Annotated in this window: 42 protein-coding genes and 1 pseudogene; 20 read left to right on the top strand and 23 right to left on the bottom strand. The window is 70.4% G+C overall.

Translation table 11 applies throughout. The features are described from left to right. Together OEY_RS28425 and panB are read right to left on the bottom strand one after the other, a co-directional pair. The coding region (locus tag OEY_RS28425) for a lipoprotein (protein WP_010594309.1) at nt 1–431 on the bottom strand (431 nt) is incomplete at its 3' end. A 91-nt stretch (nt 432–522) separates the two neighbouring features. Further along, nucleotides 523–1,371, bottom strand: a complete 849-nt coding sequence (gene panB, locus OEY_RS0113090; protein WP_010594310.1) for a 3-methyl-2-oxobutanoate hydroxymethyltransferase — start codon at nt 1,369–1,371, stop codon at nt 523–525. Between the two features lie 222 nt (nt 1,372–1,593). Here panB and OEY_RS0113095 point away from each other — a divergent pair, with 222 nt between their 5' ends. From OEY_RS0113095 to thiM, 4 genes are all read left to right on the top strand, one after another. Further along, entirely contained in the window at nt 1,594–3,126 is a 1,533-nt protein-coding gene (locus OEY_RS0113095; RefSeq protein WP_029540028.1) for an alpha/beta hydrolase, read from the top strand. An 84-nt stretch (nt 3,127–3,210) separates the two neighbouring features. Next, complete coding sequence (locus OEY_RS0113100) at nt 3,211–4,548, top strand: glutamine synthetase family protein (protein ID WP_010594312.1); 1,338 nt, start codon at nt 3,211–3,213, stop codon at nt 4,546–4,548. Nucleotides 4,549–4,666: 118 nt separating this feature from the next. Beyond that, nucleotides 4,667–7,678, top strand: a complete 3,012-nt coding sequence (locus OEY_RS0113105; RefSeq protein WP_010594313.1) for a bifunctional [glutamine synthetase] adenylyltransferase/[glutamine synthetase]-adenylyl-L-tyrosine phosphorylase — start codon at nt 4,667–4,669, stop codon at nt 7,676–7,678. A 55-nt stretch (nt 7,679–7,733) separates the two neighbouring features. After that, nucleotides 7,734–8,576 carry a hydroxyethylthiazole kinase gene (gene thiM, locus OEY_RS0113110; RefSeq protein ID WP_010594314.1) on the top strand — a complete coding sequence of 281 codons (843 nt, stop codon included), beginning with the start codon at nt 7,734–7,736 and terminating at the stop codon, nt 8,574–8,576. Between the two features lie 19 nt (nt 8,577–8,595). Here the strand turns inward: thiM and OEY_RS0113115 are convergent, their stop codons facing one another. Then, nucleotides 8,596–8,916, bottom strand: coding sequence for a PASTA domain-containing protein (locus tag OEY_RS0113115; RefSeq protein ID WP_010594315.1), 321 nt, complete (start codon nt 8,914–8,916; stop codon nt 8,596–8,598). Between the two features lie 579 nt (nt 8,917–9,495). Between OEY_RS0113115 and OEY_RS0113120 the strand changes: the two genes are divergently transcribed. Together OEY_RS0113120 and OEY_RS0113125 are read left to right on the top strand one after the other, a co-directional pair. After that, a complete protein-coding gene (locus tag OEY_RS0113120) occupies nt 9,496–12,957 on the top strand; it encodes an indolepyruvate ferredoxin oxidoreductase family protein (RefSeq protein ID WP_010594316.1) in 3,462 nt (1,153 codons plus the stop codon). A 101-nt stretch (nt 12,958–13,058) separates the two neighbouring features. Further along, a complete protein-coding gene (locus OEY_RS0113125) occupies nt 13,059–14,132 on the top strand; it encodes a Leu/Phe/Val dehydrogenase (RefSeq protein ID WP_010594317.1) in 1,074 nt (357 codons plus the stop codon). Between the two features lie 146 nt (nt 14,133–14,278). Here the strand turns inward: OEY_RS0113125 and OEY_RS0113130 are convergent, their stop codons facing one another. Next, nucleotides 14,279–14,788, bottom strand: coding sequence for an Lrp/AsnC family transcriptional regulator (locus OEY_RS0113130; protein WP_010594318.1), 510 nt, complete (start codon nt 14,786–14,788; stop codon nt 14,279–14,281). 216 nt (nt 14,789–15,004) lie between these two features. Between OEY_RS0113130 and OEY_RS0113135 the strand changes: the two genes are divergently transcribed. Beyond that, nucleotides 15,005–16,546, top strand: a complete 1,542-nt coding sequence (locus OEY_RS0113135) for an amino acid permease (protein ID WP_010594319.1) — start codon at nt 15,005–15,007, stop codon at nt 16,544–16,546. Between the two features lie 124 nt (nt 16,547–16,670). Here the strand turns inward: OEY_RS0113135 and OEY_RS0113140 are convergent, their stop codons facing one another. Next, a complete protein-coding gene (locus tag OEY_RS0113140; RefSeq protein ID WP_010594320.1) occupies nt 16,671–17,285 on the bottom strand; it encodes a TetR/AcrR family transcriptional regulator in 615 nt (204 codons plus the stop codon). Nucleotides 17,286–17,527: 242 nt separating this feature from the next. On the opposite strand from OEY_RS0113140, the gene OEY_RS0113145 reads away from it, so the two are divergent. Beyond that, nucleotides 17,528–18,454 carry a metal-dependent hydrolase gene (locus OEY_RS0113145; protein ID WP_010594321.1) on the top strand — a complete coding sequence of 309 codons (927 nt, stop codon included), beginning with the start codon at nt 17,528–17,530 and terminating at the stop codon, nt 18,452–18,454. Between the two features lie 12 nt (nt 18,455–18,466). After that, nucleotides 18,467–19,612, top strand: a complete 1,146-nt coding sequence (locus OEY_RS0113150; protein WP_010594322.1) for a hypothetical protein — start codon at nt 18,467–18,469, stop codon at nt 19,610–19,612. Nucleotides 19,613–19,716: 104 nt separating this feature from the next. Here OEY_RS0113150 and glnA read toward each other — a convergent pair whose 3' ends face one another. After that, nucleotides 19,717–21,153 (bottom strand): type I glutamate--ammonia ligase, encoded by a 1,437-nt coding sequence (glnA, locus tag OEY_RS0113155; RefSeq protein ID WP_010594323.1) that lies wholly within the window; start codon nt 21,151–21,153, stop codon nt 19,717–19,719. Between the two features lie 212 nt (nt 21,154–21,365). On the opposite strand from glnA, the gene OEY_RS0113160 reads away from it, so the two are divergent. Beyond that, entirely contained in the window at nt 21,366–21,842 is a 477-nt protein-coding gene (locus OEY_RS0113160) for an RDD family protein (RefSeq protein WP_026137663.1), read from the top strand. Between the two features lie 72 nt (nt 21,843–21,914). On the opposite strand, the gene OEY_RS0113165 is transcribed toward OEY_RS0113160, so the two are convergent. The 6 genes from OEY_RS0113165 to OEY_RS0113190 all read right to left on the bottom strand — a co-directional run bounded on the left by OEY_RS0113165 (nt 21,915) and on the right by OEY_RS0113190 (nt 29,137). Continuing rightward, the gene (locus OEY_RS0113165) at nt 21,915–22,655 is read right to left on the bottom strand and encodes a DUF4191 domain-containing protein (RefSeq protein WP_010594325.1); all 741 of its coding nucleotides are present in this window, start codon (nt 22,653–22,655) and stop codon (nt 21,915–21,917) included. A gap of 56 nt (nt 22,656–22,711) precedes the next feature. Then, entirely contained in the window at nt 22,712–23,722 is a 1,011-nt protein-coding gene (gene lipA / locus OEY_RS0113170; protein ID WP_010594326.1) for a lipoyl synthase, read from the bottom strand. A gap of 66 nt (nt 23,723–23,788) precedes the next feature. Next, nucleotides 23,789–24,571, bottom strand: a complete 783-nt coding sequence (gene lipB / locus OEY_RS0113175) for a lipoyl(octanoyl) transferase LipB (RefSeq protein WP_010594327.1) — start codon at nt 24,569–24,571, stop codon at nt 23,789–23,791. A 46-nt stretch (nt 24,572–24,617) separates the two neighbouring features. Then, nucleotides 24,618–25,508, bottom strand: a complete 891-nt coding sequence (locus OEY_RS0113180; RefSeq protein WP_010594328.1) for a TIGR01777 family oxidoreductase — start codon at nt 25,506–25,508, stop codon at nt 24,618–24,620. Nucleotides 25,509–25,619: 111 nt separating this feature from the next. Continuing rightward, nucleotides 25,620–27,371: a 2-oxoglutarate dehydrogenase, E2 component, dihydrolipoamide succinyltransferase gene (gene sucB / locus OEY_RS0113185; RefSeq protein ID WP_010594329.1), complete on the bottom strand. Its 1,752-nt coding sequence runs from the start codon at nt 27,369–27,371 to the stop codon at nt 25,620–25,622. Nucleotides 27,372–27,628: 257 nt separating this feature from the next. After that, a complete protein-coding gene (locus tag OEY_RS0113190) occupies nt 27,629–29,137 on the bottom strand; it encodes a leucyl aminopeptidase (protein ID WP_010594330.1) in 1,509 nt (502 codons plus the stop codon). 74 nt (nt 29,138–29,211) lie between these two features. On the opposite strand from OEY_RS0113190, the gene gcvT reads away from it, so the two are divergent. Together gcvT and OEY_RS0113200 are read left to right on the top strand one after the other, a co-directional pair. Beyond that, nucleotides 29,212–30,312 carry a glycine cleavage system aminomethyltransferase GcvT gene (gcvT, locus tag OEY_RS0113195; protein WP_010594331.1) on the top strand — a complete coding sequence of 367 codons (1,101 nt, stop codon included), beginning with the start codon at nt 29,212–29,214 and terminating at the stop codon, nt 30,310–30,312. Nucleotides 30,313–30,345: 33 nt separating this feature from the next. After that, nucleotides 30,346–31,449, top strand: a complete 1,104-nt coding sequence (locus OEY_RS0113200) for a branched-chain amino acid aminotransferase (protein ID WP_010594332.1) — start codon at nt 30,346–30,348, stop codon at nt 31,447–31,449. A 15-nt stretch (nt 31,450–31,464) separates the two neighbouring features. Here the strand turns inward: OEY_RS0113200 and OEY_RS0113205 are convergent, their stop codons facing one another. Both OEY_RS0113205 and cobT read right to left on the bottom strand, forming a co-directional pair. Next, nucleotides 31,465–32,217 carry an adenosylcobinamide-GDP ribazoletransferase gene (locus OEY_RS0113205; protein ID WP_010594333.1) on the bottom strand — a complete coding sequence of 251 codons (753 nt, stop codon included), beginning with the start codon at nt 32,215–32,217 and terminating at the stop codon, nt 31,465–31,467. Continuing rightward, on the bottom strand, nt 32,217–33,320 hold the full coding sequence (gene cobT, locus OEY_RS0113210) for a nicotinate-nucleotide--dimethylbenzimidazole phosphoribosyltransferase (protein ID WP_010594334.1): 1,104 nt from the start codon (nt 33,318–33,320) through the stop codon (nt 32,217–32,219). Before cobT ends, OEY_RS0113205 begins: the two co-directional genes overlap by 1 nt. A 134-nt stretch (nt 33,321–33,454) precedes the next feature. Between cobT and OEY_RS0113215 the strand changes: the two genes are divergently transcribed. Further along, nucleotides 33,455–33,670 carry a hypothetical protein gene (locus OEY_RS0113215; protein ID WP_010594335.1) on the top strand — a complete coding sequence of 72 codons (216 nt, stop codon included), beginning with the start codon at nt 33,455–33,457 and terminating at the stop codon, nt 33,668–33,670. A gap of 103 nt (nt 33,671–33,773) precedes the next feature. On the opposite strand, the gene OEY_RS0113220 is transcribed toward OEY_RS0113215, so the two are convergent. After that, nucleotides 33,774–34,439 carry a DUF3043 domain-containing protein gene (locus tag OEY_RS0113220; RefSeq protein WP_010594336.1) on the bottom strand — a complete coding sequence of 222 codons (666 nt, stop codon included), beginning with the start codon at nt 34,437–34,439 and terminating at the stop codon, nt 33,774–33,776. 145 nt (nt 34,440–34,584) lie between these two features. Here OEY_RS0113220 and OEY_RS0113225 point away from each other — a divergent pair, with 145 nt between their 5' ends. Further along, nucleotides 34,585–34,935: a HesB/IscA family protein gene (locus tag OEY_RS0113225; RefSeq protein WP_010594337.1), complete on the top strand. Its 351-nt coding sequence runs from the start codon at nt 34,585–34,587 to the stop codon at nt 34,933–34,935. 113 nt (nt 34,936–35,048) lie between these two features. Next, a complete protein-coding gene (locus tag OEY_RS0113230) occupies nt 35,049–36,020 on the top strand; it encodes a carbohydrate kinase family protein (protein WP_010594338.1) in 972 nt (323 codons plus the stop codon). Between the two features lie 63 nt (nt 36,021–36,083). Here the strand turns inward: OEY_RS0113230 and asnB are convergent, their stop codons facing one another. Further along, entirely contained in the window at nt 36,084–38,009 is a 1,926-nt protein-coding gene (gene asnB / locus OEY_RS0113235) for an asparagine synthase (glutamine-hydrolyzing) (protein WP_010594339.1), read from the bottom strand. A gap of 272 nt (nt 38,010–38,281) precedes the next feature. Between asnB and ctaC the strand changes: the two genes are divergently transcribed. Next, nucleotides 38,282–39,346 carry an aa3-type cytochrome oxidase subunit II gene (gene ctaC / locus OEY_RS0113240; protein WP_108754921.1) on the top strand — a complete coding sequence of 355 codons (1,065 nt, stop codon included), beginning with the start codon at nt 38,282–38,284 and terminating at the stop codon, nt 39,344–39,346. 31 nt (nt 39,347–39,377) lie between these two features. Further along, nucleotides 39,378–39,794 carry a cytochrome c oxidase subunit 4 gene (locus tag OEY_RS0113245; RefSeq protein WP_010594341.1) on the top strand — a complete coding sequence of 139 codons (417 nt, stop codon included), beginning with the start codon at nt 39,378–39,380 and terminating at the stop codon, nt 39,792–39,794. Between the two features lie 102 nt (nt 39,795–39,896). Here OEY_RS0113245 and OEY_RS28430 read toward each other — a convergent pair whose 3' ends face one another. Beyond that, on the bottom strand, nt 39,897–40,208 hold the full coding sequence (locus OEY_RS28430; protein ID WP_010594342.1) for a hypothetical protein: 312 nt from the start codon (nt 40,206–40,208) through the stop codon (nt 39,897–39,899). Nucleotides 40,209–40,375: 167 nt separating this feature from the next. Between OEY_RS28430 and OEY_RS0113260 the strand changes: the two genes are divergently transcribed. Further along, the gene (locus OEY_RS0113260; protein ID WP_010594344.1) at nt 40,376–41,251 is read left to right on the top strand and encodes a cytochrome c oxidase assembly protein; all 876 of its coding nucleotides are present in this window, start codon (nt 40,376–40,378) and stop codon (nt 41,249–41,251) included. Nucleotides 41,252–41,389: 138 nt separating this feature from the next. Here OEY_RS0113260 and qcrB read toward each other — a convergent pair whose 3' ends face one another. The 4 genes from qcrB to ctaE form a co-directional block, all read right to left on the bottom strand. Then, the gene (qcrB, locus tag OEY_RS0113265) at nt 41,390–43,039 is read right to left on the bottom strand and encodes a cytochrome bc1 complex cytochrome b subunit (RefSeq protein WP_010594345.1); all 1,650 of its coding nucleotides are present in this window, start codon (nt 43,037–43,039) and stop codon (nt 41,390–41,392) included. After that, complete coding sequence (qcrA, locus tag OEY_RS0113270) at nt 43,036–44,163, bottom strand: cytochrome bc1 complex Rieske iron-sulfur subunit (protein ID WP_010594346.1); 1,128 nt, start codon at nt 44,161–44,163, stop codon at nt 43,036–43,038. Before qcrA ends, qcrB begins: the two co-directional genes overlap by 4 nt. Then, nucleotides 44,160–45,029: a cytochrome bc1 complex diheme cytochrome c subunit gene (gene qcrC, locus OEY_RS0113275; RefSeq protein WP_026137666.1), complete on the bottom strand. Its 870-nt coding sequence runs from the start codon at nt 45,027–45,029 to the stop codon at nt 44,160–44,162. Before qcrC ends, qcrA begins: the two co-directional genes overlap by 4 nt. A gap of 63 nt (nt 45,030–45,092) precedes the next feature. Continuing rightward, on the bottom strand, nt 45,093–45,704 hold the full coding sequence (gene ctaE / locus OEY_RS0113280; protein ID WP_010594348.1) for an aa3-type cytochrome oxidase subunit III: 612 nt from the start codon (nt 45,702–45,704) through the stop codon (nt 45,093–45,095). A gap of 137 nt (nt 45,705–45,841) precedes the next feature. Between ctaE and OEY_RS0113285 the strand changes: the two genes are divergently transcribed. Continuing rightward, nucleotides 45,842–46,288 carry a hypothetical protein gene (locus OEY_RS0113285; protein WP_048770970.1) on the top strand — a complete coding sequence of 149 codons (447 nt, stop codon included), beginning with the start codon at nt 45,842–45,844 and terminating at the stop codon, nt 46,286–46,288. Nucleotides 46,289–46,353: 65 nt separating this feature from the next. Next, nucleotides 46,354–47,427: an anthranilate phosphoribosyltransferase gene (gene trpD, locus OEY_RS0113290; protein ID WP_026137668.1), complete on the top strand. Its 1,074-nt coding sequence runs from the start codon at nt 46,354–46,356 to the stop codon at nt 47,425–47,427. A gap of 25 nt (nt 47,428–47,452) precedes the next feature. Here the strand turns inward: trpD and OEY_RS0113295 are convergent, their stop codons facing one another. After that, entirely contained in the window at nt 47,453–47,728 is a 276-nt protein-coding gene (locus OEY_RS0113295; protein ID WP_003934124.1) for an Lrp/AsnC family transcriptional regulator, read from the bottom strand. Nucleotides 47,729–47,770: 42 nt separating this feature from the next. Then, a pseudogene (locus OEY_RS0113300) lies at nt 47,771–48,005 on the bottom strand (DEDD exonuclease domain-containing protein); the annotation flags it as partial.

Consider the following 48,005-nt stretch of genomic DNA (forward strand, 5'->3'; position numbering starts at 1 on the left):
AAGCCGACCAGGGCGGACGCGAGGGTCGGGATCTGCAGCGCCTCGAGTGCCTCGCCGCGCACCTCGGGGCACTGGGCGGAGGCGATCGCGTCGACCCGGTCACGGTCCCGGGCGAGCGCCAGCATGTCGATGCCGTTGCGGGCGGCCCACTCGCCGACCAGCAGGTTCAGACCGGGCTTGCTCATGGACGGGGTGTAGGTGCGCCAGCTCTGCAGCTGGGCCTCCATCTGCGAGCACAGCTCGGCGGCCTGGGGCTCCGTGACTCCACCCGGAAGCGTGCTCGGCTCCGACGTCGCGTCCGTCGTCGGCTGCGCCGACACGGAACTCGAGCCGCTGGGGGCGGGCTGGCCGCCGGACGCGCACCCGGCCAGGCCGGCGATCGTCGCACCGGCGACGGCAACGGCGAGCAGTGTGCGACGGGGACGAATCATCTGCGGTGCACCTCGTGGGTCGGTACGGCCCGGGCCTACGGGCGAGGGAACCTGCGGCCGGACCGGCCGCAGGTTCCCTCGCCCTGCCGGATCAGAAGGAATGCTCGGGACCGGGGAACGTCCCGGCCGCCACCTCTGCAGCATATTCGGCGGCCGCGCGGCGCAGTTCGTCGCCCACGCTGCCGAACTTCTTGACGAACTTCGCGGTCCTGCCGCTGGTGTATCCGGCCATGTCCTGCCACACGAGGACCTGGGCGTCGCACTCGTTTCCGGCACCGATCCCGACCGTGGGGATGGTCAGCTTGCGGGTGACCTGACCGGCGATGTCGGCGGGCACCATCTCCATGACCACGGAGAAGGCCCCGGCCTCCTGCACGGCGATGGCGTCGGCGACGAGCTGTTCGGCGCCGTCGCCGCGGCCCTGCACCCGGAAACCGCCGAGGCTGTTGACCGACTGCGGGGTGAAACCGACGTGCGCCTGGACGGGGATGCCGGCGGCGGTGATCGCGGCGATCTGCGCGGCGACCCGCTCGCCGCCCTCGAGCTTGACGGCGTGGGCGCCGCCTTCCTTCATGAAGCGGATGGCGGTGGCGAGGGCCTGCTCCGGCGATGCCTCGTAGGTGCCGAACGGCAGGTCGGCGATCACCAGTGCGTGCGGGGCGCCGCGCACCACGCCGCGTACGAGGGGGAGCATCTCGTCGACCGTGACCGGCACGGTCGTGTCGTAGCCGTAGACGACGTTCGCGGCGGAGTCGCCCACGAGCAGCACCGGGATGCCGGCCTCCTCGAAGATGCGGGCGCTCGAGTAGTCGTACGCCGTCAGCTCGGCCCAGCGCCGGCCCTCGGCCTTCATGGCCTGCAGGTGATGGACCCGCGTCTTGCGGCGAGGAGCGTCGGACGGAGTCGAGCCGCCGTAGAGGGCAGTCGTGGATTCGGACATCAGAGGTCCCTTTCTGCCTCGAGGCCCGTGCGGGTCCCCGGGTTGGGTGATGACGGTCTCAGTCTGCCACCGGCGTCATCCGGGCAGTAGCGGCACCGGCGGTGCGATTGGTCACATCCGCCGGTCGCGGCCGCAGGACCGGTCCCGAACCACCGAGCCGGCCGCGGTACCAGTCCCGAACCACCGAGCCGGCTGCGGTACCTCCCGTGGCACCATCGCTGGGTGTCGTCCCTTCCACTCCGCGCCGTCGCGGTGACCGCCGTGGCGCTGCTCGCCGCCGGATGCAGCACCACGACCGAGACCGCGCCGCCGCGGACGGCGCCGCTCGGCGCCCCGGCCGGCCTCGAGCAGTTCTACGGACAGCAGGTGCAGTGGGAGTCCTGCCGGGACTACGGCGCCGACGCCGGCTCGCTGCCGCGCGGCGTGCAGTGTGCGCGGATCACGGTGCCGCTGGACTACGACGACCCGGGCGGGGAGACGATCACCGTGGCGATCTCGCGTTCGCCCGCGTCGGGGCAGCGGATCGGCTCGCTGCTCGTCAACCCCGGCGGACCGGGTGCGTCCGGGCTCGGGCTGGCCACCGTCGCCGACGGCACCGAGCTGACCGACCGTTTCGACGTGATCGGCTTCGATCCCCGCGGCATCGGCGCCTCCGAGCCCGCGGTGCGCTGCCGCACCGACGCCGAGGCGGACGCCGACCGCGCGTTCGACGACGGCGACATGAGTCCCGAGGGCATCGCGCGCACGGAGCAGCGGCACCGCGACTACGCCGAGGCCTGCGCGCAACGCACCGGCACCGACCTGCTCGCCCACGTGGGCACCCGCGAAGTGGTGCGCGACATGGACGTGCTCCGTTCCGTCCTCGGCGACGAGAGACTCAATTACCTCGGCTTCTCGTACGGCACCCGGATCGGCACGCTCTATGCGGAGACCTTCCCCGACCGGGTGCGGACGATGGTGCTCGACGGTGCGCTCGATCCCGAGCAGGATCCCCTCGACGAGGTCCTGCTGCAGGCGGCCGGCTTCCAGACCGCGTTCGACGCGTTCGCGGCGGACTGCGCCCGCTACGACGACTGTGCGCTCGGCACCGACCCGGCTGCGGCGGTGGAGAAGTTCCGCGCTCTCGTGGATCCGTTGATCGCGGCGCCCGCGGACACCACGGATCCGCGGGGTCTGAGCCACCGGGACGCGGTCACCGGGGTGCAGCAGGGCCTGTACTCGCCGCGGCTGTGGGGTTCGCTGCGGGCGGGCCTCGCGGCGCTGACCGACGGCCGGGGCGACACGCTGTTGCTGCTCGCGGACCTGTACGAGGGACGCGGCGACGACGGCACCTACACCAACGCCACCGACGCGTTCAATGCGATCCGGTGCGTGGACGATCCGCCGGTGACGGACCCGGCCGTCGCGGCCGAGGCCGACCGGCTGTACCGGCAGGCGGCGCCGTTCCTCGACGACGGCCGCGCGAGCGGCGCCGCGCCGCGGGATCTGTGCGCCTTCTGGCCGGTGCCGCCCACCGGTGCGCCGCACACCCCGGACGTGCCGGGCCTGCCGACCGTGCTCGTCGTCTCCACCACCGGGGACCCCGCGACGCCGTACCAGGCGGGGGTGGACCTGGCCCGGCAACTCGGTGGCACGCTCGTCACCTTCACGGGTACCCAGCACACCGTCGTCCTGGACGGCGAGGACTGCGTCGACGACCCGGTGACCGGCTATTTCGTGACCGGGCAGGCGCCCGCCGCGGACCTGCGGTGCTGACCACCCGACGATGTGAGCGACACGCCGGAACCACAACCCGCGGATGTAACACGGATTTAACGCACTGTGCCTAGTCTCGGCCGTATGGATCGCCAGAAGGAGTTCGTGCTCCGCACCCTCGAAGAGCGCGACATTCGGTTCGTGCGCTTGTGGTTCACCGACGTCGTCGGAACCCTCAAGTCGGTGGCGATCGCCCCGGCCGAACTCGAAGGAGCCTTCGAGGAGGGCATCGGGTTCGACGGCTCGGCCATCGAGGGTTTCTCCCGCATCTCCGAGGCCGACATGGTCGCCCGCCCGGACGCCTCGACCTTCCAGGTGCTGCCGTGGGCCGACGGCAAGGGTCAGCAGTACTCGGCCCGCATGTTCTGCGACATCACCATGCCCGACGGCACCCCCAGCTGGGCCGACCCGCGACACGTGCTGCGTCGCCAGCTCAACAAGGCGTCCGACCTGGGCTTCAGCTGCTACGTGCATCCCGAGATCGAGTTCTTCCTCATCGAGAACGGTGAACCGGGGGCGCTGCCGGTGCCCGCCGACGACGGCGGCTACTTCGACCAGTCGGTGCACCGCTCGGCCCCGAACTTCCGCCGCCACGCCATCGACGCGCTCGAGTCGATGGGCATCTCCGTCGAGTTCAGCCACCACGAGACCGCACCCGGTCAGCAGGAGATCGACCTGCGGTACGCCGACGCGCTGTCCATGGCCGACAACGTGATGACCTTCCGCTACGTGGTCAAGGAGATCGCGATGTCGGAGGGCGTGCGCGCGACGTTCATGCCCAAGCCGTTCCGCGAGCACGCGGGCTCGGCCATGCACACCCACATGAGCCTGTTCGAGGGCGAGAACAACGCGTTCCACGATCCGGACGATCCGTTGCAGCTCTCGGCGACCGGCAAGGCGTTCATCGCCGGGGTGCTCGAGCACGCCAACGAGATCAGTGCCGTGACCAACCAGTGGGTCAACTCGTACAAGCGCATCGTGCACGGCGGCGAGGCGCCCACCGCAGCGTGCTGGGGCCCGTCCAACCGTTCCGCCCTGGTGCGGGTGCCGATGTACACGCCGAGCAAGGCGTCGTCGCGCCGGGTCGAGATCCGCACACCCGACTCGGCCTGCAACCCGTACCTGACGTTCGCGGTGCTGCTCGCCGCCGGCCTGCGCGGCATCGAGAAGGGCTACGAGCTCGGGCCCGAGGCCGAGGACGACGTGTGGGCGCTGACCTCCGCGGAACGGCGTGCGATGGGGTACCGCGAGCTGCCCACCGACCTCGACATCGCCCTGCGGGAGATGGAGAAGTCGGAACTGGTGGCCGAGGCACTCGGGGAGCATGTGTTCAACTTCTTCCTCCGCAACAAGTGGACGGAGTGGGAGAACTACCGCAGCCAGGTCACCCCGTACGAACTGGATCAGTATCTGGGCTTGTAACCCCTTGCCGGCCGCGGCCGCCCGGGGGAGTCGCCGCGGACCGGCCGGTTGACGACGACGAAGAGGTGAGGTCCGTGCCCACTCGGGCGGCAGTGTCCCGCGCCGGAACGACGCCACCATGGTGAGACCGCCGGCGGCGCGCTCGGCGATACCGAGCGCCGGGCGGCTCGGCCTGCTCGCTCCGACCGCGCCGGACGAGCTCCGGCAGCTCGGCTGGACCGGCACCGAGAGCACCGAACTGCTGTGGGCGCTCTCGCGCGCACCCGACGCGGACCTCGCGCTGCGGACCCTGGCCCGCCTGCACGACGCGCTCGGGGATGGCTGGGCGGAACTCGTCGCCGCGCTGCGCACCGACAAGGGACTGCGCGGGCGGCTGTTCGGCCTGTTCGGAGGCTCGTCCGCCCTCGGCGACCACATCGTCGCCCACCCGGAGCGGTGGCGTGATCTCGCCGGGGCGCTGCACCTGCCCGACCGGCGAACCCTCACCGAGCGGATGCTCGGCTGTGTCGACGCCGAGCCCGAGGCCGGGACGGGCGAGAACCGTCTGATCTACCGGGCGAAGATCACCGGTCCGGCCGCGGTGGCGGCTCTGCGCACCGGCTACCGCGATCAGTTGGCGCTGCTCGCGGCCGCCGATCTCGCCGCCGTCGTGGAGAACGAACCGGTCCTGCCGTACCTCGAGGTGGGCCAGCGGCTCGCGGATCTCGCCGATGCGGCCCTGACGGCGGCCCTGGCGGTGGCCGTCGCCAACGTCGTCACGGACGGTCCCTGCCCCGTCGACCTGGCCGTGATCGCGATGGGCAAGTGCGGGGCCCGCGAGCTCAACTATGTCAGCGACGTCGACGTCGTGTTCGTCGCCGAGCCGTCCGATGCCCGCGCCAGCCGCATCGCCGGGGAGATGATGCGGATCGGCACCTCGGCGTTCTTCGAGGTCGACGCCGCGCTGCGTCCCGAGGGCAAACGCGGCGAACTGGTCCGCACCCTGGACTCGCACGTCGCGTACTACCAGCGCTGGGCCAAGACCTGGGAGTTCCAGGCGCTGCTCAAGGCCCGGCCGATGACCGGCGACCTCGATCTCGGTCGCCGCTACGTCGAGGCACTCAGTCCGATGGTGTGGACGGCGTCCGAGCGGGATGCGTTCGTGCCCGAGGTGCAGGCGATGCGCCGGCGCGTCGAGGAGCTCGTGCCCGCCGAACTGCGCGAGCGCGAACTCAAGCTCGGCCGCGGCAGCCTGCGCGACGTCGAGTTCGCGGTCCAGCTGCTGCAGCTCGTGCACGGCCGCGCCGACGAGTCGCTCCGCGTGCCGAACACGGTGCAGGCGCTGTCCGCCCTCGCCGACGGGGGATACGTCGGGCGCGACGACGCCGCGAACCTGCGGGCCTCCTACGAGTTCCTGCGGTTGCTCGAGCACCGGCTGCAGCTGCAACGGCTCAAACGCACGCACACGCTGCCGCCCCCCGAGGACCGGGAGGCGATGCGCTGGCTCGCTCGCGCCGCGCACATGCGCCCCGACGGCCGGCACGACGCGCTCGGCGTGCTCGAGGCGGAGATCAAGCGCAACGCGGCCCGGGTACGCAAACTGCACGCGAAGCTGTTCTACCGCCCGCTGCTCGAGTCGGTCGCCCGGGTGGACAAGGAGGCGCTGCGGCTGTCGCCCGACGCCGCGGTCCGCCAGCTCGCCGCACTCGGCTACAGCGCACCGGAGAACGCCCTCGGCCACCTGACGGCGCTGTCCGGTGGCGCCTCGCGCAAGGCCCGCATCCAGGCGCTGCTGCTGCCCCAGCTGCTCGAGGCACTGGGGGAGACGAGCGACCCCGACGCCGGCCTGCTCGCCTACCGCCGCCTGTCGGAGGCGCTCGTCGACCGGGTGTGGTTCCTGCGGACGCTGCGCGACGAGCCGTCCGTCGCGGACCGGCTCATGACCGTGCTCGGTTCCTCCGCCTACGTGTCGAATCTGCTGGTTCGGGCCCCGGACGTCGTCCGGCTCTATGCGGACGGCGCCGGTGGTCCCCGGCTCCTCGAACCGCAGCCCGAGGAGGTTGCCAAGGCCATCGTCACCTCCTCGGCCCGCTACGGCACCCCCGACAGGGCCATCAACGCGGCCCGGTCGTTGCGCCGGGCCGAACTCGCCCGTATCGCCAGCGCCGACATTCTCGGAATGCTGGACGTACCGCAGGTGTGCCGCGCGCTGTCCGCCGTGTGGGCGGCCGTGCTCGAGGCTGCCCTGAGCGCCGTGATCAAGGCGTCCGAGCTGGAGGACGGGCCGGCTCCGGCACGGCTCGCGGTCATCGGCATGGGCCGCCTCGGCGGTGGCGAGCTGGGCTACGGATCCGACGCCGACGTGCTGTTCGTGTGCGAACCGACCGCCGGCGCCGACGAGACCGCCGCGGTGAAGTGGGCGAACCAGGTCGCCGAGCGGGTGCGCGCCCTGCTCGGTGCGCCGAGCACGGATCCGCCGCTCGAGGTCGACACCGGGCTGCGACCCGAGGGGCGCAGCGGCCCGATGGTGCGCACCCTCGCGTCCTACCAGGCGTACTACGCGCAGTGGGCGCAGACGTGGGAGGTGCAGGCACTGTTGCGGGCCGACGCGGTGGCCGGGGACGCCGACCTCGGGCTGCGCTTCCTGCACATGATCGACGCCACCCGGTACCCGGCCGGCGGGGTGTCGGACGACGCGGTGCGCGAGATCCGCCGGATGAAGGCTCGCGTCGACTCGGAACGGTTGCCGCGCGGCGCCGATCCCGCCACGCACACCAAGCTGGGCCGCGGCGGTCTGGCCGACATCGAATGGACCGTGCAGCTGCTGCAGCTGCAGCACGCTCACAACATCGAGTCGCTGCACAACACGTCGACGCTCGAGACGCTCGACGCGATCGGTGCCGCCGAACTGCTCAGCAGCGCGGACGTCGCACTGCTGCGCGACGCGTGGCTCACCGCCACCCGCGCCCGCAACGCGCTCGTGCTGGTGCGCGGCAAACGGACCGATCAGCTGCCCGGTCCGGGGAAGCTGCTCTCGGCGGTGGCGCAGGTCGCCGGCTGGCCGGGGGGTGACGCCTCCGAGTTTCTCGACCACTATCTGCGGGTCACCCGGCGTGCGCGGGCAGTCGTGGAACGTGTGTTCGGGACGTGAGATCCCGGATCCAGCTGCCGCACCCACGCGATTCGTATGTGAGAAAGGGAGATTCGTGACGACTTCGCGCCGTGTCCCGACGGTCGACGCCGTGGCCGGGGCGCTGGGGGAACTGCGGTCGCGGACGCCGGTGGTGCAGTCCCTGACGAACGTGGTCTCGGCGAACTTCGTGACCAACGTGCTTCTGGCGGCGGGCGCGAGCAATGCGCACATCGACAACGTGCACGAGGCCGGCGGATTCGCGCGGGCGGCCGACGGCGTCCTGATCAACGTCGGCACCCCCGACGATGCCACCGCGGAGGCGTTCCGTCTCGCGGCCCGCAGCGCTCACGAGGCCGGCACCCCGTGGGTCCTCGACCCGGTGGGCGTGGGGGGTCTGCCGTGGCGCAGCGACCTCGCCGCCGAACTGCTGGCGCACCGGCCGACGGCGATCCGCGGCAACGCCTCCGAGATCATCGCCCTGGCGGGCCTGCGGGGCGGGACCCGCGGCGTCGACAGTTCCGCCGACGCGGCGGCGGCGGTCCCGGCGGCGCTGGCCCTGCTCGATCGTGCCGAGGCCGTATCGGCTTCGGGCGCAATCGATCACCTCGTCGGCCGGGACGCCGGCGGGGCAGTGATCGGTGTGCGGGTCGGCGGCGGCAGTGCGATGCTGCAGCAGGTGACGGCCACGGGTTGTGCCCTCGGCGGTCTCGTCGCCGCATACCTCGCCGTCGCACCGACGCCGTTGATCGGGCTCGCCGCGGCCCACGTGCACGTCGCCGTCGCCGCGGAGATCGCCGAGGCGGCCGCCGCGGGCCCCGGCACGTTCGCCGTGGCCTATCTCGACGCCCTCTACACCGTGGACGCCGACACGCTCCGTGCCCGCGCGCAGGTCGAGATCTTCGAACCGCGCAGGTAGCTCGGCGACTCCGGATCTCTCAGCGGCAGACGACGACGAGACCCACGCCCAGCCACACCTGTCGTTCGACGCGATCGAACTCGTCGTCGTCGTGGTCGTACACGTAGTCGACCTCGGTGCGGTAGCCGCGATCTCGTTGTTCGGTGACGCGGCAGTCGCCGGACAGATTCCCGGCGCGGTTGGTGATCCTGTAGGGGATGCCTTCCGCGTCCAGGAGGGCGATCGCCTGCTGTTCGCTGAGGCCGACGACATCGGGCGCGGGTTGCGCTGCGGCGAGGCCGGAACCGAGAAGGAGGGTGGCGGCGGCCGCGCACAGCGCGGCCGGGAGGGTGGTGCGCATGACAACGTCCTTTCGGGAACGATGTCGCGATGGAGTGAATCCGGTGGGGGACATCCGTGCCGCCGGTGGTGGCGGGGGCGGCGTCCGTCAGATGTGGTCTATCGGCGCGATCCGGCGGTGGATCCGGGCGGCGAGCGCCCCCGCGGCGCGGACCGTGGTCCGGCCGTGGACGACGGTGCCCCGGCACGGCGGGGTGCGCAGACGTTCATCAGCAGTTCCCCAAGGCGCCCCGACCCGGAACCGGCCGGCGCCACTTCAGGGTACTCCCGGCTTCTGACAAATCCGGCAGAACTGGCGGACCTGCCGGAACGGGCCGCTGCGTGCGGCCCGCAGTCCGTCGGTCGGAACCGGACGGCGGAGCCCGTACCGGATCGGTCGGCGGGAGCGCGCGCCGGGCGAGGCGCCGACGGCTGATCACCGTGACCATCTGCCCGATGTGTCGCACGTCACAACTGAACAGAATGATCCGCTGAAAAGTTGTCTGTTGACTGATTCAATCAGCTGTGTCGATCATTGCTGAACCAGTTGATGTGACTCGAGCGACGTGCGCAGCACCTGTCGCAGCAAAGGAACAGTGCGATGACCGAAACCGTGGTCCGCGAAATCGAGCGTTCTCCCTACGATCTGGACGACCGGTACCGCTCCGGCTCGGGCACGGTGCTCCTCACCGGTGTCCAGGCGATCGCCCGCCAACTCGTCGAACAGCACGTGCGCGACATCCGCGACGGCCGCCGCGTGGCCACATTCGTCTCCGGGTATCCCGGCAGCCCGCTCGGCGGGCTCGACAAGCTGCTGCACGGCATGCCGAAGGTCCTCGCCGAGCACGACATCACCTTCGTGCCCGGATTCAACGAGGAACTCGCCGCAACCTCCGTATGGGGCAGTCAGGGCCAGCTGGGGGCGGGCACGCCCACCCACGACGGCGTGGTCGGCGTCTGGTACGGCAAGGGGCCCGGCCTGGACCGGGCCACCGACGCGCTGCGGCACGCGAACATGTACGGCGTGGACCCGAACGGCGGTGTCCTGCTGATGGTCGGCGACGACCCGGCGTCGAAGTCGTCGACCGTGCCCGCGGTGAGCGAACGGTCCCTCGCCGCCCTCGGGATCCCGGTCCTGTTTCCGCGCAACGCCGCCGAGATCGTCACGATGGGCCTGCACGGAGTCGCGCTGTCGCGCGCGTCCGGCTGCCTCGTCGCTCTCAAGGTCGTCGCAGACGTCGCCGACGGCGCGTGGTCCGTCGACGGTTCGGTTGCGGACCTGCGCATCACCGTTCCCGAGATCGAATGGGAGGGAAGGCCGTTCGTGTACCAGCAGCGCCCGATGGCGGCCCCGGGCGACAGCGTGATCGCCGAGGCGGACCTGTACGGGCCGCGCTGGGCGATGGTGCACGCGTACGGGAAGGCCAACGGCCTGGACGTCGTCGAGGTCGCCCCCCCGCACGCCCGGATCGGACTCGCCGCCACCGGTACCACGTTCGACGCGCTGCGACAGGCCCTGCTCGATCTCGGGGTGACCGACGCCGACCTGCACCGCGCCGGCATCCGGCTGCTGCGCATCGGAATGCCGTACCCGATCGGTCCCGACCTGGTACGCGAATTCGCTTCCGGTCTCGACCAGCTCGTCGTCGTCGAGGACAAGACCGCGTTCGTCGAAACCCAGATCCGGGAGATCCTCTACGGCACCGACCATCCGCCGCGCATCGTCGGCAAGAAGGACGCCGACGGCCGGCCGCTGATGCCCGTCGACGGCGAGCTCACCGCCGGACGGATCCGCGGTCCGCTGCGCCGGGTGCTGCGCGGACACGTCGACCTCGGACCTGCGCCGTTGCCCCAGTTGCCGCTGGAGGTGCTGTCTGCCAAGCGCGCCCCGTACTTCTGCAGCGGCTGCCCGCACAACCGCTCCACGGCCCTGCCGGACGGCTCGATCGGCGGCGGCGGCATCGGCTGTCACGCACTCGTCACCATGTCCGGCCGCGCCGACAGCGCCGTCACCGGCCTGACCCAGATGGGTGGCGAGGGCGCGCAGTGGATCGGGCAGGCACCGTTCACCGACATCGGCCACATGTTCCAGAATCTCGGCGACGGAACGTACTTCCACTCCGGTCAGCTCGCCGTGCAGGCGTGCGTCGCGGCCGGGGTGAACATCACCTTCAAGCTGCTCTACAACGACGTCGTCGCCATGACCGGCGCGCAGGACGCCGAGGGCGCACTGACCGTTCCTGCGCTCACCCGCAAACTCGCCACCGAGGGCGTGCGCAGGATCATCGTCTGCTCCGACGACCCGAAGCGGCACCGCAAGCGCTCCCTCGCCCGCGGCGTGCAGGTCTGGCACCGCGACCGGCTCGACGAAGCACAGCGCGTGCTGCGCGAGGTCCCCGGCGTCACCGTGCTCATCTACGACCAGCACTGCGCGGCCGACGCGCGCCGGCAACGCAAGCGCGGGACCCTGCCCGCCCGCACCACCCGGGTGGTGATCAACGAGGCGGTGTGCGAGGGCTGCGGCGACTGCGGCGTCAAGAGCAACTGCCTGTCGGTGCAGCCGGTCGACACCGAGTTCGGGTCGAAGACCCGAATCGACCAGACCTCCTGCAACACCGACTACTCGTGCCTCGACGGGGACTGCCCGTCGTTCGTGACGGTCGAGGCGTCGCCCGGCCGGAAGGCTCGGCGCCGCAGCGTCCCGACGCCGCCGGCCGTGCCCGACGTCGACGTCGACACCCCGGAGGGCACCCGCAACGTCTTCCTCGCCGGCATCGGCGGCACCGGCATCGTCACCGTCAACCAGGTGCTCGCGACCGCCGCGCTGCGCGCGGGCTTCGACGTCGAGTCCCTGGACCAGATCGGCATGAGCCAGAAGGCGGGCCCGGTGGTCTCGCACCTGCGGTTCGCCGCCGACGGCCTCGCACCGGGGAACCGGGTGACCACCGGCGGCGCGTCGTGCCTGCTGGCGCTGGACCTGCTGACCGCGGCGGATGCGAAGAACCTTGCCTACGCCGACCCGCACTCGACCGTCGCGGTCGCCTCGACGAGCCGCACCCCCACCGGGGACATGGTGTACGACAGGTCGATCCGGCACCCGGACGAGCAGCAGCTGCTCGCGCGGCTGGACGCGGTGACCCGTCGGCTGGCCTCGTTCGACGCCCTCGCCGCCGCGCAGGCACTCTTCGGTGACACCTCCGCCGCGAACTTCCTCGTCGTCGGCGCCGCCCACCAGCTCGGCGGACTGCAGATCCCCGCCGCGGCCGTCGAGGAAGCGATCGAGATCAACGGCGTGGCGGTCGCGGCGAACATCGCGGCGTTCCGGTGGGGGCGGGTGGCGGTCGCCGACCCGGACGCGTTCGCGGCCGCGACCGAACCGGCGCGGCCCGAGCGGAGAGCCACCGTCGTACCGGAACACCTGCTGGCCGGCACCACCTTCGACGGCGAGGTGCTGCGACTCGTGCGGGTGCGCGCCGCGTCACTGATCGACTTCCAGGGTGACCGTCTCGCCGCCCGGTACATCGAGCGGGTGCAGGCGGTGTGGGAGGCCGAACGCCGCGTCACCGCGCGCACGGACTTCAGCGCGGCCGTCGCGCGCGGACTGTTCAAGTTCACCGCCTACAAGGACGAGTACGAGGTCGCGCGGATGCTCGTCGACCCCGCCTTCCTCGACGAGGTGCAGTCCCAGGTGCCCGGCGGAGCGCAACTGACCTATCGGCTGCACCCGCCCGTGCTGCGCGCACTCGGTCGCACGAAGAAGGTCGGGTTCGGTCCGAAGTCGCACGTGGCGCTGCGGGTGCTGGCCAAGGGCCGCCGGCTGCGCGGCACCCGGCTCGATCCGTTCGGGTACGCCCACGTCCGCAGGGTCGAACGCGCCCTGCTCGAGCACTACACCGCGACGATCGACCGTCTCGCTGCCGAATTGGACATCGAGAACTACGACCGTGCGGTGCAGGTCGCGGAGCTGGCGGACGCGGTCCGCGGCTACGAGGACGTCAAGCTGCGCTCCGTCGAGCAGTACCGCACACGCCTCGCCGGCCTGGGCATCGACACCGACTTCTGATGCCACCGCCTTCCGATGTCACCGCCTTCCGATGTCACCGTCTTCCGATGTCACCGCCTTTTGACGTCACCGAATCGTCTCTGTCCGAAAGGAATCCACTCGTGACCGCCACCCTTCTCGACCACGCGCCGGCCGGAGTCTTCGACCGTTCCCGTCGCCTGTCCGACCGCCCGCACGAGCAGGTCGTCTTCTGTCAGGACGCCGCCACCGGCCTGCGCGCGATCGTCGCGATCCACTCCACCGCGCTCGGCCCCGCCCTCGGCGGCACCCGTTTCTACCCCTACGCCGACGAGGCCACCGCGCTCGAGGACGTGCTGCGCCTGTCGTGGGGCATGACCTACAAGGCCGCGGTCGCCGGGGTGAACCTCGGCGGCGGCAAGGCCGTCATCCTCGGTGACCCGGTCACGGACAAGAGCGACGCGCTGCTCGCCGCGTACGGGCGGTTCGTCGAGTCCCTCGGCGGTCGCTACGTCACGGCCGCCGACGTCGGCACCGCCGCCGGTGATCTGGACGTCGTCGGCCGGCACACCCGGCACGCGGTCGGACGCACCACCGCAGCCGGCGGATCCGGGGACAGCTCGCCGCTCACCGCGCTCGGAGTGTTCCGTGCGATGCGGGCCGGCGCCGAACATGTCTGGGGCACAGCATCTCTGGACGGACGCACCGTCGGTGTCGAGGGGCTCGGGAAGGTGGGCTACGAGCTGGTGCGGCTGCTCGTCGCCGACGGGGCCGACGTGATGGTCGCCGACGTGAACCCCGGGGCCGTGGCCCGGGTGGCCGCCGACTTCCCCGTCCGCATCGCGAGCAGCGTGGTCGACGCCCCGGTGGACGTGTACGCACCGTGTGCGCTCGGTGGGACGCTCACCACGTCGACCGGCAGCGCGCTCGGGGCGCGGCTGGTGTGCGGTGCCGCGAACAATCAGCTCGCCCGCCCCGAGGTCGAGGATCTGCTCCGCGACCGGGGCATCACCTGGGTGCCGGACTATGTCGCCAACGCCGGCGGCCTGATCCAGGTCGCCGGTGAGGTCGACGGCTCCGACCCGAGCGTCGTCCGGTCCAGGGTGGACGCAATCTTCGACCGCACCGCCGAGATCTTCGCGATGTCGCGAACCCTGGGCATCGGGCCCGGCGCGGCGGCGAACCGGCTCGCCGAGCAGCGCATCGACGCGGCCTGACGGACGCGGGCGGCGTACCGTCCCGGCCGGTCGCACGGCGAACAGGGGAGGCACCACGGTGCCTCCCCTCTCGCTCGTGCACCGGGTGCGGGCGCGACCCGGAAGCGGTTGTCCCCGAGCGCCGGTGGGCCGAACGGCCACGTCCCTCAGCGACGGTCGCTCGTCGGCACGGAGCGCCCGTGCCCGGAGTCGCGGGTGAGATGTTCGAGCAGGGGCTGCGTCCGGTACGCCACGGGCGTCGTCAGGGCCAGCGTGGTGGTGGTGTGGGCGACGCCCTCGATCGCGTGGATGCGTTCGAGTTGCAGGAGCAGGTCCTCCTGCGACTGTGCCGCCATCCGGATCAGCAAGTCCTCCCGGCCCGTCGTCGCGTGCACCTCGAGTACTTCGGGGAATCGTTCGAGCTCCGCGATGACGTGCCCCATCCGCGCCTGCACGAGTTCCGCGCCGATGAACGCCTGCAGCGGCAGGCCGAGCTTCGGCAGATCGACCACCGGGCGATATCCCGTCACGGCGCCCGACTCCTCGAGCTTCCGGATCCGCGACTGGACGGTGTTGCGGGCGACGCCGAGCTTCGCTGCCAGATCGACTATGCCGGCTCGCGGGTTGTGGGTGAGCTCGGCGAGGAGAGCCGCGTCGAGCCGATCGAAACTGAGCACGGTGACATCCTTTCAGTTGTGATGGGCGTCACATTTGAGCATCGTGCGTAGCTGTTGCCGAAGATGTTGACACGAAAAGTGACAGTGCCATGATTGCTGCACTGAATTGCTCACGCAATCCCTCTCTGCGGCACCACAATGCGTCGCCCATGAGGGCCGTGCCCCCGGTCGCCCACGAGGTCCGGCGGGCCCCCATCCCATCCCGAGGAGCACACCATGCCCGGAGTCGGCATCTGGCGCACCAAGTCCGTCGAACAGTCCATCGCGGACACCGACGAACCCGGTTCGCGGTTGCGGCGGCAGCTGACCGCCAAGGACCTGACCGTATTCGGCGTCGCCGTGGTGATCGGCGCCGGCATCTTCACCCTCACCGCGCGCACCGCGGGCAACGTCGCGGGCCCGTCGATCTCGCTGGCCTTCGTGCTCGCCGCGATCACGTGCGGCCTCGCGGCCCTGTGCTACGCGGAGTTCGCGTCGACCGTCCCCGTCGCCGGAAGCGCCTACACCTTCTCGTACGCGACCTTCGGTGAGTTCGCCGCCTGGATCATCGGCTGGGACCTCATCCTCGAGTTCGCGCTCGCCTCCGCCGTCGTCGCCAAGGGCTGGTCGCTGTATCTCGGCGGCATGCTCGGCGGCACCGCACACACCACGATGCACCTCGGGCCGCTCGCGGTCGACTGGGGCGCGTTGCTCATCGTCGGCGCGATCACGGTCGTGCTCGCCGTCGGCACCAAGATGTCCTCGCGTGTGTCGGCCGTCGTCACCGCCGTCAAGGTCGCCGTCGTCGTGCTGGTCATCGCGGTCGGCGTCTTCTACATCGACAAGAGCAACTACTCGCCCTACATTCCGCCGGCGGAGGGCGCGCAGGGCACCGCGAGCGGCGTGCACCAGTCGCTGTTCTCGGCGCTCACCGGGGCCGACGGCAGCAGTTACGGGTGGTACGGCCTGCTCGCCGCCGCGAGCCTGGTGTTCTTCGCCTTCATCGGCTTCGACGTGGTCGCCACCACCGCGGAGGAGACGAAGAACCCGCAGAAGTCGCTGCCGCGCGGCATCTTCGCCTCGCTCGCCATCGTCACGGTCCTCTACGTCGGCGTGACGCTGGTGCTGACCGGCATGGTGAAGTACACCGACCTGCGGACGGGCAGCGCACTCGTCGGCGACGGCAGTGCCACCCTGGCCACCGCGTTCGAGGCTCACGGCATCACGTGGGCGCAGACGGCGATCAACATCGGCGGCCTCGCCGGCCTCACCACCGTCGTGATGGTGATGATGCTCGGCCAGACCCGCGTGCTGTTCGCGATGTCCCGGGACGGGCTGATGCCGCGGCGGCTGGCCACGACGGGCCGCAAGGGCACCCCGGTACGCATCACCCTGCTGGTCGGCAGCATCGTTGCCGTCCTCGCCGCGGTGTTCCCGATGGGTGTGCTCGAGGAGATGGTCAACATCGGCACCCTGTTCGCCTTCGTGCTGGTGTGCATCGGTGTGATGGTGCTCCGCCGCACCCGCCCCGACCTGCCGCGTGGGTTCCGGGTTCCGCTCGTGCCCCTGGTGCCGATTCTCGCGGTCCTCGCGTGCGGCTGGCTGATGCTCAACCTGTCCGTCGAGACGTGGCTGCGGTTCGGGGCCTGGATGGCCCTGGGCGTGGTGGTCTACGCCGTCTACGGCCGCCGCACGTCGGTGCTCGGGCAGCGACTCCGGGCCGAGGCGGCCCGGCGGGCCGAGGCCTCGCACGCCGCCCGCGAGCCCCAGCCGGTGTAGCGCGGCCCACGGACCCGGCCCCGCGGCGACCGCTGCGGGGCCGCGACCGTGCGACGGGTCGACGCCCCGGCGGCCACCCCGGGGCCCGCCCGGCCGGGCGGATCCCGTCACCTGGTCGCGGTCGTCAGCGGGGGAGGTCGCGCTGTGCGAGGATCGCGGGTCCCATCCAGCGTCGGAGGTATCGCCGCAGGTCGTCGTCGCTCCGCGGGGGATCGTCGGGGGAGACGAAGAAGGACTGCATCGTGCGCAGCACGTACTCGACGAGCTCGCGCAGGGCCACCTCGTCGTATCCGTAGCGCGCCCAATCGACGTCGAAGCGCTCGATCATCGTCATCCCGAATTCCTGCGCCTCGTCGGACGTGAGGCCGTCGGGACGGACGTTCGAATACGTGCCGGTGAGCAGGAGGCCCAGATGTGGCGTGCGCCGAACCTCGGAGAGGGTGTAGACGACGCCTTCCGTCATCGCGTCCACGGGGTCCGCGAGGCCGTCGATGTGCCGGGCGAGGCGATCGAGGAATCCGTCGACCGACGCGATCGCCGCGGCCCGCATCAGCGCATCCGCGCTGGGGAAGTAGCGGTAGACCGTCTGGCGGATGACACCCAGCGATTCCGCGACCTCGGCCAGGCTGATGACGGAACCCGTCCGGCCGATCAGATCGACTGCGGCGGAAACGATTCGGCGAGACGCTTCGTCGTCGTTCTCCGGGGGGCTGCCGCCCCAACCGCGTCGTCGTGCCACTGCTCGCTTCCTCGGATCGGGCCGCATCGGGACCGGCGGATCCCCCTCGGCGGGGTCCTGTCGACCGTCCGCTCGAACGACCGACGGTAGCACGGGGGCGGATCCTCGCCCGCGCCACCGACCGTGTAACGCGTTCTCATCATACGTAGGCTGCGTTATATGTATGATCGCTGCGCCGGGGCTTCGGAGCCGTCGCGGGGCCGCCGGACCAGCCCATTCCCGCAAGACGAGGTGCAACGCCCGTGACCGACCTGCAGATCCGAAAAATGAACTTCGCGTTCGAGGAAGACGACGTGCCGTTCCTGTGGAACGAGGAGAACCCGGCCTTCTCGAGCATGGCGAACGCGGTCTCGTTCCTGGCGATCGGCTTCGAGAAGATGATCGTGAAGATGATCCTCCAAGCCAAGCCGCTGATCACCGACCCCGACGTCGCCGCGGAGGCGGACGCGTTCATGCGTCAGGAAGGCCAGCACTCGACCGCACACCGGCAGCATGTCAAGGCCCTGATCGTGCGGTACCCCGGGCTCCGGGAAACCCTCGACGCCGTCATCGGGGAATTCGACCGGCTCACCGCACAGACGTCGCTGAACTACCGGCTCGCCTACACCGCAGATCTCGAAGCAACCTTCACGCCGGTGTTCAAGTTGATGCTCGACAACGAGGCCACCCTGTTCCGGCCCGGCGACGACCGGGTGGCGTCGCTGTTCATCTGGCACTTCGTCGAGGAGGTCGAACACCGGAGTTCGGCGCTCGTCGTCTTCGACTCCGTCGTCGGCTCCGACATCTACCGGATGCGCGTGGCCCCCTCGGTCTTCCGTCATGTGCTGCACGTCATCCGGCTCGCCTGCCAGGGCTTCAACGACCATGTTCCGTTGGAGGATCGCAGGATCGACGCGCTGTCGATGTTCGCGTCGTACCGGCGCGCCCAGCGCCTGCGCAGGTGGTTGCCCCTCCTGCGCGCGCAGGACCACGGCCCGATGCCACGCGCCTTCGACGATCTGCCGCTCGCCGAGCAACTCGTCGCGCTGGCGGGAGTGGTGCGCAGCCAGTTGCCGAAGCACGATCCGACCCACGAGAAGTTGCCGGCACTCGCGGACGTGTGGTTCCGGCGCTACGAGGACGGCTACGACGTCACGCGCTGGTACACCGCCGACGCGGTCGCATCGTAGGGAGCCGCCTCGATGACCGACCTGTGCTCACCCACCTTCGCCGAACTCGCCGCGTCCCTGGGCTTCTCGTGCCAGGAGGCCGGTGGCCTCGTCGAGGTCCGCAACCCCTCGGCCCTGGAGAACTGGACCCTGCCCGTTCTCGAGGTCACCATCGTGCTCGGCGCGGTGCTCGCGCTCGTGCTCGCCGTCGTGCGCCTGCGCCGCCACGGCGACCCCACCACTCTGGTGCTCTGGTTCGGTGCCACCGCCTACCTGTTCGTCATCGAACCTCCGCTGTACTTCCCGGCTGCCTTCGGCATCGAGGAGCACGTGGACACGATGTTCGCCCACAACGTGTTCACCGTGGAATTCCTGTGGGGCCGGCTCCCGCTGTACATCGTCGCGATCTACCCGCTGATGGCCACGCTGGCGTTCGAGATCGTCAGAATGCTGGGGGTGTTCCGCCGCCACGGAGTTCTCGTCGGGGCCGTGTGCGTGGGATTCGTGCACCACGCGTTCTACGAGATCTTCGACCATCTCGGACCCCAGGTGCGCTGGTGGCACTGGGCGGTGACGAATCCGATCAACCAACCCCTGTTCGATGCGGTCCCGCTCCCGAGCGTGGTGGTGTTCGCCGCGCTCTGGCCGATGTCGCTGGCGCTGTGCGTGCAGTTCTTCGTCGGTCGCCACGTCGACCGCGGCCGACACTTCTCCGGTCTCGAGCTGGTGTGGCGCACCGTCGTGATCGGCCTGCTGGCGTCACTGGGCACGTTCGTTCTCCCGCTCCCGGCGACCGTCCTGGGCATGGGCAGTACCACGGTCCGGGCGGTGGTCTACGCGGTGGAACTGGCCGTCGTCACCGTCGTCGGGGTCGTGGTGCTCGTTCGCCGCTGGGTGTGCCTGCGACGGGGCGAGCCGGCGGTTCCCGCGTACACGAACCGATTCGTCCAGGTCTACAGCGTGGTGTATCTCGTCGTCATGGCGTTCCTGTGGGTCACCGCGCTGCCGGAGTTCTTCCGTGCCGTCGACGGCGTGACGAGCACCGGCGACCCGGTGGGCAACCTGTGGTACGCGCTGGCGTGCTTCGTCGTCGCGGCACTGTGCGTGGCCGCCACGCTCACCGTGCCGCAGGGCACGAGCGACACCACGCCCGCCCACGCGCGGGCGCCTGCCGCATAGCGGATCCGCGTACCCCGCAGGTACGAGGGGCCGCAGACACGAGTCCACCCGCCTCGCGGAACGCAAGGCGGGTGGACTCGTGACGAACGACGTGCGGAATCGACTCAGCAGTCGTAGTACAGCTGGAACTCGTACGGGTGCGGCCGCAGGTTGACCGGGGCGATCTCCTGCTCGCGCTTGAGCGAGATCCAGGTCTCGATCAGGTCGGAGGTGAACACGCCGCCCTCGGTGAGGTACTCGTGGTCGCGCTCGAGGTTGTCGATCACGGTCGCGAGGCTGGTCGGGGCCTGCGGGATGTTCCGGGCCTCCTCCGGCGGGAGCTCGTAGAGGTCCTTGTCGACCGGCGCCATCGGCTCGATCTTGTTCTTGATGCCGTCCAGACCGGCGAGCATCTGCGCCGCGAACGACAGGTACGGGTTGCCCGAGGCGTCCGGCGCGCGGAACTCGAGGCGCTTGGCCTTCGGGTTGTTGCCGGTGATCGGGATGCGGACCGCGGCGGAGCGGTTGCGCTGGCTGTAGACCAGGTTGATCGGGGCCTCGTAGCCGGGCACGAGGCGGTGGTACGAGTTGATCGTGGGGTTGGTGAACGCCAGCAGCGACGGCGCGTGGTGCAGGATGCCGCCGATGTACCAGCGCGCGAGGTCCGACAGGCCCGCGTAACCGGCCTCGTCGTGGAACAGCGGCTTGCCTTCCTTCCACAGCGACTGGTGCACGTGCATGCCCGAGCCGTTGTCGCCGAACAGCGGCTTCGGCATGAAGGTCACCGACTTGCCGTGCTTCCACGCGGTGTTCTTGACGATGTACTTGAACAGCTGCAGGTCGTCGGCCGCGCCGAGCAGGGTGTTGAACTTGTAGTTGATCTCGGCCTGACCGGCGGTACCGACCTCGTGGTGGCCGCGCTCGAGTTCGAAGCCGGCGTTCTGCAGGTTGGTGGAGATCTCGTCGCGCAGGTCCACATAGTGGTCGTACGGCGCGACGGGGAAGTAGCCGCCCTTGGGGCGGACCTTGTAGCCGAGGTTCGGCGAGCCGTCGGCGTTGGCCTCGACGCCGGTGTTCCACGCGCCGGAGACCGAGTCGATCTCGTAGAACGCGCCGTTCATCTGCGAGTCGTAGCGGATCGAGTCGAAGATGTAGAACTCGGCCTCGGCACCGAAGAACGCGGTGTCGGCGATGCCGGTGCTGGCCAGGTACTCCTCGGCCTTACGGGCGACGTTGCGCGGGTCGCGGCTGTAGGACTCGCGAGTGAACGGGTCGTGGACGAAGAAGTTGACGTTGAGCGTCTTGGCGGCGCGGAAGGGGTCGATGCGCGCGGTGGTCACGTCCGGCAGCAGCATCATGTCCGACTCGTGGATGGACTGGAAGCCGCGGACGGAGGAACCGTCGAACGCCAGGCCGTCCTCGAACACGTCCTTGGTGAACGCAGCCGCGGGGATCGAGAAGTGCTGCTGGATGCCGGGGAGGTCGCTGAACCGGACATCGACGTACTCGACGTTTTCGTCCTCGATGTACTTGATGACCTCTTCGGCCGAGGTGAACGCCACGCTTGTGCTCCTTCAGTCAATGCGCGCCATGGGGATGGGGCGTCTGCGTCGGATACAGACCGTATTGAGCTGGTGTTGCCCGACCATCAATCCCATGTTTCACCGATGTTACAGCTCGTCTTCCGGTGTCGTGAGGACTGCATTTGTGGTAGAAGTCACCGGCGGGCACGTGGGTCGGGCCGGTCCGTCCGTTGCACCCTATCCTGGACACCATGGCACGCATGACCGGCAGCTGGCTCTCCGGACCCGCTGCGGCGATCCCCAAGGGGCAGGATAAGGCCCAGGACTACCGCGGGCAGCTGCTCGGACTACCCGCGAGCGGGCGCGGTGCGCTCGCCGGTACCGGCCGGCGCGCGAGCGCGCTGGCGATCGACTGGCTCACCTCCGTCGGCATCGCAACCGCGATCGTGGGGGAGCGGCCCTTCGAGAATCCCCAGCTGTCCACCTACACCCTGCTCGTGTGGTTCGTGGTCGGGGTGCTCACGGTGACGCTGTTCTCGTTCACGCCGGGCCAGTATCTGGTCGGCCTGCAGGTCGCCCGGGTCGACGCGCCGGTGCGGGTGGGACTGATTCGCGCCCTGGCGCGGCAGCTGCTGCTCGTGTTCATCGCGCCGGCCGTCGTCACCGACGTCGACGGCCGCGGCCTGCAGGACCGGGCGACCGGCACGGCGCTCGTGCGGTCCCGCTGACGCGTCCGTCCCCGAAACGTCGAACGGGAGCCTGCACCGGGTAGGTGCAGGCTCCCGTCGTCGGGACGGACCTCAGCGCCGGCGCATGGTGCGCTGCACGCTGCGCATCTTCGCACCGGCGGGCATCGGACCCTTCGGGAGCGCGGCGCCGGACTTCTTCGTGCTCAGGGCGGCCAGCCGGCCCTCGATCGCGTCCATCCGCTTGGTGTCGATGTTGCGCGGCAGTTTCGACAGGTGCTTCTGCAGCTGTGACAGCGGGACCTGACCCTCGTCGTTGCCGACCACGATGTCGTAGATCGGCGTGTCGCCCACGAGGCGCGCGACTCGCTTCTTCTCCTGTGCGAGAAGGGCTTTCACGCGCTGCGGGGCTCCCTCGGCCACCAGGATCACGCCCGGGCGGCCGATGACGCGGTGCACGGCGTCGAGTTGCGTGGTGCCGGCCACCGCATGCGTGACGCGCCAGGAGCCCTGCAGGTTGTCCAGCGCCCACGCCGCCGCACCGGCCTGGCCCTCGGCCTTGCCGTACACCGTCTTCTGCACCCGGCGACCGAAGATGACGAACGCGAGCAGCACGCCCACGAGCAGGCCGACCGGCAGAAGGAACCACTCGATACCGAAGATCAGCCCGATCAGGAAGAACACCAGGGTGGAGACGACGATCGCACCGATCATCCACGGCAGCAGCAGCTTGTCTTCCTTGCGCTGCAGCTGGAACGCCTGCCAGAGCTGGGTTCGCCGCTCCTTCGACGCCTGCTTGCGCGCGGCCTTCGCTGCGGCCTTCGCTTCCTTGTCGGGTTTGCTGCCTCTCGCCATAGCACCCAGGATACTTTCCCCGCGGTGTCCTTCTCGCCACCGCGGGTCCGGTGCGGCTACGAGGTCAGACGCGCCAGCACGGAGCTGGCTTCCTGGGCCGCCGTGCCCCCCTCGGCCAGGTGCGCCTGTGCGGCGGGCAGCTCGCGGCCGTGGTGTGCCATCGCCTGCGCGTACAGGCGCCCCGCGCGGTACGACGACCGGACCAGCGGCCCGGCCATCACGCCGGCGAATCCGATCTCCTCGGCGGTCTTCGAGTGCGCCACGAACTCCTCGGGCTTGACCCAGCGCTCGACGGGATGGTGCCGCGGCGACGGGCGCAGGTACTGGGTGATGGTGACGATGTCGCAGCCGGCGGCGTGCAGGTCGTGCAGCGCCTCGGTGACCTCCTCCGGCGTCTCGCCCATGCCGAGGATCAGATTGGACTTGGTCACCAGCCCGAACTCGCGGGCCCCGGTGATCACGTCCAGCGACCGCTGGTAGCGGAACGCCGGGCGGATGCGCTTGAAGATCCGGGGCACGGTCTCGACATTGTGCGCGAGCACCTCGGGACGTGATTCGAAGACCTCGGTGAGCAGCTCCGGCTTGCCGTTGAAGTCGGGGATGAGATTCTCGACGCCGGTGCCCGGGTTGAGCTCGTGGATCTGCCGCACGGTCTCGGCGTAGAGCCACGCACCGCCGTCGGGCAGGTCGTCGCGGGCGACACCGGTGATCGTGGAGTACCGCAGGCCCATGGCCTGCACGGACTCGGCGACCCGGCGCGGCTCGTCGCGGTCGAGCTCGGCGGGCTTACCGGTGTCGATCTGACAGAAATCGCATCGACGGGTGCACTGCTCGCCACCGATGAGGAACGTCGCCTCCCGATCCTCCCAGCATTCGTAGATGTTGGGACAACCGGCCTCCTCGCAGACCGTGTGCAGGCCTTCGCGCCGCACCAGTCCCTTCAGCTCGGAGTACTCCGGGCCCATCTTCGCCCGGGTCCTGATCCAGTTCGGCTTACGTTCGATCGGCGTCTGTGCGTTTCGGGTCTCGATCCGCAGCAGCTTGCGTCCTTCTGGGGCCACAGTCACGGACCCGATCCTACGCCCGACGGTACGGACCGGGCTCACCCCGGGGCGGGCCCCCGGAGGCGCCGCTCAGCCGTACCGCACCGTGGTGAACTCCGGGCGCGGGGTCTGCGGCGGCTCGGCACCGACAGCCTGTTCGAACGTCACCCGTTCGATGTCGTGGTCCGTCACCGGCAGGCGCCCGTCGAGCGCGTCGATCACCGCCCCCGTCACCGCCGGCATCACCTCGGCGACGGTGACGTCCCGGCCGAGCTCACCGGTGAGCGAGGTGACGCCCGCGTCGCGGATGCCGCACGGCACGATCGAGTCGAACGCGTCCAGGGTGGCGTCGCAGTTGAGGGAGAACCCGTGCATCGTCACCCCGCGCTGCACCCGCACCCCGATCGCGGCGACCTTGCGCTCGGGCAGCCAGTGCCCGTCGCGCAGCTCGGCCGGCAGCCACACCCCCGAGCGGCCCTCCACGCGGCCGCACGTGAGCCCGAGGTCGGTACAGACCTCGATCAGTGCCTGCTCGAGACGTCGCACGTAGCCGACGACGTCGATGGGTTCACCGAGCCGGATGATCGGGTAGCCCACCAGCTGTCCGGGTCCGTGCCAGGTGATCTTGCCGCCGCGGTCGACGTCGATCACCGGCGTGCCGTCCGTGGGGCGGTCCTCCGGGTCGGTGCGCTTGCCGGCGGTGTACACGGGCGGATGTTCGAGCAGCAGCAGGGTGTCGACACCGCGGCCCTCGGCCCGGTCGGCGGCGATCTCCCGTTGCCGCTCCCACGCTTCCAGATAACCGATCAGCCCCAGATGCGCCACCGCGACGGGTTCGGAATCGAAACGGGCGGAGGAAGATGCGCTGCTCATAGTCCCCGACCCTACGCCGTCGGGGAGCCGTCGCGAAGAGGTGGCTTCAGGTTCCGAGCGCGTGTGCCAGGGCGGCTCCGATCGTCGGATACCGGAACTCGAAGCCCGCCGACTCGAGCACCGCCGGCAACGCGCGCTGCCCGGTGAGCACCAGGGCGTGCGCCATCTCCCCGACGACCGCGCCGACCACGAATCCGGGCGTCGTCCACGGCGCCGGGCGGTGCACCGAATGCGCCAGCGCCTCCGTGAACCGGGCGTTGGTCACGGGAGCGGGGCCGGTGACGTCGACCGGACCGGCGATATCGCCGCGGCCGAGGACGAAGCCCAGCGCCGCCACCACGTCCTCGAGCGCCACCCACGACATGTACTGCCGGCCGTCACCGAGCCGGGAACCGAGGCCGAGCCGGAAGAGCGGATGGAGGCGGCGCAGGATGCCGCCGTGCGGGCTGAGAACGATCCCGACGCGGAGGACGATCGTGCGCACCCCGGCGACGCGTGCGGGCGCGGTGGCGGCCTCCCAGTCGCGGCACAGGTCCGCGACGAACCCCCGCCCGGCGGGGCTGCGTTCGTCCACCACGTCCTCGCCGGTGTTCCCGTAGACGCCGACGGCGCCCGCATTGACCAGCGTCGGAACCCCGGCGGAGGCGGCGGCGGTGGCGAGGACGTCGGTCGGGACGATCCGGCTGTCGCGCAGTTCCTGCTTGACCGCGCCGGACCAGCGACGCTCGTCCATTCTCGAGCCGCACAGATTCACCACGGCGTCGACGCGGTCGAGCGCCGCGGGATCGACCCGGCCCGTCGGCGGGTCCCAGAACCATTCGTCCGGCGCTGCCGGCGGACGGCGGACGAGGCGACGCACCTCGTGCTCGTGCGCTCGCAACCATGCCACCGAGGCCGTTCCGATCAGCCCCGACGAGCCCGCCACGAGGATGCGCATGCCGGTGATTGTCCCGCATTCGCAGAGGCCGGGACGCGGAAGCGGGGGCCTCGTCGGTGTGACGATGCCCCCGCTTCCCGGTCCGGTGAGTGCCGGGCTACACCCGGTGGATCACAAGCCCAGATCGGCGTCGAACGCCGCTTCCTCGAGACGGTGCTTGATCGTGGTGAGGAACCGGCCCGCGTCCGCACCGTCGATCAGCCGGTGGTCGTAGGTCAGCGGCAGGTAGCACATCGACCGGACACCGATCGACTCGTTGCCCACCTCGTCGGTGACGACCACCGGTCGCTTGACGATTGCGCCGGTGCCCAGCATCGCCGCCTGCGGCGGCACCAGGATCGGCGTGTCGAACAGGGCGCCCTGGCTGCCGATGTTCGTGATCGTGAAGGTGCCGCCGGCCAGCTCGTCCGGCTTCAGGCCACCGCTGCGCGCCCGCTTGGCGATGTCCGCGATCGCGCGGGCCAGGCCGGCCAGCGACAGGTCGCCGGCGTTGTGGATCACCGGGGAGAGCAGACCCTGCTCGGTGTCCACGGCGATGCCGAGGTGCTCGGCGGCGTGGTAGGTGATCTCCTTCTTGTCCTCGTCGTAGGAGGCGTTGATGTTCGGATGCGCCTTGAGGGCCTCGACGACGGCCTTTGCGAAGAAGGGCAGGAAGGTGAGGTTGACGCCCTCACGTTCGGCGAAGGTCGCCTTCGCCTGCGACCGCAGATGCGCGATCTTGGTGACATCGACCTCGAAGGTCTGGGTGAGCTGTGCGGTGGTCTGCAGGGACTCGCGCGTCTTGATCGCGGTGATCTGGCGGATCCGGTTGACCTTCTGCGTGGTGCCGCGCAGGTGGGCGAGCTCGGGCCGGACGCCGGCGGTCGTGGCCGGAGCGGCGGCCGGAGCCTTGGCGGCGGGAGCCTTCGGGGCCTCGGCAGCGGGGGCCTTCGCGGCCTCGGCGGCGGCGAGCACGTCCTGCTTGCGGATGCGTCCGCCGACTCCGGTGCCGGACACCTTCGACAGGTCGACGTCGTGCTCGGCGGCGAGCTTGCGGACGAGGGGCGTGACATACGGCGTGGCGCCACCCGGGGTCTCCGCGGCAGCGGGCGCCGGGGCGGGCGCCGGAGCGGCCTGCTTCGCGGGCTCCGGGGCGGGCTGCTTCGCGGGCTCGGGGGCCGCCTGCTTCGCCGGCTCGGGCTCGGGCTCGGGCTTCGGTTCCGGCTTCGGTTCGGGCTTCGACGGCGCCGCGGCCGGGGTTCCCGACCCGATCACCGCGAGCTGTCCGCCGACCTCGACGGTCTCGTCCTCGTCGGCGTTGATTTCGAGGAGCACACCGGCCACGGGGGACGGGATCTCCGTGTCGACCTTGTCCGTGGACACCTCGAGCAGGGGCTCGTCTACCGCGACCTCGTCTCCGACAGACTTCAGCCACCGGGTGACGGTGCCTTCGGTCACGGACTCACCGAGCGCCGGCATGGTGACCGGGGTGCCTTCGGCGGAGCCGGTGTCGGAACCGGACGAAGCCGGCGCCGGCTCGGGTTCCGGCTCGGGCTCGGGTTCGGGCTCGGGGGTGGACTGCTCCTCGGGCGCCGCCTCCTCCGACGGGGCGGCAGTGGGAGCGGTCGACGATCCTCCGTCGTCGGCGGAGTCACCGATCACCGCCAGCTCACCGCCGATCTCGATCGTCTCGTCCTCCTGGGCGACGATCTTCACCAGCACACCGGCCGCGGGCGAGGGGATCTCGGTGTCGACCTTGTCCGTGGAAACTTCGAGCAGCGGCTCGTCGACTTCGACCGTGTCTCCTTCCTGCTTGAGCCATCGCGTGACAGTTCCCTCGGTGACGCTCTCACCAAGCGCTGGCATCTGGACGGAGAAGGCCATGTCTGTTGACTCCTCGACGGTTGTATTCGGGTGTGTTGAGTTGTGCCGACCGATGGTCGCGGACCATTGTGTGGTCGCTGACCATTGTGCTCGAGGCCACGGTCTCGTGCGGTGTCTTGCGGTGTTCGGTTGAGACCACACCCGATGCCGGGTATGACCTCGACCATCCTTGCACTGATCCCTCGGCGGCGTTCGACGAGGGTTGGGTCGCGTGCGCCCGCGCGTCCCCGCAACCCGGCAGGGACGCGCGGGACGGATCACCCGTTGTTCGCGATGTCCTCGATGACGGCGATGAGGGTGCGCACCGGGACGCCGGTGCCGCCCTTGCCGACATAGCCGAACGGGCTCCCGGTGTTGAAGGCCGGCCCGGCGATGTCGATGTGGGCCCACTGCACACCCTCGGCGACGAACTCCTGCAGGTACAGGCCGGCGGCGAGCATCCCGCCCCAGCGATGCGGCGTGACGTTGGCCAGGTCGGCGACCCGGGACTTCAGGTCCGCGCGCAGTTCGGCCGGCAGCGGCATCGCCCACCCGTTCTCCCCCACCTCCTGCGAGAGCCGGGCGACGCGGTCCCGGAACTCGTCGGTGCCCATGACGCCGGGCGTCCGCGTCCCCAGCGCGACCATCTGCGCGCCGGTGAGCGTCGCGGTGTCGATCAGGTAGTCGGGCTCGTCCTCGCAGGCGCGGACGATGGCGTCGGCCAGGATGAGACGGCCCTCGGCGTCCGTGTTGATCACCTCGACGGTGGTGCCGCCGTACTGGGTCAGCACGTCGCCGGGTCGCTGTGCCGTCGCGGACGGCATGTTCTCGGCCATCGGTACCGTCGCGGTCACGTCCGCCGCCACGCCGAGCTTCGCGGCGAGCACGACCGTCGCGACCACCGCCGCCGCACCCCCCATGTCGGACGTCATGTTCTCCATCCCGGCGGCCGGCTTGATGGAGATGCCGCCGGTGTCGAACGTGATGCCCTTGCCGACGAGCGCGACCTTCGGAGCCTTCCGCTTCTTCGCCGAGTAGCTCAGGCGCACGAGCCGCGGCGGACGCGACGATCCCTTGCCGACCCCGACGATGCCGCCGTAACCCTGCTGCTCGAGCGCCTTCTCGTCCAGCACCTCGACCTTCAACCCGGCGGCGGTGCCGAGCGCCTTCGCGCGCTCGGCGAACTCGGCCGGGAACAGGTGACTCGGCGGGGTGTCGACGAACCGGCGGGCGGTGGCGACCGCCTCGGCGACGGCGACCGACCGGGCCAGCTCCGCCTTGGCCTCTCGGGCGCGGGGCGACGAGACGAGCAGTTCGATCCGGGCCGGCGGCTGCGCGTCGCCGGCGTTCGACTTGGTGGTGCGGAACTCGGTGAACGTGTAGGCGCCGAGCGCGAAGCCCTCTGCGGTTGCGCCGAGATCCACGGCGGACAGGGTCGTCGCGACCACGGGGACGCCGGCGAGGGCGCGCGCCGCAGCGCCGGCGGAGCGGCGCACCTGCTCGGCGTCGAGCTTGTCGGCGGCGCCGAGCCCGACGGCAAGGACGCTGGTGACCGGCAGGGCGGCGGGCGCGGGGATCCGGGTGACCTCCTCGGCTCTGCCCTCGGCGCCGACGGACTGCAGGGCGTCGAGCAGTCCGCCGAGGACGTCCTCGTCCACCAGGCCGTCGCCGAGCAGGGCCTCGGGGCCGCCGTCGCCGGCGGTCAGCCCGACGACGAGGACGTCCGCGCGCTTGGACACGCTTCCGGCGAGAACGAGTTCGGGAAGGGTGGGCGAAAGGGCACTCACAGGCGTCTCCTAGGGGGGAAGGGGGTCGTGGCACCGATGCTAGTGATCTCGGGGGGTGGGATAGCGTGGGGCACATGAGCGACCAGCCACTGCTGCAGGGCCCGATCCACGCCGTCCACACCGAACTCGGAGCGACCTTCGCGGCCTTCGGTGGCTGGCAGATGCCCGTTTCGTACGCCGGTACCGTGGCCGAGCACACCGCCGTGCGCGAGAACGTCGGCCTGTTCGACGTCAGTCATCTGGGCAAGGCTCTCGTCGCCGGACCGGGCGCGGCGGACTATGTCGACGCCACCCTCACCAACGACCTGCGCAAGATCGGGCCGGGCAAGGCGCAGTACACCCTCTGCTGCACCGAGTCCGGCGGTGTCACCGACGACCTGATCGTCTACTACGTCTCCGACGAGGAACTGTTCCTCGTGCCGAACGCCGCGAACACCGCAGCGGTCGTCGAGGTCCTCGCCGCGCATGCCCCCGAAGGCGTGACGGTGACGAACCAGCACCGGGACTACGGTGTGTTCGCCGTGCAGGGACCGAACTCCGAGGCCGTCCTGCAGGGGCTGGGGCTGCCCACCGACCTGGGCTACATGAGCTTCGTGGACGCCCGGTGGAACGATCTGCCGGTACGGGTGTGCCGCACCGGATACACCGGTGAGCGCGGCTTCGAACTGGTGCCGCGGTGGGCCGACGCCGAGTCGCTGTTCCGTGCCCTGGCCGACGCCGTGCGTGCGGCCGGCGGTCACGCCGCCGGCCTCGGGGCTCGCGACACTCTGCGGACCGAGATGGGATACCCGTTGCACGGGCACGAACTGTCGGAGGCCATCTCGCCCCTGCAGGCTCGCTGCGGGTGGGCCGTGGGCTGGAGCAAGCCGGCCTTCCGCGGCCGCGCGGCGCTCGTCGCGGAGAAGGAGTCCGGTCCGGCGCGGCGACTGTGGGGCGTGCGGGCGCTCGACCGCGGGGTGCTGCGACCCGGCCTGAAGGTGTTGCGCGACGGAACTCCGGTGGGGGAGACGACGTCCGGCACGTTCTCCCCGACGTTGAAGGTCGGGATCGCGCTGGCGCTTCTCGAGACGGCGGGGGACCCGGCCGCCGGTGACGAGGTCACGGTCGACGTCCGTGGACGCGCCCTGCGCGCCCAGCTCGTCGCGCCTCCGTTCGTGCCCGACCACACCAAGTAGGACCGTGCGGGCGGTTCGATAGGATCAACGGTCATGACCGGTGTCCTCGAATTCGCCCATGTTCCGCACCCCTCGCCCGCTTCCGCGGAACGGCGCGGAGAAGTATTGGCGGATCCCGGTTTCGGCCGGTACTTCACCGATCACATGGTCACGATCGACTACACCGAGGGCCGCGGCTGGCACGACGCCACCGTCCAGCCGTACGGACCGATGCAGCTCGATCCGGCCGCGATGGTGCTGCACTACGGTCAGGCGATCTTCGAAGGTCTGAAGGTCTACCGTCAGCCCGACGGCAGCATCGCGGCCTTCCGCGTCTACTCCAACGCCGAGCGGATGCGCCGGTCCTCGCGGCGCCTGGCGATGGCCGAGCTGCCGGACGAATTGTTCGTCCGGTCCATCGCGGAGCTGGTCGACGCCGACCACGAATGGGTGCCGGCCGCCGGGGGTGAGGAGTCGCTGTATCTGCGGCCGTTCATGTTCTCCACCGAGGCGGGTCTCGGCGTGCGGCCCGCGAACCAGTACCGGTACGTGCTGATCGCCTCCCCGGCCGGCGCGTACTTCCCCCGCGGCGTCAAGCCGGTGAGCGTGTGGATCTCGCAGGAGTACGTGCGGGCCGCCCCGGGCGGCACCGGCGACGCCAAGTTCTCCGGCAACTACGCGGCGTCGCTGCTGGCGCAGGCGCAGGCCGTCGAGCAGGGGTGCGACCAGGTGGTGTGGCTCGACGCCGTCGAGCGCCGCTACATCGAGGAGATGGGCGGCATGAACCTGTGCTTCATCTTCGGTTCGGGCGCCGACGCGAAGCTGGTGACGCCGGAGCTGTCCGGCTCGTTGCTGCCCGGCATCACCCGGGACTCGCTGCTCACGCTGGCCAGGGAGGCCGGCCTCGAGGTGGAGGAGCGCAAGATCTCGGTTCAGGAGTGGGAGTCCGAGGTTGCCGACGGGCGGATCACCGAGGTCTTCGCGTGCGGGACCGCGGCGGTGATCACCCCGGTCGGCACCGTCAAGAGCCGTGACGGCGAGTTCACCGTCGGCGACGGCGAGCCCGGCAAGGTCACCATGGCGTTGCGTGACACCCTCACCGGGATCCAGCGCGGCACCTTCGCCGACACCCACGGCTGGCTGACGACGCTGCGCTGAGGCCGGCGGCCGTCGCTACCCGACGGCCGCGCTCAGCGCCGCCGCCACCACCGTCACCGTCGTCTCGAGGCCGGCTCCGAGCGCGTCGCCGTTGAGGCCGCCGAACCTGCGCACGCAGTGCCGCACCAGCAGCAGTGCGGCCACGAGCCCCACGGCGACCGTCGCCGGACCGGTCCACCAGGCGCCGGGCACGCACCAGGCGGCCGCGACAGCAGCGACGACGGCCCACAGGACGCCCACCCCCAGCGGCTGCGTCCCGGCGACCAGGGCACCGAACCCGCTGCCCGGTGCTGCGGCCACACCGCGGCGGCATGCGAGCACGACCGCGACCCGGCCGGCGGTGACCGCGAGGACCACGGCGAACCAGGATCGAGCGTCGGCGAGCGCCCCGAACGAGGCCGCCTGCGCTCCCAGCACGAGTACCAGGGTGGCCACCCCGAACGGCCCGGCGCCGCCCGACTTCATCACCTCACGTGCCCGCTCCGGCGGCCCGTAGCAGCCGAGCCCGTCGGCGGTGTCGCACAGGCCGTCGAGGTGCATGCCCCGCGTCGCGAGGCCCAGAAATCCCACCCCGATCAGGCCGGCGAGCAGGGGAGCGCAGCCGGCGGCGACGGCCGCCCAGAGCGCGCCCGCGGTGCCCAGGCCCAGCACGAGCCCGGCCACCGGTGCCGCGGCGATGGCCGCGCCCGCCGCGCTGCGATCGATGTGCCCCGGCCCCCGGATCGGCAGCACCGTGAGCCAGGACAGAGCGAGGGCGACGCCGCGCATCAGTCGCCGCGCGGCCCGGCGACCGGCGCGTCGTCCTCGTCGCGGGTGCTCACGCCGGCTTCGGCGAACGTCGCCATGTTCGTGAGCACCGCGACCGCACCGTGCAGGATCGGCAGCGCGGCAACCGCTCCCGAGCCCTCGCCGAGACGCATTCCCAGGTCGACGAGGGGGTCGAGGTTCAGGTGCCGCAAGGCCAGCGTATGGGCCGGTTCGGTGGAGCGGTGCCCGGCGACCCACCAGTCCCGGGCCCCGGGAGCCAGTTCCTCGGCGACGAGTGCGGCAGCGGTGACGACGACCCCGTCGAGCACGACCGGGGTCCGGCGCACCGACGCCTGCGCGAGGTAACCGGCCATCGCGGCGAGGTCGGCACCGCCGGCGGTGCGCAGCAGGGCCACCGGGTTGCGGGCGTGAGGCCGGGCGCGGCGCATCGCGTCGCGGATCGCGGCGACCTTGCGCATCCAGGCGGCGTCGTCGATCCCGGTGCCACGGCCCACCGCCGCGACGGGTTCGGTGCCGGTGAGGGTGGCGATCAGCGCCGTGGCAGGGGTGGTGTTCCCGATACCCATGTCGCCCGCGACGAGGAGGTCGGCTCCCGCGTCGACCTCCTCGTCGGCGACGGTTCGTCCGGCGGCGATCGCCTGCAGGGTCTCCTGCTCGGTGAGCGCGTCCTCCCGGTCGACGGCGCCGCTCGACCGGCGCACCTTGTGCGCGGAGACGGCCGGATCCGTGTCGCCGTCGACGGCCATGTCCACGACCCGGACCCCGGCGCCGGCGACCCCGGCGAGCACGTTGACCGCGGCGCCACCGGCGAGGAAGTTGGCGACCATCTGAGCGGTGACCTCGGGGGGGTACGCGGAGACGCCGCCGCGGGCTACCCCGTGATCACCGGCGAACACCACCACGCGGGGACGGGCGAACGGCCGGGGCGGGACCTGCCCCTGGCAGGACGCGACCCAGCAGCCCAGTTCCTCCAGCCGGCCGAGGGAACCGGCGGGCTTGGTGAGGTCGCGCTGTCGGCCTTCGGCGCGCCGGCGGATCTCCGGATCGGGCGCGACGACGGGCGGGAAGACGATGTCGGCGGAGAAAACGGATTCGCTGCTCACGGGGCACCTTTCACGAAGTCGCGGAGGCCGAAGCCACCGCTGGACGCTATCAACCCGCTCTGCGGCAGAAAATCGACGGTAGATGGCCTTGCTGCCACTGTCTCGGCCGGGTCGCCGGCGACAGACTGTCCGTCATGAGCCAGGTCGTCGTGATCGTCCTCGTGCTGGCCACGCTCTTCGCCGGGCTCGAGCTCGCGCGGGCCCGTTCCCGTCCCGCGCCGCGCTGGGTGACCCGGGCATGGCGGCGCTGTGACCATTTCCGGCCGCACGATCCGTCGCCCCACGGTGGCGACCCGTCGGCCGGCTGGGTGCGCACCACGATCGACGCGCGCCGGTCGCCGCAGCACTGACCGGTGTGCCGGTCGCCGCAGCACTGATCGGCGTGCCGGTCGCCGCAGCACTGACCGGCGTGCCGGTTGCCGCAGCACTCACCGGCGTGCCGGTGGGCTGCGGTCAGACGGCGTCGCCGGGGGAGACCCGGGGCAGCGGCGCCCGGAGCTTGCGTATCTGGGAGGCCCGCACGAACGCGTACCACCCGAGACCGAATCCGCCCTCGGTGGTGTCGGGGAAACGGGCCCGGACCTTCTTGTTCACGAGACGGCCGAGGTAGATCCCCTCGATCACCATGAGCACGATCATCGCGAACATCGCGAGCGTCACGTACTGCTGGACCACCGGACCGAGGAACATCGTCATGATGAGGATGAGCGCCATCGGCATGAACAGACCCACGAGGTTGCGGCGGCTGTCCACCAGATCGCGGACGTAGGCCCGCACGGGACCCTTGTCGCGGGGCAGCAGGTACTTCTCCTCGCCGGCGAGCATCCGGGTGCGGCGCTCGCCCGCGGCGGCGCGGCGCTCGGCGGCTCGAGCCTTGCGTTCGTCCTTGGAGAGGGACTGCTTGGCTGCCTTGCGGCGTGCCCGCGCCTCCTTGGCGGTCAACGGAGCCGGAGCGACGGGACCGCGCCGACGCGCTTCGGCCTCCCGGCGCTTCGGAGTGGGACGGCCCTTGCCGGTCGTCCCCTTGCCCCCCTCGGACTGCGGGGCGGCGACGGACTCGGACACACCGAGGTCCTCGTTGTCGGATTCGTCGGAACCGCCGCGGCGTAGCAACTTCACCCCTCCAGGCTATGGGAAAACCGGCCCGGCCGGGAAATCGCCCCCGGTCAGGCCCCCGCGCGGTCCGGTACCGCGCATGAGGAATAGATCCGCGCGCGGTACCGTTGAGGGAACCGGGTTTCACACGAAAGACGAGGGAGCGCCCATGACTGTGCAGGACGAGACCGCCACTCACGGCGTCACCATGACCGAGGCCGCCTCCGCCAAGGCGAAGGCACTGCTCGACCAGGAGGGCCGCGACGACCTCTCGCTGCGCATCGCCGTGCAGCCGGGTGGGTGTGCCGGCCTTCGCTACCAACTGTTCTTCGACGACCGGACGCTCGACGGTGATCTCACCCGTGACTTCGGTGGCGTCGTCCTCGCCGTCGACCGGATGAGCGCGCCCTACGTCGAAGGCGCGTCGATCGACTTCGTCGACACGATCGAGAAGCAGGGCTTCACGATCGACAACCCGAACGCCACCGGCTCCTGCGCCTGCGGCGATTCGTTCAACTGACGCAGGTCCCGTAGTGCGGCCCCGGCGCGATCTCGCGTCGGGGCCGCACTGCTGTCCGGTGGGTGCGGGTAGCGTGAGATCGATCCCAGTCCTCCGCTGAAAGGCCCAGCCACGTGACCATCGCCGTGACCGGTTCCATCGCCACCGACCACCTCATGCGTTTCCCCGGACGCTTCGCCGAGCAGCTCGTCGCAGACCAGCTCAGCCACATCTCGCTCAGCTTCCTGGTCGACGACCTGGTGGTCCGCCGTGGCGGTGTGGGCGGCAACATCGCCTACGCGATGGGCGTGCTCGGCGGGGCACCGGTGCTCGTCGGAGCGGTGGGCGCCGACTTCGCCGAGTACCGCGCGTGGCTCGAGGGCAACGGCGTCGACTGCAGCCCCGTGCACGTGTCGCAGACCGCGCACACCGCGCGTTTCGTGTGCACGACCGACGAGGCGATGGCCCAGATCGCGTCGTTCTATCCGGGCGCGATGTCCGAGGCGCGGGACATCTCCCTCGCCGGGGTGACCGGGGCGCACGGTGTCGACCTGGTCCTGATCGGCGCCAACGACCCGGAGGCGATGGCCCGGCACACCGACGAATGCCGGCAGCTCGGCGTGCCGTTCGCGGCCGACCCGTCTCAGCAACTCGCCCGCCTCAGCGGTGAGGAGGCTGCGCGGCTGATCGACGGCGCCGCCTACCTGTTCACCAACGAATACGAGTGGGGACTCCTGCAGCAGAAGACCGGCCTGACGGAGGAGCAGATCCGCGCCATGGTCGGGTTGCGGGTCACCACGCTCGGCGGTAACGGTGTCGAGATCGTCGAACGGGACGGCCGCCGGACGCACGTGGGCGTCGTGCCCGAGCGGGCCAAGGTGGACCCCACCGGCGTCGGCGACGCGTTCCGGGCGGGGTTCCTGCTGGGACACCGGGCGGGCCTCACCCTCGAACGCGCCGCCCAGCTCGGCTCGCTCGTCGCGGTTCTGGTGCTCGAGACGACCGGCACCCAGGAATGGACCTTCGACCGCCCCGACGCGGTCAAGCGGCTGACGGTCGCGTACGGGCAGGCGGCCGCGGACGAGATCGCCGCAATCCTGCCGTGACCGGCCGGTGTGCCTTTTGGGCGGTCCCCACCGCCCAAAAGGCACACCGGCCGCGGAGCGGCCCTACACCTCGACGGGGTACGCCGGCTCCTGGATCTCCGGCACGATGCGCTGCTCGACGAAGATGCCGTGCCAGATCATGAACACCAGCACCGTCCACAGCCGTCGGCTGTGATCGGTCCGGCCCTCGCGGTGCTCGTCGAGCATCCGGGCCACGGCCGCCTTGTCCAGCAGGTGCTCGGTGCCCGACTCGGCGATCACGTCGCGTGCCCAGTCGAACAGTTCGGGTCCGCGCAGCCAGTGCCGCAGCGGCACGGGGAAGCCGAGCTTCGCGCGGTGCAGCACGTGCGGCGGGACGATGCCCTCGAGGGCTCGTCGCAGCGCGTACTTGGTGGTGTTCTTCGTGATCTTCTGATCCAGCGGCACCTGTGAGGCGACGCGGAAGACCTCCGGGTCGAGGAACGGCACGCGCAGCTCCAGCGAATTCGCCATCGTCATCTTGTCGGCCTTGACGAGGATGTCGCCGCGCAGCCAGGTGAACAGGTCGAGATGCTGCATCCGCGCGACAGGATCCCACCCGGCCGAGCGGGCGTAGATCGGCGCGGTGACGTCCTGGTGCGTCCACTCCGGACGGAAGTCGCGCAGCACGGCCCGCAGCTGCGCGTCGTTGAAGCTGCGGGCGTTGCCGTAGTACCGCTCCTCGAGCGTCATCGACCCGCGATGGAGCAGGCTCTTCCCGCGGGTGCCCTCGGGGATGCGCTCCGACAACTTGCCGGCCGCACGCCGCATCGGCTTCGGCAGGTACTCGAACGGCTTCAGCGACAGCGGCTCGCGGTAGATGGTGTAGCCGCCGAACAACTCGTCGGCGCCTTCCCCGGACAGCACCACCTTCACGTGCTTGCGCGCTTCCTTGGCGACGAACCACAGGGGCACCAGCGCGGGATCGGCGACGGGGTCGTCCAGGTACCACACGATCTCGGGGATCGCGGCGGCGAACTCGGCGGGGGAGACGACCTTGACGACGTGGCGCGCGCCGATCGCGGCGGCGGACTCGGCGGCCACGTCGACCTCCGAGTAGCCTTCGCGCTCGAACCCGGTGGTGAAGGTGATCAGATTCGGGTTGTGCCGCATCGCGAGAGCCGCGACGGCCGTGGAGTCGATACCGCCGGACAGGAACGATCCCACCGTCACGTCGGCGCGCATGTGCTTGGCGACGGAGTCCTCGAGCGCCTCCGCGATCTCCCGGTACCGGTCGTCCTCGCGACCCGCGGCGAAGGGACGGACGGGGAACGTCGGCTCGAAGTACCGGGTGATCTCGGGGCGGCCCCCCGGACGCACCCGGGCGAAGCACCCGGACTCGAGCCGCCGGATCTCCGCGTGCAGGGTTTCCGGTTCGGGCACGTACTGCAACACCGTGTAGTGCTCGACGGCGCGGGGATCGAGTCCGGTGCCGATCCCGATCACCTCGGCCAGCTCGAGCAGGCTCTTCTTCTCGCTGCCGAACGCGGTGCCACCCGTGCCCGTGGCCAGGAACAGCGGCTTGATCCCGAACGGATCGCGGGCGAGGAACAGCTCGCGCGTCTCGGTGTCCCAGACTGCGAACGCGAACATGCCGCGAAGTCGTCGCACCGCGTCGGCACCCCAGTGGTGGAACGCGGCGACGATCGTCTCGCTGTCGCCCTCGGTGGCGAACTGTGTCCCGTACTTCTCGGTCAGCTCGGCACGCAGCTCCAGATAGTTGTAGATCTCACCGTTGAAGGTCAGGGCATAGCGCTCCGGAGACTCCGGCGGGCCCCAACGCAGCGGCTGGTGCGAGTGCGCGATGTCGATGATCGACAGCCGATTGAAGCCGTAGACCAGGTCACCGTCGTGCCAGGTGCCGTGCTCGTCGGGTCCGCGGTGGCGCAGGCAGTGCATCGCGGAGTCGACCTTGGCGACGGCGTCGTCGCTGGTGCCGTCAGTGGTCAGTAACCCGAGCAGTCCGCACACGGCGTCCGATACCTCATTCCGGTTGGGATGGATTCGGCCCCCGGGAATGTTGCCGCGGCAGGGACCGACGGTCTGCATGGCAGTATGCCGCAGCCCGGGGGTTGCGGCAGCCGGCGGCCGGTGTCGACCCTGTCGTGAGCAGCGGGCACGCAACGACGCGACACGTTGTGTGCGCCCCGGGGATGGATCGCAGCCGGGTTTGGTCTACGCTGCGTAGTAATTGGGTCTGCCCTCCGGGTGTGCCCTAGTGGAATTGCGGCGATCAGGAAGGCGTGAACGTGGCGCAAGGTCGGATCCTTCGGCGGTTCGGGCTGGCAGCATCTCTCGGTATTGCAGCCCTGCTGCTGACGGGATGCAGCAGCGAGGAAGTCCTGCGTTTCGGCTGGCCGGAGGGGATTACCCCGCAGGCCGAGCGTATGCGTGAGCTGTGGACGTGGTCGGTCGTCGCCGCCCTCGTCATGGGTGTGCTGGTGTGGGGCCTGACCTTCTGGGTGGTCATCTTCCACCGCAAGAAGAAGGACTCGCCGGAGTTCCCGCGGCAGACGGCGTACAACGTGCCGCTCGAGCTGCTGTACACGGCTGTGCCGTTCGTCATCATCGCGGTGCTGTTCTACTTCACCGTGGTGGTGCAGAACTACGTCCTCGAGAAGGAGGACAACCCGAACGTCGTGGTCGACGTCACGGCGTTCCAGTGGAACTGGAAGTTCGGCTACCGCACGATCGATCTCGGTGAGGGCACGGCGCGCTACGAGGGCACCGACGAGATCGCCCAGGCTGCGGTCGCCGGTGACGACGAGGAGCATGCCGGCGGCGAGCACGAGGTGCCGGCACCGATCCACGGTCAGGAGGCCGAGGACCTGTCGTACCTGCACTACAACAAGATCGAGACCGTCGGCACCAGCAGCGAGATCCCGGTCCTCGTCCTGCCGACCGACCGCCGGATCGAGTTCGTGCTCGCCTCCTCCGACGTGATCCACTCCTTCTGGGTGCCGGAGTTCCTGTTCAAGCGGGACGTCAATCCGAACCCGCTGAACAACAGCTCCGATCCCGTCTTCCAGATCTCCGAGATCCAGGAGGAAGGCGCGTTCGTCGGCCGCTGCGCCGAGATGTGCGGGACCTACCACGCGATGATGAACTTCGAGGTCCGCGCGGTGAGCCCGGAGCGGTTCGCGGAGTACATCGAGCTCCGCAAGCCCGTCGAGGACGGCGGTCAGGGCCTGACCAACGCGCAGGCGCTCGAGCGTATCGGCGAGTCCCCGGTCGCGACGTCCACCACCCCGTTCAAGACCGACCGCACCGACCGGGCGGCCAGCGGCGTCGTCACCGCGGGCAACTGACCGGTAACCCTCCGACCAAGGACAAGCTGATATGAAGATCGAAGCCAAGCTCTTCGAAGTCGTGACGGTGTTCTTCGTGCTCGTCGCCATCGTCTACGGAGTGTTCACCGGACTGTCCCGCACGGGCATCGAGTGGGCCGGCCTCACGGCGATCGTGCTCTCGGCGGGCCTGACCCTGATCGTCGGCACCTACTTCCGCTTTGTGGCCCGTCGCCTCGACACCCGCCCGGAGGACTACGAGGAGGCCGAGATCAGCGACGGCGCAGGCGACCTGGGCTTCTTCAGCGCGGGGAGCTACTGGCCGATCCTGCTGGCGGGGGCGGCCGCCTTCGCCGCCATCGCGCTGGCCTTCTTCCAGCCGTGGCTGATCGTCCTCGCCGTGGTGCTGATCCTGGCTGCGGCGGCCGGCCTGGTGTTCGAGTACCACGTCGGACCCGAGAAGCACTGAGCGCACGCAGAAGCACGACGCCCGCGGGGCGGCCTCATCGTGAGGCCGCCCCGCGGTCTTCTGCGTCTCCGGGAGCACCGTGCTGCGGACGACGGTCGGGGGTCACCGTGGCGACCGGCCCGAGGCGAGGTCGCGGGGCACGGGACCGACACCGGCATGCCGGCCCGGCAGAGTCGCGGCGTGCAGCTGTCCCGGTCCGCGGCCCCGGCGAGCTGCCAGAGCGTCCGCGACCACCCCGGTGACGAAGGCGTACACCGCCTTGTGCAGGACGTCGACCACCAGTTCCGAGCGTGGCCACGTCTGTGGCGGGGCACCGACCCCGGTGGCATTCTCCAGGATCTGATCGTTGGTCAGCCGCAGAACCGTGAACTTCGCGGACGCCCACGGCCCTCGTAACCCCACCTCCGACATCACCGACCGCACTATTCTCAGCACGGCACCCTGCCCGTAGTGCACGGCCCGGTTGTCGAGCTGCTGCCGTACGACCTCGCCTGGAACGGTTTCGCCCTGGTGCTCCTCGTCGGGGGCGCGGTCCTGCGGGTGCGGGCAGTCCGTGCGGACCGCCGATAGGCGGCGACGGCATGCACGACCACTCGATGCTCGCCCCGGGCAGTCCGGGGCTGCTGCACCTGCTCGTGGTCGTCGTCGCCGCGGCAATCGCCGGTACCTACCTTGCCGCGTCGAGCCGTCTTCGGCGGCGCGGCGACGTCTGGTCGCGGGCACGGGATGCGTCCTTCGTCGCCGGGTGTGCGATCGTCGCTGCGGCGACCGTGCCCCTGCCGGTGCCGGCTTTCACCGGCCACATGGGTGTCCACTTGGGGGTGGGGATGGTGGGCCCGGTGCTGCTCGTGCTCGCACGCCCCGTCACGCTCGCCTTGCGAGCGGTGCAGCCGGGTCCCGCGCGACGGGCGCTGGTGTCGGTAGCGCACTCGGGGCCCGTCGCGGTGCTCACAGCTCCGCCGGTCGCGGCCGTTCTCGATCTGGGTGGGCTGTGGCTGCTGTATCGCACCGGCCTGTTCGCGGTCATGCACCATAGTCCGCTGCTCGGGGCGGTCGTCCATCTGCACGTGTTCGCGGCCGGGGTGCTGTTCGCCTACGCGATCTGCCAGGTGGACCCCGTCCGGCACCGCTACGGTCTCGGATCGCGGGCAGCGGTCCTGTTCCTCGCCGGGACGGCACACGCGATCCTGGCCGAGAGCCTCTACGCGTCCCCACCGCCCGGTCACGAGGTCGCCACGTCGGATCTGCAGGCCGGTGCGTTGGTGATGTACTACGGCGGTGACCTCGTCGAGGTGGCGCTCGCCGTCGTGCTGGCCGTGGAGTGGTACCGCCGTACCGGCCGGGACCGGGCCCGGAGCGTCCGCCGGGACGCAGCCGAGGGCCCCCACGCTCCTCCTCGGACCGGTGTCGGCGCGACGCCGCGTGGGCACCGGAGTGCCGACACACCCGGACGGTAGCGGGCGGTCGCCCCGGGCGTCTGCCGAGGTGGGGGAGCGGTCGGATGCGCGCACGCGGCTCGGAGGGGTGCGGGATGCCCGCGAACGGCAGAGGCCCCGAACCGCGTGCGGTTCGGGGCCTCCGGCTTCGGACGGGCGTCAGTGCGTCCGGCCGTCACCGTCCGTCGGCGTGCCGTGGACGCGTTCCTGGTACTCGCTCAGGATGGCACGCTGCTCGACCTCGGCCTCGTGGTGCGCGGCCTCGAGGGCGGTCGCCTCCTCGGCCGGGTCCGCGCTCCACCAGCTGCCCGCGCCGGGCTTGCCGGCGGTGCCGAGCTTGTTCATGCGCTTGGGCACCGGAGCGCCCTGGTACTCGAGCGGGATCGGATGGCCGTGCTCGTCCACCGGGCCGAGCGGCTGGTGGATCTCGATGTACTCGCCGTGCGGCAGGCGACGGACGATGCCCGTCTCGATGCCGTGCTCGAGCACCTGACGGTCGCTGCGCTGCAGGCCCAGGCAGAACCGGTAGGTCAGGTAGTAGGCGAGCGGCGGGCCGAGCAGGATGCCGATGCGGCCGATCCACGTCATCGCGTTCAACGAGATGTCGAACTTGTAGGCGATGATGTCGTTGATGCACATGATGGTCGCGATGGCGTAGAAGGTCAGGGCCATCGCGCCGATCGCGGTCCGGACCGGGACGTCCCGCGGACGCTGCAGCAGGTTGTGGTGCGCGTCGTCCTTGGTGAACTTCTTCTCGATCCACGGGTAGGCGATCAGCACCGCGAAGACCAGGCCCATGATCACCGCGATCCAGAACACCGCGGGGATCGTGTACCGGCCGAACAGGTAGATCTCCCAGGCCGGCCAGATCCGGGCCAGGCCGTCCGTCCACATCATGTAGATGTCGGGCTGCGAGCCGGCGGACACCTGCGACGGGTTGTACGGGCCGATGTTCCAGACCGGGTTGATCTGGAGCAGACCGCTCATCAGGGCCAGCACCGCGAAGGTGATGGCGAAGAACGCGCCGGACTTGACGGCGAACACCGGCAGGATCCGGACGCCCACGACGTTCTGCTCGGTACGGCCGGGGCCGGGGAACTGCGTGTGCTTCTGGTACCAGACGAGCGCGAGGTGGGCTGCGATCAGGGCGAGAATGATGCCCGGAAGCAGCAGGACGTGCGCGACGTACAGGCGCGGGATGATGAGCATGCCCGGGAAGTCGCCGCCGAAGATCAGCCAGTGCATCCACGTGCCGATCACCGGGATGCTGATGGTGATGCCGGACAGGGCGGCGCGAAGACCGGTGCCGGAGAGCAGGTCGTCGGGCAGCGAGTAGCCGAAGAAGCCCTCGAACATCGCGAGGATCAGCAGCAGCGAGCCGATCACCCAGTTCGCTTCGCGCGGACGGCGGAACGCACCGGTGAAGAACACGCGCAGCAGGTGCACGATGATCGACGCGGCGAACATCAGCGCAGCCCAGTGGTGGATCTGCCGGACGAACAGACCGCCGCGCACCTCGAACGAGATGTCCAGGGTCGTCTCGTACGCGCGCGACATCGTGACGCCGCGCAGCGGGGTGTAGGCGCCGTCGTAGACGACGTGCGCGAGGGACGGATCGAAGAACAGCGTCAGGTACACGCCCGAGATCAGCAGGATCACGAAGCTGTACAGCGCGATCTCACCCAGGAGGAAGGACCAGTGGGTGGGGAACACCTTGTTGATCTGACGCCGCAACCCGGCCGCCGGGTGATAGCGCGAGTCGATGTTCTCCGCCGCGTGGGCGGCGCGGGACGGTGTTGCAGTACTCACGGGCGACGCTCCCAAAATGCCGGACCGAGAGCCTCGATGAAGTCGCCGCCGGCGACGAGGAAGCCCTCTTCGTTCACTGTAATAGGCAACTGCGGCAGTGCGCGAGCAGCAGGACCGAACAGGGGCTTGCCGTACTCCAGAGCATTGAACTGCGACTGGTGGCAGGGGCACAGGATGCGGTTGGTCTGCTGTTCGTACAGCGAGGTCGGGCAGCCCAGGTGGGTGCAGATCTTCGAGTAGGCGAAGTAGTCGCCGTAGTTGAAGCTCTCCTGGCCCTTGCGCTTGATCACCTTCGCGGTGTCCTCGGTGCGCAGGCGGATCAGCATGACGGCGTTGCGGATGCCGCGCAGGCCCTCGAGGAGGGCGTGCTCGTCACCGCGGTCGGACTCGCGGAACGGGAACACGGTCTCCATGCCGCCGGCGTCGAGGTCCTCCGGGCGGACCAGGACGATGTCGTTCACGCGCCCGGTGTCGCGGCGCAGGTAGATCGTCTCGCCCGGGTACCGGGGGGTCCAGCCCGAGACCCACAGCGGGGAGTCGTCGCCTTCGGCCCAGGGGTTCTTGATCAGGCCGCCGAGCGGCATGATCAGGCCGAGGCCGAGGGCACCGCCACCGAACAGCGCCGTGCGCTTGATCAGCTTGCGACGCGGCAGCGTGGAGGTGTCCAGCGAGTCGGAGAGCTCGGCGACGATCGTGCGCCGGTCGACCTCCGAGGAGACACCGTCGTGCCGATCCTGGATCGACACCTCCTCCGGAATGAACTTCTTGGTGAACTGCACCGCACCGACGCCGACGCCGAGGATGGCCAGACCCAGGGTCAGGCCCAGCAGCGGCGTGTACAGGTTGTACAGCGCGTAGTTGTCCTCCCCGGGGCCCTGGTACTCCCACGGCCAGAAGATGAACACCGCGATGAACGCGAGGGCCGACACGCCCGCCAGCCCGAACCAGAAGGCGACGTTGCGTTCCGCGCGCTTCTCGGCGCGGGTGCCGCCGACGGGCCAGCGATCCTTGCGGAACGCCACGTCCACGCCGTCGAGGTTGGTGCCGAGCGCGACGAGATCGTCGCGGCTCATCTGATCGAGATTCTCGATCGTGTGCTTGTTCGGCGTTTCGCCGCCACTCATGACCTTGCTCCGATCCACAGTGCCGCACCCACGACGGCGACGATCCCGACCACCCACATCGTCGGGCCCTCGGAGGCGGGGCCGAAGCCGCCCAGGCCGTATCCGCCGGGGCTCTGCGTCTCGCTGGACGCCTTGACGTAGGCGATGATGTCCTGCTTCTCCTCCAGCGTGAGCTGACGATCGGAGAACTTGGGCATGTTCTGCGGACCGGTCAGCATCGCGGTGTAGATCTGCTGCTCGTTCGCCGGGTCGAGGACGGGCGCGAACTTGCCGGACGACAGTGCGCCACCCCGGCCGGTGAAGTTGTGGCACGAGGCGCAGTTCTGGCGGAACAGTTCGCTGCCGCGCGCGACGTCGTCGCCGCGCAGCGAGGACTGCGCGATCTCACCGTTCTCGTCGCGGATGAGCGTGGGGCCGCCACCGTTGGCCTGGATGTAGGCGCCGAGGGCGTCCGTCTGGGCCGCGTCGAACTTCGGCGTCTTGCGCAGGGCCTGGGCCTCGTTGCGCATCATCGGCATGCGGCCGGTGGAGACCTGGAAGTACACGGCTGCCTCGCCGACACCGATCAGGCTCGGGCCGCGGTCCTGCACACCCTGCAGGTTGGCGCCGTGGCACGTGACGCAGGAGGTCTCGTAGAGCTGCTTGCCTTCGCGGATCAGTGCCGACTGATCCTCGTTCGCCGTCGCCACCTGCGGCGCGGGGGTCAGCGCGGAGGCGAGGAAGCCCGCGCTGAGCAGGCCGAGGGCGAGCACCAGCGCACCGGTGACGCGGCGGCGCAGCTTGCGCTGACGGCGGGACTTGGCGGACGCGGCCGCGGACTGACCGGGCATGTCACCCTCGGAAGCGAGAGGTGGGGATGAACTCATCTGTATCCCTTTGGTATGTCGGGACGGACTGGACGTCAGGGGGCTGCCTGGGCGTTCAGCTGGCTAACGGATGAAATAAATCGTGGCAAACAGCGCAATCCACACGATGTCGACGAAGTGCCAGTAATAGGAGACGACGATCGCTGCGGTGGCCTGCGCCGGCGTGAACTTGCTGACCCTCGTGCGTACGAGGAGGAACACGAAGGCGACGAGGCCGCCGATGACGTGGAGGCCGTGGAATCCGGTCGTGATGTAGAAGACCGACCCCCAGACCATGCTCGAGATCGTCACGCCTTCCGCGACCAGCTGGGTGTACTCGAAGCCCTGGCCGAGCACGAAGAACGTGCCCATGGCGAGGGTGATGAGGTACCACCGCCGGAGGCCGAACACGTCGCCGCGTTCGGCGGCGAACACGCCCATCTGGCAGGTGAAGGAGGAGGCGATCAGCACGAGGGTGACCGGCACCGCCAGCGCCAGATTGAGATGGACAGGCTCCGGCGGCCAGTTGCCGTCGGCCTGTGCCCGGGCCACGAAGTACATGGCGAAGAGCCCTGCGAAAAACATGAGCTCACTGGACAACCACACGATGGTGCCGACGCTGACCAGATTGGGCCGGTTCAGCGAGTGCACGCGCTGGGTGATTGCAGTTCCTGAAGTCCCTACTGCGCTCGTCACGTTCGCAAGTATGACTGGTCGTAGTAACTCTTGGGCACTCGGGGCTGAAATCGGCGCGTCTTTGCTGGTGACCGGCCTGTGAGTCCCCGATCCGGGGGGTCGTCGCGCCCCGTCGCCGAGCATGGGATCGTGGTGCGATGAGCAGTGGTGCAGGGGTGTGGAGCCGGGTCCGCCGGGTGTTCTCACGCAGGCGTCCGGAGCCGCTCGATCCGTCGCGGCCGGACCTGGTGGTGGTGGTCTCGTCCTTCGACGACGTCGAGGCCTGTTCGACCGCCCTCGAGCGGGGCTCGGCGTCGGAACCGGCCTGGTCCCCGGAAGCGGAAGCCGTGCTGCGCCATCACCTCGAACTGCCGGCCGATTCGGTGGATCAGGCGATCGCCCTCTGTGGACGGGACGGGTACGCCCCCGCACAGCCCGCGCGTCCCGCCGGGACCGGCCTCGAGGCCGTCCTGCTGCAGCGGGTGCAGGTGCTCGATGCGCTGCACTGTTCGCAGGAACGGTCGCGGATGGCCTCCCTCGCCCAGCGCCTGGGCGGCACCGCGCTGGGGTGGGACGCCCTGCAGCCGGCGACGGGCGCTGACTAAGCTCCTCCGTGCGCCGCCGACGACGGCGTCGGACAAAGGAGCGAGATGCGGCGAGGGCAGGTGCGATGAACGCTGGACGACAGGCGGATGCGGTGGCCCGGAGCTGGCCGGCGGTCCTCGGTGCGCTCACCGCCGGACGCGACCTCGCCCGGGCGGAGGCCCAGTGGGCGATGGACGAGATCATGTCCGACAACGCCACGGCCGCGCAGATCGCCGCGTTCGGCGTCGCGCTGAAGATGAAGGGCGAGACCCCCGAGGAACTGCTCGGCCTCGCCGACTCGATGCTCGCTCATGCGCGCCTGGTGCCGGTGGACGACGACGTCGTCGACATCGTGGGCACCGGAGGGGACCGGGCGAACACGGTCAACATCTCCACCATGGCGTCGCTGGTGGTGGCGGCGTGCGGGATCCGGGTCGTCAAGCACGGCAACCGGGCGGCGTCGTCGAAGAGCGGCGGCGCGGACGTGCTCGAAGCGCTGGGCGTGCACATCGACCTCGGTCCCGAGGCCGTCGCGGAGTCGGTCGCCGAGGCCGGTATCGGCTTCTGTTTCGCACCCGTCTACCACCCGGCGCTCCGGTTCGCAGCCGCACCGCGCAAGCAGATCGGCATTCCCACGGTGTTCAACGTGCTCGGGCCGTTGACCAACCCGGCCCGGCCCCGCGCCGGCCTGATCGGATGCGCCTTCCCGGAGTTGATCGGCACGGTCGCCGGGGTCCTCGCCGAGCGGGGCAACTCGGCCCTCGTCGTGCGCGGCGACGACGGTCTCGACGAACTGACCACGTCCACGACGTCGACGGTGTACGTCGTCCGGGACGGCCACGTGAGCACCGTGAGCCTCGATCCCACCGACCTGGGCGTCGCCCGGGTGCCGCTCGAGGCGCTGCGCGGCGGCGACGCCACCGACAACGCCGTGATTGCGCGGGCGGTCCTCGCCGGGGAGCACGGCCCGGTGCGCGATGCGGTCCTGCTCAACGCCGCCGGGGCGATCGCCGCCTTCCGGGGGTTCGAGGGGTCGCTCGCCAGTGCCCTGGCGGCGGGGATGCAGACCGCAGCCGAGGCGCTGGACTCGGGCGCTGCGGCGGCTGTCCTCGCTCGCTGGGCCGAGGTGACCACCCGGCTCGCCGCCGGGTCGAGGTGACCGCGGGGCGGACCGGGCATCCGTCCTATTCGCCGATCGAGAACCCGGCCTCGACATCGGCGCTCGAGTACGACTGGAAGGCGATGTGCGTCGCCGTCTTGGCCACGCCCTCGAGTTTGTTGATCCCGCGGGTGACGACCTCGGCGATCTCTTCGTGGTCCCGCACCCGCAGCAGCGCGATCAGGTCGATGTCGCCGGCGCAGGAGTACACCTTGTCGACACCGGCCAGATCCGCGACCGCCTGAGCGGTCTCCGGAATCCGGTGGGCGTCGGCGTGGATCAGGACGATGGCGTGGATCATGAGCTCTCCTCGGCTGCCGGGAACGGACGTGCGGGCGAGCACTCAGCGTAGGGGGTGCGCGACCGGGACCGGCTCGGCCCCGGCACGTGCCGTCCGGGCGAGTTCACCCCACTGCGCCCAGGCGCCGGCGCCGCGAAGCGGCTCGGACCAGCCCTGGGAGGTTCGGACGATGCGGACCCCGTCGTCGTGGAGCCAGCGGACCAGCAGGCCGAGTTCCTCGACGAGCGCGCCGCGCAACGGCGCCGTCGTCGGCCGCACCGTCTCGGCTGGCGCGGCG

The sequence above is a fragment of the Rhodococcus sp. P14 genome (assembly GCF_000256505.1).
GTDB classification, from domain to species: Bacteria; Actinomycetota; Actinomycetes; order Mycobacteriales; family Mycobacteriaceae; genus Rhodococcus; species Rhodococcus ruber.

Excerpts from the sequence above, each read along its gene's own strand:
- OEY_RS0113120 (WP_010594316.1), top strand. The coding sequence starts at position 9,496 with ATGACCGAAACCGTGGTCCGCGAAATCGAGCGTTCTCCCTACGATCTG.
- panB (WP_010594310.1), bottom strand. The coding sequence starts at position 1,371 with ATGTCCGAATCCACGACTGCCCTCTACGGCGGCTCGACTCCGTCCGAC.
- OEY_RS0113105 (WP_010594313.1), top strand. The coding sequence starts at position 4,667 with ATGGTGAGACCGCCGGCGGCGCGCTCGGCGATACCGAGCGCCGGGCGG.
- OEY_RS0113295 (WP_003934124.1), bottom strand. The coding sequence starts at position 47,728 with ATGATCCACGCCATCGTCCTGATCCACGCCGACGCCCACCGGATTCCG.
- sucB (WP_010594329.1), bottom strand. The coding sequence starts at position 27,371 with ATGGCCTTCTCCGTCCAGATGCCAGCGCTTGGTGAGAGCGTCACCGAG.
- OEY_RS0113260 (WP_010594344.1), top strand. The coding sequence starts at position 40,376 with ATGCACGACCACTCGATGCTCGCCCCGGGCAGTCCGGGGCTGCTGCAC.
- OEY_RS0113160 (WP_026137663.1), top strand. The coding sequence starts at position 21,366 with ATGGCACGCATGACCGGCAGCTGGCTCTCCGGACCCGCTGCGGCGATC.
- OEY_RS0113285 (WP_048770970.1), top strand. The coding sequence starts at position 45,842 with ATGAGCAGTGGTGCAGGGGTGTGGAGCCGGGTCCGCCGGGTGTTCTCA.
- OEY_RS0113200 (WP_010594332.1), top strand. The coding sequence starts at position 30,346 with ATGACCGGTGTCCTCGAATTCGCCCATGTTCCGCACCCCTCGCCCGCT.
- OEY_RS0113225 (WP_010594337.1), top strand. The coding sequence starts at position 34,585 with ATGACTGTGCAGGACGAGACCGCCACTCACGGCGTCACCATGACCGAG.
- OEY_RS0113115 (WP_010594315.1), bottom strand. The coding sequence starts at position 8,916 with ATGCGCACCACCCTCCCGGCCGCGCTGTGCGCGGCCGCCGCCACCCTC.
- OEY_RS0113150 (WP_010594322.1), top strand. The coding sequence starts at position 18,467 with ATGACCGACCTGTGCTCACCCACCTTCGCCGAACTCGCCGCGTCCCTG.
- OEY_RS0113245 (WP_010594341.1), top strand. The coding sequence starts at position 39,378 with ATGAAGATCGAAGCCAAGCTCTTCGAAGTCGTGACGGTGTTCTTCGTG.
- OEY_RS0113180 (WP_010594328.1), bottom strand. The coding sequence starts at position 25,508 with ATGCGCATCCTCGTGGCGGGCTCGTCGGGGCTGATCGGAACGGCCTCG.
- OEY_RS0113205 (WP_010594333.1), bottom strand. The coding sequence starts at position 32,217 with ATGCGCGGCGTCGCCCTCGCTCTGTCCTGGCTCACGGTGCTGCCGATC.
- trpD (WP_026137668.1), top strand. The coding sequence starts at position 46,354 with ATGAACGCTGGACGACAGGCGGATGCGGTGGCCCGGAGCTGGCCGGCG.
- qcrA (WP_010594346.1), bottom strand. The coding sequence starts at position 44,163 with ATGAGTGGCGGCGAAACGCCGAACAAGCACACGATCGAGAATCTCGAT.
- qcrC (WP_026137666.1), bottom strand. The coding sequence starts at position 45,029 with ATGAGTTCATCCCCACCTCTCGCTTCCGAGGGTGACATGCCCGGTCAG.
- OEY_RS0113165 (WP_010594325.1), bottom strand. The coding sequence starts at position 22,655 with ATGGCGAGAGGCAGCAAACCCGACAAGGAAGCGAAGGCCGCAGCGAAG.
- OEY_RS0113215 (WP_010594335.1), top strand. The coding sequence starts at position 33,455 with ATGAGCCAGGTCGTCGTGATCGTCCTCGTGCTGGCCACGCTCTTCGCC.
- OEY_RS0113100 (WP_010594312.1), top strand. The coding sequence starts at position 3,211 with ATGGATCGCCAGAAGGAGTTCGTGCTCCGCACCCTCGAAGAGCGCGAC.
- OEY_RS0113135 (WP_010594319.1), top strand. The coding sequence starts at position 15,005 with ATGCCCGGAGTCGGCATCTGGCGCACCAAGTCCGTCGAACAGTCCATC.
- lipB (WP_010594327.1), bottom strand. The coding sequence starts at position 24,571 with ATGAGCAGCGCATCTTCCTCCGCCCGTTTCGATTCCGAACCCGTCGCG.
- gcvT (WP_010594331.1), top strand. The coding sequence starts at position 29,212 with ATGAGCGACCAGCCACTGCTGCAGGGCCCGATCCACGCCGTCCACACC.